Origin of the sequence: Streptomyces sp. NPDC002734, from assembly GCF_040295685.1 — a bacterium.
In the GTDB taxonomy this organism is placed as follows: Bacteria; Actinomycetota; Actinomycetes; order Streptomycetales; family Streptomycetaceae; genus Streptomyces.
In genome coordinates, this window is the sequence record NZ_JBEOVU010000010.1 from 1 (window position 1) to 57,671 (window position 57,671).

Below are 57,671 nucleotides of genomic sequence, written 5' to 3' on the forward strand. Positions count from 1 at the left end.
GGGAAACAAGACCCGCTCAGACTGCCTCGACAACGAGAACAGTACGTCTGACCAGCAGAAACCCGCACATCAGGTTCGGAAGGACAACAGCTTCTGAGGAGGTGGGTGTGGACGGTTCGGCAGGAGGGGGGAAGGGCGGCCAGCGGGTCGCTGGCGGGGGTCTCGGGGGCGGTGGTGGTCAGGGTGGTGACAGACATTGGGGTCCTCGTTTTCCGTGTGGTCGGTCGGTGAGGTCCCCCGGCCGGGGGCGGGCCGATGGGCGGTCCGCGGGTGTTCGTCGGGGCGCGTGCGCAGCGCGTGGTTCCGGGACGAACGGGGCCGTGACGTGCGGGCTTACGGCAGTCCGTGTGTCCGCTCGGGTGGTCGGCCACGACCATGGACGCTCGATGCCGGCGACGAAGTCAAGCGGTGTCATCCGGATGGTGTCCGGGGATGTCGAATCGGCTGGTGGGAGCGGGTGGTCGGTCGGTGGGTGATGTGCCGGTCGGGGCCGGGTCGGCGTGGTCGGGGGTGTCGGTCGGGCAGGGGCACGGGGTGGTCGGGCGGTGGGTGCGGAGTTGTTCGTGGAGCCGGGCGGCGCGGCGGGGGCCGATGCGTAGGTCCTGCCGGAGCCGCCAGACGCTGACCGGGGAGCCGGTCGCCATGCGGACCGTTTCGTCCAGCGCGACGGCCGCGCCCCACAGGTCGTCGTCGATCGGGGGCGGGGTGGTGAGTTGTGCCGTCGCGTCTGCGGGTTCCGGGGGCGGCGAGGCAGGTGCTGGCCCGGCGGTGTCGTGGGCGGCCGGGGCGTCCAGGAGGTGGCTGATCGTGCGGCGGTAGGCGGCGATGGTTTCGGTGAGGCCGATGAGCAGCAGCGCTGGGGTGAGGTGGAGGAGGACGGCGGCGGGGTCGGCGTGGCGGGGCCAGCCGATGTGGCGGTCGGGCCAGAGGCTTTCCCAGGTGTTCATGAGGGCGGCGGTGCAGCCGGCGGTCCAGCGCAGGGCGGTGGACCAGGCGGGTGGCGGGATGCCCCAGGAGGCGAGGCGGGCGTCGACGTAGAGGACGCCGGCGAGGGTGGTGCCGATCATCGGGTCCAGGAGGACGGCGATGGGCAGCGGGACGTCGCGGCTGGTGGCGAAGCGGGTGACGTTGACGGTGGTGAAGACGAGGGCCAGGGCGGCGACGACTCCGAGGACGCGGGTCATGTTGCGGAGCAGCGCGACGGCCTCGTGGGTCGGGACGGCGGGCTTCATCGCTTGCCGCCTCGTGCCCAGGGGCGGGTGGCGCCCTGGTAGGAGGGTGAGTTGGTGCGTGCTGGGCTCTTTTTGACGTGGGAGCCGGTGTACGGGGCCTCGATGGACCTGCCGCCGCCGATGTAGAGGGTGACGTGGGTGATCTCGCGTGGGCTGGGGCCGAAGAAGAGGAGATCGCCGGGAAGGAGACGTGCGCCGCGGCGGACTCGGGGGCCGGCGTTGAACTGGTCCTGGGCAACGCGGGGGATGGTGATGCCGGCGGACCGGTAGGCGGCGCGGGTGAGGCCGGAGCAGTCGAAGCCGCCCTCGGAGAGACCGTCGCCGCCCCAGACGTACGGGGTGCCGATCTGTGCGCGGGCGAAGGCGATCGCGCGGCGGGCTGCCTTGGCCGGTGCGACGGGGGCCGTGTGGTAGGCGGTGGCCTTGTAACGGTCGGCGGTGCGCAGGATCTTGTCGACGTAGGCGTCGGAGGGGTTGTAGTGCCAGATGGCGCGGCGGAGATCGCGGCCGCCTCGTGCGCCGTTCGCGCAGAGGAGGCGGGCGGCGGCGTGGACGGCGTCGACGCGGTCCCAGGGGGTGGGCGGGTTCTTGCCGCCGGGCGGCACCGGGTAGGCGTAGATCGCGAAGGTGGACGGGAGGAACTGCATCGGGCCGACCGCTCCGGCGCTGGAGATCATGGTGGGGTGCCGGCCGTGGTCGGTCTCGACCTTGCCGATGGCAGCGAGGACCGTCCAGTGCAGGCCCGGGCATTCGGCGGCGCCTCGCTGGTAGAGGGCTGCCCAGCCCGGCGGGAAGTCCTCGTGCGTGGAGCCGGTGGCGGGGCCGGTGAGCGCGGTGATGAGGGCGACGGCGGCCAGCAGAGGTAGAGCGACGACCGCGCAACCGAGGCCGCCGACCGTCTTGGCGAGGGTGGAGCTCATGCGGTTCCTCCGAGGGCCGGGGGCAGTGGCGGGACGGGGAGGGTCAGGGCGGTGTCGGCGTCGGTGGAGTCGAGGCCGGTGGCCGGGGTGAGCGAGGGCCAGCGGGTGGTGAGGCCGGCGAGGGTGGTGCGGCGGGTGTCGCCGGGCGGGAGGGGCGACCACCACGAGCCCCAGGGCGTGGAGGTGGTGAAGTCCGCGGAGGAGGTCGCGATGGTGAGCCCGAGTTCGCGGGCGGGTGCGGCGAGGCGTCGGCGCAGCAGCTGGGCGTGGGATTCGGTGCGGGTGTGGAGGAGGAGGGCCGGGCTGGTGCCGGTGGTCGTGGCGAAGGCGGCGTAGCCGGGGAGCTTGGCCTCGACGCGGGCGAGGGATTCGCTGCCGGTGTCGTACTCGAGGAAGAACGGCAGGAGTTGGCCGTCGGCCTGCCAGTGGGCGTAGGCGTCGGGGCGGATCAGGTCGCCCCAGCGGCGGGCGCAAGAGCGGGCGGAGAGCCAGAGGGGGAGCTGGTTGCCGGGGGCGGTTCGGGTGTGGGCGGCGAGGTGGGTGAGGAGTTCGTTGACGCCGAGGTCGTGGCCGAGGGTGGGCGAGTAGGCGATGCGGCCGGTGCGGGTGGAGTGCCAGCCGGTCTCGGCGAGGTCGCATCCGGCGGCGGAGGCGAGGAGGGCGGCTCCGGCCGGGCCGAGGGTGTAGTGCTCGGGCGCGGAGCCGGTCTGGGCGAGGGGGCGGAAGGAGTCGAGGACGCCGAGCTGGTGGAGGGTGAGCAGGCGGCGTTGGGCGGTGCGGAGGGCGCCGAAGGCGAGGCGCGTGATCTGGTGGCTGGTGAGCACCTTGTGCTCGTGGACCATCCGGGCGAGCCAGACGTCGCGTTTGGTGAGGTGCCGGCTGAGGGCGGCGACGTCGATGTAGCGGGCGGCGCGGGAGCGGGGCCGGGAGGTCGCGGCGCGCGGCGTGTAGCGGGCACCGGGGCCGGACGCGGGGCGGGGGAGTGCGGGCATGGCGAAGCCTCCAAGTGACGCGTCGGAGAACGGTGGTTCAGCGGGTGGCGGGGCGCGGGCCGGTGCGTCCGGCGGCTGCGGCGCGCAGGTCGCGGGCGCGGCCCGGGACGGCCGGGGGCAGGGGCCGGGTGGTGAGGGTGAACGCTGCTGCCTCGGCTCCGCCGGACAGGAGATGTGCGGCCGCCTGGTAGGGGCCGAGGTGCGCGAGGTCGTGCGCGGCCAGGGTGGGGAGCGTGTGCCGCTCCAGGGCGTTGGAGTCCTCCGGGGAGGCGTTGAAGAAGATCTTGTTGCGGGCGTTGGCGGAGATGCCCTCGCGCAGGTCGCGGGGAAGCTGCGCGAGGTGCTGGTGGGCCAGCAGCATGGAGAGCCGGTAGCCGCGGGCCTCGGCGAGCATGTCCTCCAACGGGTACGGCAGCGTAAGGAAGTTGTGGGCCTCGTCGATGCTGAGAGTGGCGTCGATACGGGACTGCTCGGGGGTGCGGGCGCGGGCGGCGGCGGCCTGCCAGGTGCCGGCGACGATGAATGAGCCGAGGAGCCGGGCGGTCTCCTCGCCGAGGGCGCCCTTGGGGAGCCGGGCGAGCAGGATGCCGCCGTCGAGGACCTGCCCGAGGTCGAAGGTGGACGGGCCGGCGGCGATCGCCCGGCGAGCGAAGTCCCGCAGGAGGAAGGCGCGCAGCTTGTTCATCACCGGGCCGACGACCGCGGCGCGCGACGGCTCGGACATCGACTCGTACCAGTCCCAGAACCCGCGCAGCACCGGGTCCTTGAGGGCGGGGACGATCCGCAGCCGGTAGGAGCTCTCGCCCAGGAGCCGGGGCACGTCGGCGAGGGTGACGGTCTGGCGGGTGCGTTCGCGGTGCTTGAGGAGGGTGAGGCAGGCGGCGCGCATCACGTCGTCGGTGCGCGGTCCCCAGAACGCGGTGAAGATGCGGCGGAAGATGCCGGTCAGGTTGTCGACGACGACGTCGATGTCCGCGCCGTCCAGGACGTTCAGGCAGGGCGGGGTGTGCGGGTCGTCGGGGTCGATGAGGACCAGGCGGTCGGCGCAGTCGTCGGGGAGCCGGTCGAGGAGGTCGGTGACGAGGTCGCCCTTGGGGTCGATGACGATGACGCCGCGGTGGTTGCGGACGTCGTCGAGGACGAGGTTGCCGATCAGCGTGGACTTGCCGGAGCCGGTCGCGCCCATGACGTGCAGGTGGTGGCGGGCGTCCGGCACGCTCAGGCCCACGCCCCGGCGCGCGCCGGTGTCGGACTGGCCGAGCGGCTTCACGCCGCTGCCGGGCGCGGCCTCCGGGATCGACGGGGGCGGCAGCACGGACCGTGCGCCGGCGCGGCGAAGGCCGGGGGCGTCCGGGTCGACGGGGAGGTGGGCGAGGGCGGCGAGTTCGGGGACGGAGAGCAGGGCGGGCCGCCGCAGCGCCGGGTGGCGGCGGTCGCTGAGGTGGGGCTCGGGGTGGCGCAGGCGGGTGCGGACCAGGTAGTTGCGGTCGGCGAAGAGGCCGAACGCCGAGGCCAGTGCGTGGGCGCGGCCTCGCACGATGTCCGGGGCGGCTTCCGGCTTCGGTGAGCAGGAGGCTGCGTAGGTGATGGTGCACTGCCACTGGGCGCCTGCCTGCTTGACGGCCATCTGCCGGACCGCGGCGCTGTGTTCCGGGTCCAGCTTGCCCGTCGTCGAGGGCTGAGAGCGGTGGAAGAGAAGCGCGAGGAGTGCCGGGAGGCGGGCCGGGGGCTGTCCGGCCTTCAGCGTGCGGCCCTGGCGGCGGACGCGGCGCAGGGCCAGGCCGGTGGCGGGGCGGGCGAGGATCTGCACGCACGCCGTCTCCTCCTCGCCCATGCCGGTGGCGGCCTGGAGCAGCGGGCGCAGCGGATCAGTCGTGTGGTCGGTGCGCAGCGGGAGCACGTCCGGCTTGGCCAGCCGCATCCGGCCGGCGCTCACCTCGTGCCCGGCCGGGAGCAGCGGTTCCGGGTCGGTGACGCGGGTGTGCGCGCCGGGCCAGGCCGCCTCCACGGCACGGCGCACCAGGTCGAGCGGGATCGTGCCGGGCACCCAGAGGCGGATCCGCAGCCCGGTGTGCGTCCAGGAGTACTCGAACGCCAGGTGCGGCTGCCCGGACACGAGCCGCCGCCACCACGGCCGCAGCAGCCCGGCCAGCTGCGCCCACAGGACGCGGCCGCCGTTCGGAGCGACGTTGGGCGGGACCAGGATCTCGACCATGCGCGCGCCGGTCGACCACTGCCGGTGCCGGTGGTCGAGGAGCCGTCGGCGGGCCACGGTTCCGGCGGACGCGGCCACGAGCAGGCACGGCAGGAGCAACGGGGCCGCTGGCCCGAGCCAGTCCACGGTGGCGTGGAACAGGGCGGCGGGTCCGAAGTTCTCCGGATGGATGAGGAAGTCGACCAGGAGTCCGGAGGGCTGCCCCGGGTCCGGCGGCGCGGCGAGGAGGGTTGCGGTGCTCACAGCTCCCAGTCCTCCTCGACGCCGACCTCGGACGTGTTGCCGGGGCGGGCGGTGAGTTCGGCGGGGTTCGTGGTGACGACGGCGTGCTCGCCGGGGGCGGCGACGCTGGCGAAGGCGACCTTGTGCCGGCGGTCGCCGGTCAGCAGCAGCGCCTCGCCCTGGGCGGCGGAGAGGAGGAAGTCGCGTTCGCCCTGGCAGAGGTTGAAGGTGTCACTGATCGTGTCGATCGCCTGCGGTGCCTGGTGCAGGAGGATCTGCGTCGCAGCGTTGGAGACGATGGCCCGCCCGAGCGGTGAGGCGAGGACGTCGTCGGCGTCCTGGGTGACGACCGCGAGGCCGGTCCAGTGCTTGCGGGCCGCCTTGGCCATCCGGAAGAGGAACTTCGCCCCGGCGCCCTCGCGCATGAGCAGCCATGCCTCGTCGACCACCACCAGGTGCCGGCCGGCTTGGGGCCGGCAGGTGACCTGCCTCCAGATCGCGTCCAGTGCGAGGAGCATTGCCGGGGCCTTCACCTCCTCCGGCAGTTGCCGGAGGGCGAAGACGACCAGGTGGCCGGAGAGGTCGCTGGTGCTCTGGCCGTTGAACAGCCCGGCGTGCGAGCCGGTTACGTACGGGGCCAGGCGCGCGGCGACGGCGCTCGCCGGGGTGCTGCCGTCGTCGGCGAGGACTTCGGTCAGGTCGGTGAGGGTGGGCGGGGTGCGCCGCCAGGTGCGGGCGTCGGCGGTGATGCCGGCGCGGGCGTAGCAGGCGAGGATCGCCCGGTCCAGGGCGGCCTTCTCGTCCGGGGACGGCTCCGCGCCCAGCAGGACGGAGAGGAAGGTGTGGAGGAAGAGGACGCGGCGGGTCAGCAGGTCCTCGTCCGTGGTGGTGGCGGCCGGGAGGTCGAACGGGTTCACGCGGACGCCGTCGGCGCCGAGGTCCAGAACGGTGCCGCCCACGGTCTCGGCCAGGCGCACGTACTCGTTCTCCGGGTCGATGACGGAGGCGGTGACGCCGGTGAACAGCAGCCGCAGCAGCTCCAGCTTGGTGAAGTAGGACTTGCCCGCGCCGGAGCGGGCCAGGGTGATCGAGTTGTAGTTGTCCTGCCCGTACCGGTCCCATAGGACCGGCGTCCCGGAGGCGGCGTTCAGCCCGTACAGCACCCCGGTCGGTGTGCCGTCGTGGCCGGTGGACTGGGGGAGGTCGGGGCCGGTGAAGGGGAAGCAGGCGGCCAGGGCGGCGGTGTCGAAACTGCGGCGGATCTTGAGGGTGTCGACGCCGAGGGGCAGGGTGGCGAGCCAGGCGGGCAGGGCCCGGTAGGTGGTCGGGGCGACGCTCAGGAGGAGGGACTCGGCCACCGCGCGGACGGCCGCGGTCTGCTCGGCGAGGGACTCTTCGTCGGGGGCGTGCACGGTGAGGAAGAGCGAGACGTGAAACAGCTTCCCCTCGCCGCGGGCGATCCGGTAGGCGAGGTCGGCGGCGTCGGCTGCCGCGGCCTCGACCTCGGGGTCGTCGAGGTGGCCCTTCTCGTAGCCGCTGCGGCGGCCGGACTCGAGACGGGCCCGCTGTTTCTTCAGACCGGCGGCGGCCGTGGCGTTGGGGATCGGGTCGATGTGCAGGGCGATGTCGAGGTGTCCGGGGAAGTTCAGCAGCGGCGAGAGCCATCCGGGCGTCACCTCGGACGGGTAGCCGGTGACGACGAGGGTGGTGGCCAGGTGTCCGCCGATCGCCAGCATCCGGGCGTGGACCTCGACCGCTTCGGGACCGGCCACGTCGAGGAGGCGGTGGGCGTCGACGGTGGGGGTGGCGTTCATGAGCGGGGTCCTTCTGAGGTCGTGGTGGTCGCGGTGGCGTCGGCGTTGGCGGCCTGGGTGATCAGGGCGGCGGTGCGCCGGCCGTCGAGGGCGGTGACGGTGATCTCGGCCGAGGCGAGAGAGCGTTGGGCTTCGGAGACCCGCTGGACGACCCGGCTTGCGTTCGCCGACGGCGACCGGCCGGCGTTTTCGCGGCTGACGAGGACGATCTGCCGGCCCAGCGCGCTGCCGCCGTGGGCGGTGAGCTGGGCCAGGTAGTCGGCGTGCGCGCGGGCCGCCTGCTCCAGCGCGGGATGCGGCAGCGCGGCGGCGTCCTGGTGCAGGCGGTCGGCGACCGGGGCGAGATCGACGCTGTGGCAGCGCACGAGCAGTTGGGCCGGTCCGGTGAGGGAGTTGAGCCAGCGGGCGAACCCGGCGGTCAGGCTCTGCTGCTCGGAGACGGAGCGGAGGTCGAAGTTGACCGTGGAGCAGGTGGCGAGGGCGGCCTCGCCCTCGGAGCCGAGGCTGAGGACGCCGGCCTCGGTCACCGTGTCGCACGGCATGTGCATGGCGGCGGGTGGCTGTCCGGCCTCGGCCGTCCACGGGGTGGGGAGGAAGGAGGGGAGAGGCGGCACGCCTTCCGGGGCGTGGACCTGCCGTTTCGGTGTGCGTGCGTAGGCGAGGCGGGCGGCGAGGAAGCGGTCCAGGCCTACGCCCTCGCGCCGTCCGAGCGCCAGGGCCGCTGCGGTGCCGGCCACCGGGACGACCAGGACGAGGTAGACCAGCGGGGCGAGGAACGGGCGGCTGAGCCACCACCCGCCGTAGAGGAGCAGCGCGGTGACGGCGAGGATCGCGGTCTGCCGGAGGGTGAAGGGGCCGAGGACGCGGTCGGGGCGGGAGATGTCGGCGGGGATGCGGGTCGAGTAAGGGAACTCGCCCGACTCGTGGGAGTGCGGCACGGGTTACCTCCTGGGTGGTTCGAGTGGGAGCCGCAGCTGCACGGGGCGCGGCGGACGGACACGGACCCGGTCCACGCGGATCGGCAGGACCGTCTGACGGCCACGGGGCGAGCGGTTCGCGGGAGGGGCGGCGGTCGGTGCGATGCCCGGGGACGGGCGCGGGGCCGAGCCTGGTGCGCGTGGGGAGTGACAGGCGGGGACCCGTTCGGCGGGGACGGGAAGCCATAGCTGCGTGGCCTGGCCAGGGCGGGCGGGGACGCGCGGGGCGTGGATCGGGAGCGCCAGCTGCTGCCGGTGCCGGGCCTGCGCGGGGTGGGCCACGGCTCGGGGGCCGGGGCGCGCGGGAGGCGCGGGACCGGCCTGGCTCCGAGGTGGGGCGGCTGCGGGAGGCGTGATTCCGAACCGGGTGAGCACGGCGCGTCCTTCGGAGAGCAACCGCTGCCCACGAGCCCGGAGACCTCTGCCCGGCTGCGAGGCCGGAGGCTGGCCGGCGGGGTTGCCTCCGCTGCCCGGCCCGCCCGGGACACCGCCGGATCCAGTGCCGTTGCCAGGGCCGCCACCCGGTGGGCGCCTGCGAGGTCCGAAGCCGAAACCGCCGGACCGGCCGCCCGCACCGGCGGCGAGGAGTCTGCCCAGCGGTGTCGCCTGGGTCAGGAGCCGGTACATCGCGAGGTTCTTCAGCATCCGCAGCCCGGCCGGAGCATGAGGAGCCGAGGCGGGGCTACCTCGCAGCACGATCTGCAGCGTCCAGCCCGGAATCTTGAACAGCACCCAGAACAGCGCCGTACCGGCGAGCATCGTGCCCAGCTCATCCGACCTCGGGATGCCGACGGCTGTGGCTCCCGGGGCGAAGAACAGCTTCAGCGCGAGCACGAAGGTCAGGGACTGCAGGACCTGGATGGCCAGGCAGCCGCCCAGCGCCTTCCACCACAGACGAGCCACCGGCTCGGTCACCGGGTGCGCGTGGCACGCCAGCATCAGGGGCGCGGCGACCGCGAGGAGCGCCATCACCGCGACGCGCATCATGAACCCGATGAGCACCGCGACCACCAGCGCCAAGACCATCACGGCCAGGAGCAGCAGATAGATCTTGATCCCGGCCGCACCGAACAGCGCGAACGGCAGCGCCCGTTCGACCAGACCTTGCCCGGCATCGCCCATGTCCGAGGCGAGGATCGCGTGCGCCAGCGCGTTGGACAGGCCGACAGCCTTCCCCATGACCGTCAGGGAGACGGTCCCGGCGGCGAGGCCCAGCAGGAGCCGGGGCGCGATGTGCCGCAGGGCGTACCGAGTCTGAACCGTCTCGTGGCCCATGACGGTGATCCCGCCGGCCGTCACGAACAGGACATAGACGCCGAGGGTGATCCCGAGGGTCGCCTTCCACAGCCTTTGGATGTCCCGGTGCTGCGTCACGTCCGGGGTCGCGAGGAGCGTGTCCGCGAGGAACTCGCGGATCGGCTTCATCACCTGCTCGATCAGGTCGCCGAGGAACGAGGTGATCGCGTTCGTGACCATGGAGCCGAAGTCGAAGAGACCCCCCGATCCGTCGTCGACCTCGCAGTCACTCGTGTCGCCGTCGGCCTCGCAGGCCCGGGGCATCAAGCCGTCGCTCGGCTCCGGTGGTTCGTCGCGCTCCGGGGCGGGACGCGAAGGATCGGTCGAGGGCGGCGGTCCGGGGGAGGGCTGCGGCTCAGGGGGCCGGCCTGGTGCGGGTGCTGGTCCTGGTGTCGGCGCGGGTGCCGGCATGGGCTCAGGCTCTGGCGGCTGAGGCGCGACGATCAGTGCCGGCAGGCTGCCGGACGCCTGCGCCTGCACGGCGAACCCCTGCACCAGCCACCCCACCGCGAGGCAGCCGAGGAGCACCAGGCGCAGGCACCGGATCGCGGTCACGGTCACTCACCGCCGCCCGCACCGACGATGTTCTCCAGCACGGTTACGAGCACCGGGGCCAGCATGGCGAGGCCGAAACCGATCGACGACGCCTTCAACGCCCGCTTCGCTGACTCGACCTCCCCCGGATCGCCACCGGCCAGGAGGTAGCGCACGCCACCGAATGTCAGGAACAGCGTTGCCAGCGCGGAGAGCAATCCGACGATCCAGTTCCGCAGGTTCTTGATCACGGTGGGGATGTCGGCGACTGCCCAGCCGACCGCCGGCGCGACCAGCATGTGCACCGCCACCAAGCCGCCGACGAACACCAGCCGACGCAGCATGCGGAGCCACGCCGACCGGATCGGCGAGCGGCGAGACGGGCGAAGGCGCTTCACGAGCACCGCAGCACCTCCAACAGGGACGAGAACGAGGGAGAAGACGGCCCGGCGGTGCGAGGCGCGCAGAACCCTGAGCCCGGGGCCGACCTCCTCAGGTCGCTTGGGCTGGTTTCTCGGGGTGTCAGCACGAGACGGCCGCACACCCCGCACCACCGGGACCGGGCCGGACGGCCGACGGCCGAGGACCCGGATGACGACGACCAGTTCGACGTCGTCACCTCGAATGGAGGCGGTCCCCGGCCGCAGTGACACGGCCAGGCCGCACTTCACTCGGACGGAGCAGTTCGTCCGCCCGCCAGCCGGTACCGCAGGTGGGCGGCGAGGTGCTCCTCGGCGGCGTTCCGGTGCCGGTAGATCTGCCGCAGGCTCACCCCGCGCTCGGCGGCAAGCCGGCTCATCGGCTCACCGGCGAGCCGCGTACGCGCGATCAGCCGCGCCTCCGCCACGTCCAGCACGCGCTGCTGCACGGCCTCGGCAAGCACCGTGAACTCGTTCGGCGCCTCGTCCTCCCGGACCGTGGTCCGGGTCCGAGCATCGGTGAGTTCGACGGCCTCCAGCACCGCCTCCCGGTTCACCTGCCGCCACGCCGCGTACACGAGCCGGTGCACGGCCCGGTCCGCCGCCCGGAACAGTTCCCGGTCCGGCCGCTCGTCCCCGAGCTCCACCGTGCGCAACGCCGAGGCGACTCCCGCGAGCGCCTCCTGCTCCATCTCCGCCCGCTCCAAGTGCTGCGGCCGCCGCAGCCGGGCCAGAATCCGCCGCAGCACCGGCACCGACATGGCCACCGCGACGACATCCCACGGCGCTCCCAGCCGACGGGCCCGACAGATCACACCCTGCCAGGTCCGCTCCCGCAGCTCCGCCGGCGTCGACGGATGCGCCAGCTGCGCACGCACACGGTCCACCGGCCAGAACTCCCGGTCCGGCTCCTCACACACCAGGTGCGCCGGGAACATCAACGGCTCCGGCCCTCGGGCCAGCGCGAGGAACGCTCGCTCCAGCTCCTCCAGCGGAGACGGCGACTGCCCGCGGCCACACGGGTCGGAGGCGGCAGAACGGCGGACAAGGCGGTGACGGTGCTGCATGATGCATCTCCTGACGACGAGTCGTGAACTGCTTGCGCCGTCACTTCTCGACCCCGCCCGAGCCACCCCCGGCCCACCCACGCGCCTCCGCCGGACCACCCGCGTACCACTGGCACGGCCCGTACGAGCACCGCCTCCCGCGCCACCAGGAACCACCTGCGCAAAGCCCTCCGCACCCGCGGCGGCAATCGAACATAAAAATCTCCGAGCACGCCGACTGCGCCAACCGGGCGACTTCTCAACGGTGGCTCGCTACTGGTCCGCGACTGGCTCGCCACTGGCCCGGCAGCCGGTACACCCGTCGTGACCTGCAAAGACAGGTGGCTCGGCCGCTCGCCCTCAGCGCCTGCCGACCACCCCGGCATCTCGCCCGGACCGTTCGAGGCAGAACCGCGACGGCAAAGCCCGGCACCGGCTGTCCCTATGACCTGACGTCAGCACAGCCGGTCCACCACCCTGCCGCCCGAGGCCCCCGCCCCATGACGAACTCCGAGCCCACCCCAATCCCCGCCGCCCCGCCCGCCACCATCTGGATCCCCGACGCCGAAGAGACGAGCACCCGCCCCTTCCCCGGATGCGTCCTCCCTGCCTGGGCCCTCGACAAGATCCGCACCGAGCTCGTCGGCCGGCCCGAGCACGACCCCGCCCGCCTCCTCAAGATCGCCATCCGCGACCTGGCCCACGGCGTCGACGCCCGCATCCCCGCCGTCGACCTCCGCGCACCGGGCCCGGTCCGGTCCCGCCCCTCATCGCGGCCCCGCCTCCTCCTCGCCGAACTCCACCCCGACGCCCTCCCCGTCGCAGCCCTCCAGCCCGACTGCGACGGCACCGACGACCTCCCCGGAGCAACGGAGAACGGCTGGCCCGGCTTCTTCCACCGCGCCCACCGCTACCTCCCCGACGACGGCCTCCTACTCCTTGCCACCCGCCAGCGCCGCGACGCCGGCCGGCTCACCGACCCCCTCGGCCTCCTCACCGCCCACGCCCGCACCGCCGGCTTCCGCTACCTCCAGCACATCGCCGTCGCCTACGCCCGCCCCCGCGGCAACACCCTCATCCCTACCCCACCCCACGACGCCCCGCCCGGCCTCGCCCACTGCGACCTGCTCGTCTTCTCCGTCATCCGCCACCCCTGACCACCGAGCGACCAACCGCGCACCGCCGAGGAGCTCCGCCCATGGCCCCGTCCACCTCGATCTGGAACACCGCCCCCACCTCCGCCCCCAAGCAGCGCCGCGGACACTACGTCCGCGGCTCCGCCGCCCACCCCGGCAAGATGCTCCCCCAGGTCGCCGCCCACGCGATCGCCACCTACTCCCGCCCCGGCGACCTCGTCCTCGACCCCATGTGCGGCATCGGCACCACTCTCGTCGAAGCCATCCGCCTCGGCCGCCACGCCATCGGCAACGAGTACGAACCCCGCTGGGCCGCCCTCGCCCGCGCCAACGTTCGCCACATCACCGAACACCTCGGCCCCGACACCGCCACCACCGGCCACGTCACCCGAGGCGACGCCCGTCACCTCACCCGCCTCATCCACCCCGACCACCACGGCAAGGTCGACCTCGTCCTCACCTCACCGCCCTACGGCCGCACCGTCCACGGCCAGGTCCGCTCCACCAGCGAGACCGGCGAACCCGGCGTCCGACGCATGGACGACCGCTACAGCCACGACCCCGCCAACCTCGCCTACGCCAAGACCGACCAACTCCTCAACGCCTTCACCAAGATCCTCGACGAATGCCGCCGCATCGTCCGCCCCGGCGGCACCGTCGTCGTCACCACCCGCCCCTGGCGCGAACAAGGCGAACTCGTCGACCTCCCCTCCGCCGTCCTCGCCGCCGGCAAAGCCGCCGGCCTTATCCCCACCGAACGCTGCGTCGCCCTCCTTGCCGGAGTCCGCAACGGCGAACTGATCACCCGCCCCTCCTTCTTCCAGATGAAGAACGCCCGCGACGCCCGCCGCGCCGGCATCCCCATGTGCGTCGTCCAACACGAAGACGTCCTCGTCTTCACCCGCCCCGACCACTCCGCCGCCCTGCCCAGCGGCACAGAACCCGAGTTGGCCGCAACCGGGCCACGCTGGCCGTAGAGCAGCGGGCAGCACGAAGCGGCCGGGTGGCAGAATCACCTGCCGCCCGGCCGCTTCGCGTCCGGCTTACTCGCCCTCGGTGCCGCGCTGCCGCACCACCCGGACGTCAGCCGGAACGTCACTCAGCCGCTGCCGGGGAAAGCCCATGATGCTCGGGATGACGGGTGCGTCGTCAGCGCCGGTCATGTAGTCGCCGGCCCTGAGCAGGTCGTCACCGTGATCACAGTTCTCGGTCATGCCGTTGCCCTTCGAATGGGGTGGGTGTGATGGGGGCGTTCAGGGCGGAGTGCCGTTCCCCGGCTCCCGAACAAGAACAACGTTACAGCGACTCGATACAAGTTCTGGGGAGCGCCACGTGAGGTTCGGACGTCTTCTCTCGACGGTTGTGAGGTTGCAGTGCGGGCTAACATCTCGGTCCGGTGGGCCGATACCCTGCCGAAATGACCAAGTAGGTGGGGGAGAGCCATGACCGACATGCCGCAAAGGGCCGTGCAGCCTGGACCGATGCAGATAGCGTCGTGGCAGGAGGCGGAACGCAACGCCGCGCGATGGATGCGCCATTGGGGATACCGCGACGCCACCGCCAAACCAGGAGGCGCGGACGGTGGTGTTGACGTGAAGGCCACGGGGGCGCTCGGGCAGGTCAAGTACCAGGCCGCGCAGGTTGGCCGCCCGGAACTGCAGCGCTTCGTCGGCGCCCGGCCTTACGGATCTACCGCGCAATTGATCTTCTTTACCGGCAGTGACTACGCCTCCACCGCCGTGGCCTACGCGGAGGAGTGGAACATTGCGCTCTTCAGGTACCGGTTGGACGGCGTGATGATGCCGGTGAACGGCGGCGCCCGCCGTATCGCCGAGTCGAGTGCTCCGGTCGGAGCATCAATGGAGAGAGGTGGAGGCCAGGCAGACGGTAAGTCGTTTGGGGAGAGGAACTGGCGCGTCATTCTTGGCGTTGTCCTCCTGATGGCACCGATCGGATCCATTGGAGATCCGGAGACCTACACCGGTCCCCTCGCATTGGACGTGCTGAAGGGCCTCGGGATCTTCTTGGCACTCTGGGGGATCGGCGCGCTGTTGATCGGGGCGCACTTCGGTGTCCGTCTCTCCATCAAGAACAACCCGCCTTGTCTCACAGTCCTCTCGCGCTCGGGGAAGACTCTGGCGACCTTCCAACGTGGGAATCGCTCTCCAGGCCGTGACGTTCCCCCCAGTGCTACGCCCGAGACCCACCGCGACATGGAGGGTTGATCGGCCCGTGACTGTCGGCGTCGGGCAGGGCCGAATCCGTGCGAGCCTTCTCCTGACTTCTTACCTGCTGCCATGCCGCAGCCAGAATCCGTGCACCGGTGGATCGGCTCACGTCAAAGCGTTCGGCGATCTGCGCGGACGTGGGAGGGCGCTGCCGATGTCGTGCCGCCAGGGCGACGAGAGCGGCTGCCGCCGTCACCCGTGGATCCGGCGGCGCCGACGGGTCTCGCCCGGCGCGCCCCTGGTTGGGGCGTTCAGGGCTTGACTTGGGCCTGCCTGCACCGGTCCGGGCAGGAAGTCTCCGCTGGTCACCTTGGCGTAGGCGTTCCACGATCTCCCTCCGCCGCCAACGACGTCCGTGTATCTCAACCCCCCGAGGTAGATAACCGGAGACGGCGTAGCTTCGAACGGTGGAGGGGTCCACCCCGAGCAGTGCGCCGGCTTCCTTGTCCGTGAGCAGATCGTCAGGATGCTCCTTGCTGGGTGTCGCGACTGCTGGGATCGGGACACCGTCGATATACGCCCGAACCTGCTCGGAGTCGTAGAGGCGAACTCGTCCTTCTCCCCCGTTCACGCGCTGGACCCGCTGCTCGAAGGTGTTCCGAATGCGACGCCGCCAGGTGTGTAGGGGGAGGCCCATGGCCTCCGCCACGTCTGCCTCGGTGTGCACCTCACGGCCCTGGGGAATCACGACGAACCACACTCCTGCCCAGCCCGGATGACGGAGTTACGAGAACCTCCACCGTAAACTCGATGACGTCCTCGAGGCTCACCTTCACGTGGGTGTCGATGGGGCGAGGCCGGCGGATGCCGTCACCTCTAAGCGAGGTGATCCGCCGGTCTCACATCAACCAGAACGAGCCTGCCTGAGCCCAACGACGGTCGAGGCCTCTGATGAACCTGGGCGATGCGTAGGTGGTGTCTTCGGCCGGACGGCGGACGTGCGCTGGTCCACCAGCGTCGCCATCGCCCCGGAGTCACGGGCGGCCCCGCCACTCGACGGCTTCGTCTCCGTTTGCGTCCCGGAGAGTGGCCTCGATGTCCGGATCGTCAGGCGGCAACCCGCCTAGACGATCCGGGCGGGGGCTCGTCACGGTGCAATAGGTCCGTAGCGCGCAGCGCGGTCCTGTCTGCGTCCCGGGGCAGGAAGCGGCTGGCCGCGCCGCTCCAGGTGACGACGAGTTCGTCCCGGGCACGGGTAGCAGCGACGAAGATCAAAGACCGCGCGCGGACTTCTTCCTGCCGGTACCTCTCCGGGCTGGCGAGCCGGTACTGCTCGATACGCTGATGCGGGATCTGTCCCTCTCCCACAGAGGTCAGGAAGACTCGTTGGAACTCGAGTCCCTTGAACCGGTGCATGGTCCCGATCCGTACGGCGTCGAGGTCGGACCTCACGCCGTCGCGGCCCAGTTCGACGACGGGAAGCGAGAACTCCCGGACCAGCACGTTGGCGAACTCCTGTGCCGACGCGCCGTCCGGCACGCTGATCGCCATCGCGGAGTACGGCGTGCGGTGGGCGTCGTGCCGGTCGCGGATCAGGGTAGCCACGGCCCGCATTTCGGTGAGCCGGTCGGGTGCCCGCCAGAACTGCGGGGCAAGCCCGGTCAGCACGGAACGGTAGCCTTCCAGATTTTCCGTTCCGCTGTCCAGGTCGTCGAAGGACGCCCCGGTGATGAGGCCACCGGCGCTCCCCAGGATCTGCCGGGTCGTGCGGTAGTTGAGGGTCAGTCGTCGCGACGCCCGGCCGCGTACCTCGATGCCCTGATGGCTGAGAACGACCTTGCTGCCGTAGATGCGCTGGTGTGCGTCACCGACGAGGAAGATGTCGTTCGCTCCCTTAGGGACCATGGCCCGCAGCATCCGCCAGTGTGAGGCGGAGAGATCCTGGGCCTCGTCGACGACGATGTGCCGGTAGCGCGGCTTGAGCCACATACCACTGCCCGCCTCGCGGTGGACCAAGTCGCGCCCGCCCTGTCCCTCCTTGTAGCGGGCTTGTTCCTCTGCCCGGTCCAGGCGGCGCTGCTCGATGACGGCGGCCTGGTCAGCGATGAGCGCGTACGTGGTGCGCCGGGGCGGGCCGTCGAGCCTCGCCCGGTACGCCTGCATGAGCTGCCAGATCTCGTGGCGCTGGGCGGTGGTGACGCGAGGTCGCCCGGACCGGCCGACGCGACGGTAGACCTCCCAGGAACCGCATCGGCCGGCGACGACTACGTGCTTGAACTCGGAGTCGAGGAAGTCGACGTCGTAGTCGAAACAGCCGGTGTCGGTGAGCACATCGTGCCAGAGGCCCGTCGCCGCCTCGTCGTCCAAGGGCCGGCCCAGATCGACTCGGGCCTCCTGGACAGTCTCCCGGGCGAGGACGTCGACGGACTTGACGTCGACCCGGCGGAGCAGATCGTCGCCGCCCAGCTGCCGCAGCCGTTCGCGGAGTTCCAGGGCGAGATTGGTGTTGTAGGTGGTGAGCAGCACGGCGCGGGTGTGGCCCGGGGGCAGCCGGTCCACCAGATGGCGGACGCGGTGCAGTGCCACCACGGTCTTTCCGGTGCCCGGGCCTCCGGTCACCTTCGCGGAGCCCTTGAAGTCCGCTGTCGCGAGTCGCTTCTGTTCCGGGTGGAGGAACAGCCTCCAGGCGTCGAAGCTCTGCCCGAGCGCTTGGAGGACGGCGTCGTCGTCGGTCTCCGCCTGCGACACGGCGCGCCGCGCCGCACCGGACCAGTCCGCCGGGTCGACGCCGTCGGCGCGCCACCCTTCGGTGATGTGGCGGCGCACGTCCTGCGGATCGCCCCCGTCGCGCAGGGCGAGCAGCACGTCGCGGGTGAGTTCGGGGATGTTGTGGCCGAGCAGTTCACGGAACTGCTCCTCCGTCCGGACCTTGCGCAGAGCCGGCAGCAGAGAGGCGACGACCCCGAGATCGCGAAGGGTCGCGTCGTCGTGCGCGGCGAACAGGGGCGGCCGCAGGCTGCTGGGAACTGACGATGAGGTGTCGTCCGCTCCGGGCCTCGACGGCACGGGTTCGTGCGTGGCGTCCTCGCCGGACTGGGCGGACGCGTCGGTGCCCGCGGACTCCGACCGGTCGGGCAGGGAGACGACGTTGGCGCTGACCTCGCTCTGGTCGACGACCTCGATGGCGCCCGACACCGGATTGATCTCCACCGTGAGCCGGGCAAGCTCGTCGCGCGCCATGGCCCCGTCACGGACCGCCAGGACCCGCATCTCGTCCCCGCCGTCGGTGGACAGGAGCAGGACCATGCAGCGGGTGTCGGCGTAGGCGACGCACAGGTTCCCGTCGTCGCCAGCCGGGCGCAGGGCGGTCAGCCTCAAGGCCCGGTTGGTCCGGTCGGCGCGCAACCGGTGCACGAAGCCGGCGACCACCTCCGCCACCGCCGGTCCACGGCGCCGGATGTCCTCGTGGGCCTGGATCCCCACCTGCACCCGTGTCCTGGCCCCGCCCGCCGGATGCCCCGCCCTGTCACTCACCGTGTGCCCTCCTCCGCGCCCAGCAGGCGGGCGAGTTCTTCGACGTCCCAGTCGGTGGACGGCCGCACCTGCCAGCCGACCGCCGCGCACTGGGCCATGTACTCCGTGTCCTCGGCGTCTTCCCGCAGAACAATGCCGATCCGCTGCTCCGGCCAGGCCAGTTCGACCGTCCGGGATACCCCGTCGACGTCCCATCCAGTCTTTCCCGGGGGCACGTGGCCGCGCTCCGCCAGGGCCGCGGCAAGCTCTGCGACCTGCGGATCGCCCCATCGGGTGAGCTCGCCGACGACGAGCTCCCAGGCTGCGCGCTCCAGCGCGGTCGCGGTCCCCGCCGGCCGCGGTGTCCCGCTCTCCGCGACGTGGGTCCCAGCCGACGCTAGGTCGACAGCCTCGGTGGCCCTGACGCCCAGGTCAGCGCTTCGCCCGCCGGCCTCGGCGTCCCGGACGACGGGTGCGCCGCGGTCCTCATGATCGTCCACTGGGAGGAATCCCGTCCCGGGCAGGCCGTCGCGCAAGGCGGACAGCATCCCCGTCCTGTGTCCTGCCGTGGCGGCGAGCAGCCCGGCGTCGAAGGTATCGAGCGTGCTGCGGGCGAGGGCCAGTCCTTCGGCTGTGCCGGTCCCGTCGGTGTCGAGGAACTGGATGATGTTGCCCCAGTTCAGCCATGCCTTCCACCGGCGCCGGTGTTCGGGGCGGTCCCCGGCGACTGCCGTGGTGCGGTCGTCGAGGACGGCTAGGGCGCTCCAGCGCAATGCCTTGCTGTTGGGTCGGGACGCCCCCATCAGGATCAGGGGCAGTCCTGAACCGTCCTGGTAGGCAAGGAGTTTGACGCCCTCGCCCTTAACCGCGGGAGCCGGTTCGCCGCGTACCGCGGCCTCGACCCAGCCTGCCGCGGCCTCTGGTGCCGCGTCGACGAGGTCCGCGCGGCGGGCGACTGCCGGTGCGCTGACCGCGAGCTGGGCGAGGTGGTGCCACTTGCGCGGGCGGGGGTCACGCAGGAATCCCAGGAGGGAGGGAATGGCTCCTTCGTAGAGCAGCGCGGCTGCCTCTGCGGGGTCGCGCTTCAGACCCTCCCACTGCTTGAGCACCTTGGCGCCGGGGCCGGTCGGGGAGGTCACGTCGTACGGCGGCCAAGCCGCGTCGGCGTCCGGGCCAGCCAGCACGGGGGCGAGGGGATCGGGGGTCTGGTCGACTTCTGGCACCGGCTCCGCCGACAGAGTCTTCTCCCAGGCGACCACGTCGTCCCAGGTGATCTGCCAGACGAGGTAGCCGTCGGCGCGCAGCCGGGCGCGTTTCGCGGCGTCGGAAGCGATCCGGTTTGTGCGGGAAGAGGCGTGCCAGCGGTAGCCGTCCAGGTAGACCGCGATCTGCACCGGTGGCGCCCCGTCACCGGTGGCGTATCCCACGGGCGGGCGGAACAGCAAATCAGGGCGGGTGCGGTGGTCGGGCAGGTCCTTCTGGGCGACGACTTCCCAGCGGACCGGCGCCCCGCCGGGCCGGGTGAGCGTGAACTGCTTGCCGGGCCGCCCGGTAGGCGTCTGCTCGTGCTCGGCGGCCCCCTCGGGCAGGGTGGCGAGCCACCGGTCGAGGGCCTCGACGAAACGGCGTTCCAGGTCGCTCTCGGCCTGCTCGACGAAGCGGAGTCCGGCGTCGGCCTGCTCCTCCTTGTGGACGTCCCACCCGCTAAGGCCGTCGGTGCCGAGCAGGTTGTCCAGCATCCACAGGGCTTCCTGCCGGTCGAGGTCCTTGTAGTCCCGTTCGGGGCCGTAGCCGAGCAGGCAGCGGTGGCAGGCACGCCGCGGGGTGTCCCGGCAGGGGCAGTGCCGCAGGGTCTGCTGAGCCCCGGCAAGCACCGCCCGGAACTCCTCGCCGTCGCGGTCGACCAGCCGCTGGAGGTAACCGGTGCCGCCGGGCAGAGAGTCGTAGAGGACCAGGTAGTTGCGGGTGAGGTCGGTCTCGCGGTCGGGTTCGGTGGCGGGCGTGGACCGGATGTGGTCGGGGTCGCCGCCGTAGCGCAAGGCGAGGCCGAGGTGCAGGGCAGCGGAGAAGGAGGCCAGCCGCTCGGGCACGTTGAGGGTGGCGGCGGGCAGCAGGATGCGCAGTGCCTCGGTGCGATGCTCGGTGGCCGTGAGCACCTGCACGTCCTCGGGCGCGGCCTGCTTGTCGCGGCGCCGGACCGGGCACCAGGGGCGGTGGTGAGCGAGTTCGGCGCGGCTGAGCAGGGACTGGCCCAGGGAGTCCTGGGAAGGTCCGTTGCCTGGTTCGCGTTCGGTGGCGCCGCCGCAGCGGGGGCAGACGGTGAAGCCGGTGGGGGTGGCCACCTCGGTGCCGGCGAAGTACGTGTCGCTGCGCCGACCGTGGCGGGCCTTGCCGAGGTTGAAGCGACGGATCACGACCTCTCGGACATGGTCCACGCCGAAGGTGGTCTTCCGGTGCCGCCAGGTGTCCTTGATGTCCTTGGGATTGACGTCGACGGCGGTCACCGTCGTGTACCTCGTCTGGTCGCGGTTCTCGTGGTCGTCGACGATCCGGGCGTCGTCCCGCTTGTCGTGGGCGGTCACCTTGCGGGGGACGACGACCCGGAAGACGGCGGTGCGTCCGCCGATGTCGGGGCCGCCACAGCGGGGGCAGGGCGTGTGGTCCTCCTCGGCGCGGGGCCCGGTGCGGACGTGTCCGCACTCCTTGCAGATCCGCCAGACGTGGATGGCCGGAGGGTGCCCCTCGGGCTGTCCCTTGGTGACCGGCCCAAGGTCGAAGCCGTCGACGCGGTGGCGGTAGCCACGGACGTAGTACGTGTTGCCGGGGGCGAGCTCGGTGAGCGCGGCCTCGGCGGGCCGGTCGTAGACCCGGGGTTCAGTGCTCCAGCGGGATGTGGCCCCGCCCTCGGCGTCCGCGCCCGGGGTGCGGGAGCGCCGGACGGGTTCCTTGTAGCTGAGCATTGCCTCCAGCCGCACCCCGTCCTCAACCAGGCTGTAGTTGGGGAGCAAGCCGTGTTCGACGAGGAAGCCCTGGGCGTCGGACTGGGCAAGCTGCGCCAGTCGGGTCGCGACGCCCTTCGCCTCGCGCCTCAGGGTGCGCTTCTCGCGAGCCTCATCCTCAACGTTCTCGTGAAGGGCCTCCGCCGCCTCGTTGATCATGAGGCGGCGCCGGGCGAGCTCGGCACGCTCGCTCTCCCAGGCACGCTCGGCGGCTTCCAGGTCACGCGCGAGCCTGCCTGCCGCATACCTCCGCACGGTGGCGCGGGCATCCTTCGAGGCGCCCGATCCGGGGACACCGGGGATGGCCGGGAACAGGCGCAGGAAGGCGTCGGCGAGGTCGAGGCGGCCCTCGGTGGCCCGGCCGAACAGCTTCAGCCAACCGGTGCGGCCGACGAGCTGGGTGACCCGGTCGGGCATCGGCGGGACGCCGTCCAGGGTGCCGCGGGCGGCGCGGTCGACGAGGTAGGCGGTGTACTGGCGGCACAGCAGTTCACCCGCCGACAGGAAGCAGCCCGGCGGCAGGATCGGGCCCGCGATCAGATGACGGGGTTCGGCCAGGTGGTAGAGGGCGCGCGGGCTGGTGTCGGCGAGGGACACCAGCAAGGCGTTGCCGGTGGCGCGGCCCGCGCGGCCGGCCCGCTGGACGTACCCGGCCGTCGACGGCGGCAGGGACGCCAGGATGACGGCCTCCAGCTGCCCGATGTCGATACCGAGTTCGAGGGTGGGCGTGCAGGACAGGACGTTCGGGTCGGTGTGCTTCACGCCGCGCCGGAAGCCCCGCTCCACCTCCTCACGTTCCTTGCGTTTGAGGACGCCGGTGTGTTCGGCGGCGACGACGCTGTAGGGGTCGGCGTCGCGGTAGAGGCGGCGGTAGTAGTCCGACCTCGGGTCGCGGGCCGCCCGGCCGCCCGCCTCGGGTGACGGCCGGCTGAGCACGCCTTCACAACGCTTCAGCGGGCAGCGCGTGCCCAGCCAGACGGGAGCGCGCTCGGGCGGAACGGTCTGGGTCCAGCCGCAGGACGGGCAGGTGAGGACGGCGTCGCGAGTCTGCTCGTCGTCCAGCGGACGTACCCGTATGTGTCCGGCGGTCAACCCGTACACGCCGTTGCGGGTGCCGCGCTGCTCGGCCGGGCCGGTTCGCCGGAACGCCAGGGCGCCGACGCCGTCGTCGGCGAGGGCACCGAACAGGGCAGTCAGGTAGGCGCCCGCCGCGTCCCGGTCGAGGCCGAGACAGCGCCGGGTGAAGTCGACGTACCAGCTGTCGCGGGTGTCGACCCGCTCGAAGTCCGTCTTGCCCGTCCGGCCGCCCACCAGGACGAACGCCGGGGCCTCGGAGTGCCGTCCGAAGGCCGGCATTCCTTCGCGTCGCCCGGTGCTGACCGGGTGCCGGGTGCGCCCCTCCTCATCGATGAAGCGGTCCAGCCAGGCGTGGTGGACGCCGCCGGCCTGCCGGATGTGCTCCAGCAGGCCCCGGACGTAACCCTCAAAGTAGCGCAGCCGGGCAGGACCCCTCTCGGCGGGCGGTCCGGCGAGGGCCGCGCTCTTGTCGCCTCCGCTGTCCTCACCGTCGCCCCCTTCATGGTCTACGACGGGCAGGAAACCTCGCTCCTGTGCCTCGAACAGCGACTCGGCGGCCAGGGCCGCCTTCTCGGGCTCGGGCAGGTACACCTCGGCGGCGACCGTGCGGGTCAGCTCCAGGGTGCGTCCCAGGCGCGAGTGCAGGCCGAACTCCAGCAGTGTGCTGAAGGCCAGCCGCTGCCCGATCAGCTCCCAGGCCGACTGGGCGGGAACCCGCTTGCGGCCTTCCAGCAGCCGCCGGACCCGGTCCACGTCCTGGAGGTCCGGCGGAACGACGGAGGCGAGTTCACGCTGGTCCCGGCCGGCCGCCCAGCGGATCAGGGAGGCGATCAGTTCGTTCAGCGGCACGCCGTCGGCCGCGTACGCGGGATCGCTGCCCACGCCTTCTGCGAGCTGCTGGTGGATGACCGAGCGCAAGGAGAACTTCCAGGACCGGCTGGCGACGAATCCGGCGCGGTGCGCGGCGTCCTGCACTGAGTCGTTGAAGATCAGTGTCTTGCGGCGGTCCTGCCCCTTCTCGTCCCTGGCGGGCAGTTCCCCCTCGGTGAAGAGCTGGGTGACCACGACCGAGGCGAGCGGGGCGACACCGGCACCGAGGAAGCGGATGCCCTGGGCCTGTCCGCAGGCGGGGCAGCGGTCCTGTTTCGCGTAATCGGCGCGTTCCTGGTTGTCGAACCACACCCATACGTAGACCTCGTTGTCCGGGGTCGGAGCGGCGGTGTCCCCGTCCTCGGGCAGGACCTCGTCCGGGTCGAGGCGCCGCAGCGTGCTGCCGTTGTCCTCCAGGACCATCAGGGTGGCGTCGTGAGCAGCGCCGCGCCGTCCGTGCCGGGCGGACCGCCGGGCACGGATCGCGCGGGCCTGTTCGGCGGCCTCCGCGGGAGTGGCGGCGATCATGGCTCGCACCCGCCCCTTGGCCGCGCCACCGGCCACGCTGGCCCGGTAGATCTCGTCGGGGGCGGTCACCAGGTTCTGCGGGTTGCGGTCGGGGCAGATCGCCGACCAGCCGGACCGTCCGCAGTGCCGGCAGTAGGCGGCCGGCAGCCGCCCCGAGCGTCGGACTTGCCGTCGCCGTTCCTCCTGTGCGGCCCGTACCACCGCGGCACGGTCGGCATCCGCACGTCCGGCTCCCGGCTCATCAGCCCCGGACGGCACCACGCCGGTTTGCGCGGCCTGATCGGCGTCCGACCAGGAGAAGACCGGCTCAGGGGCGACGAACCGCAGCACCCGGGACAGGGCGCGCAGCCACAGATGGGTCTCGATCAGCAGCAGGGGCCGTTCTCTTCCGGCCGGTGACTTTGGGTCGCGGGCGTGCGAGATCAGCGCCACGAAGCGGGCGAGCGCGCTCGCCGCGGTCTCCGGGTCCCTGGCCACGGCGGCCCGCCAAGCCGAGGTGGCCGGGAACTCCTCCAGCGCCTCTACCGCCGTCAGCGGGGCGTCCTTGGTCCGCAGCAACTCGTGGGTGAGCGGGTGCGCGAGCAGACGCCGACCCAGCTCGCGCGGGTCGACGGTGTCGCAGCCCAAGGTGGCCCGCGCCACCGCGTCGAGACCGCCCGGGGTCCGCACCGGGTCGGGCAGCGCGGCCAGTTCCTCCGGTGAGGGCAGCGGCAGGGTGTGGTCGACGGGGGTGAGGAAGTTCTCGACGGCCCGGCGGTCTTCCCCCACGACCGCGTCGTCCGGGAAGTAGGTGCCGAAGACCTGGGAGGCCACGTCCAGCATGGCCCGCGCCCCGCCCGCGCCCGACCCGGAGCCGAGAGTGGCGGAGGTCGCCACCGGGCAGATCGAGCCGAGCGGTTCCCCTTCCCGGGAAGCGCCGACCACGGCCGCCAGTCGGCGCAACAGCATCGCCACGTCGGTGCCCTGGGCGCCGTCGTAGGTGTGGAACTCGTCGATCACGATGTACGCGAGGTCCGCGTCGCGCCACAGGGAGGCGTCCTGCTGCCGCTGGAGCAGCAGGTCCAGCATCTTGTAGTTGGTGATCAAGATGTCCGGCGGGTTGCGGCGGATCTCCGCCCGGTCCACCATCACCCGCCCGTACGGCGGCTCGGAGCCGCGAGCCCCGGACGCCTCGCCGATGTAGAGGCCGGCAGTTACCTCGGCCAGCCGCTCGTCCCGCTCGAAGAGTTCCCCCAGCCGCTTCGCCTGGTCACCGGCGAGCGCGTTCATCGGATACAGGAGGACGGCCTTCACGCCCGCCCGTCCCGCCTGCCGCTCCCGGCGGCAGTGGTCGAGGACGGGTACCAGGAAGGACTCGGTCTTGCCGGAGCCGGTGCCGGTGGTCACCAGGGTGGGGCGCGGCCTCTGCCCGTCCTTGCTCGTCAGCCGGGCGAACGCCTCAGCCTGGTGGGCGTAGAAGTCGAAGCCGCTCGGCCACCAGTCCAGGTGGGCCTGCCAGCCGTCGTCCGCCGGCCGAAAGGGCCGCCGTATCCGCAGATACGGCCCACGGAACAGGCCGTCGGCCGGATCGGTGAGGAAGTCCTCCAGCGCGTCCTGGGTGTCGGGCTCGGCCAGCGCGAAGGTCGTTGTCAGATACTCGACCGTGGTGTCGCGCAGCGTCTGCGCGGCGAGTGTGGGTCTCATGACGCGCCTCTGGCCCCCGTCTCCCGTGTTGCTGTCCCGGCGAGCGAGACGGCCGCGGAGGGGCGGACCACGCCACGGCGGCCGAATCGATCACCACCACTTTACGGCGGAGATACGACAACGCCCCCGCCTTCATCGGCATCGATCGGGCGGACGCATGCGGGCCGGGTCAGCTGCCCGGTGCCAGCGTGCATTCCGCCCTCACGGTCTTGCCTGGGCGCCGCGCCTCGGGTGCCAGCCCAGCGGGTCGAGAGCGAAGCGACCAGCAGTAGCCCCCGGCCGTCGGGATCCTCCGGAGCGGGCAGGGCCAGCGCCGAGGGGCGGGCTGGCAGCTGTTGACCGGGTCTCCTCAGCCTTCCTTCGCCGTCTCGGGCGGCTCGGTGTCACCGGGCTCCCAGCCGGCTGCCCGCAACCGCCGGGTGAACTCGGCGTGTGCCGCCCGCATCTCCTTCTTCCGGTCGGCCCGGTAGAGAGGCCCGGTGTAGCCCTCGGGTACGGCGTACTCCTCCGGGAAGGCGTCAGGCGCGCTCAACTGCTTCCATGCGTTCTTCGGTTGCCCGTAACCGTGTTGCTGGTGCGCCTTGGCGATCCGCCGCCCGGTTGCGTCGAACCACATGCTCTCCTCGTACTGCTGGAGCACAGGGAACCGGGCGTCGTACATCGCCACCAGCTCGTCCGCGCTGATTCCGAGCCAGACGGCGACGAGGGCATCGATCTCCACGAGCGCCGCCCGCCGCGCGAACTCCGTCCGGAGGGGTGTACCCCACTCCCAGGTGGGGCCAACGCCATCCGAGAGTGGTGCTGTGTCTGCGGGCCAACACGCCGATGCTGCCCAGGCGTCCTGCTGCCATGAGCCGTCGAAAATCTTGGCCCAGAGGCGCGCGTACGCGTTTGTCTGACAGTTGAGACGGAGGATACGAAGTAGAAGCGCCTCTTCGAGGGGATGGTCTGCTGTAGGCGCAGGCATAACCTCTGCCTCACCTTTTTGCAGATCCGAGCGCCCAGTGGCTCGCAGGAAGTAGTCCAGCGGAAGTGAAGCCCAGAACCCAGCGGCTAGTGCCGTCTTACGGTCATCCGTCAACGCGGCAGTGTGCACCATGTGAATGTGAGCCGGACCAGGCGGGATGAGGGCCGCGAACAGGCTTCGTTCGGTGTTTGAGGCAATCTGCCGCCGCCAAGCCAGCCGATAAAAACGTGAGTACGGTCGGGTCGTCCAGTCGGAGAACACTAGGCTGCGCTCTGTCTCGCTAGATTCTCCCAAGACCTCGGCGACTCTTTTTTCCGTTCGGATATCGCCAAGCAACTCCAAATCACGCCACGGACGTCGCAGCAGCGCATTATAGTAGGCCGACGCGGAGAGAGCCCGACGATAGTTCGTACGCGGCACGGCATCTTCGGCCATGTTCCTGTGATCCCAGGGCTCATAGTCCCGCATGCTCTTGGAACCGCCCTCGGGTGGCTGCTTGTGATAGGGCGTCGCTACATGGATCAGCGGGCCTTGGAGAATGACGTCAGCCCAGGTCGCGACCTTGCCCGGAGCCCAGTTGAAGTAGCCAGCGGTACGGTCGGTCTTCTCGTTGAAGCCTCCACTGATGCGTGGGTCCAGTGCGGCCAGACGATGCGGCCACTTCGCCAAGGACGCGATGGCCGACTCCTCCGCCCGTGTCACAGGGAAGAGGAGCTTGGTCTGATCAACTGGGGGCAGACCTTCTTCACCCGCCAGTTCACGCCATTCCGCGAGACGGACCTCATCCACGGTGACGATCCGGTCCCGGTGTGGACGCAGGTCCCACTTACCCTCGTGCTTGACACCCGGCAGAGGATCGTCCGATCTTGTGTGCCGAACGGACTTAACGAGAACACTCGGGTGCAGCAGCCAACTCATGTGCTGGAAGCAAATCTCCTGATCTCGGCCGTACACGTTGACGCTGAAATGGCTGCTGTTGCCGACGGGATTTGCGAAGATGAGGAGCTCGTTGGTGAAATCCGCGTGGAAACGGAAATGCCGGTAGGCAGCCGCGCGAAGCACGCCTTCGTTGGCGCCCGTCAGGTGAGTGGACGGATGAATCAGCCCCGCGATCCCCCGCTCCCCTGTTGCCCTCCACGCCAACAACATGAACGCCCGGTACATGTCCGGCCGGGTCCCCACCAGCTCCGGATACGTGTCCGCAGACGACAGGAACTCGGAGACCCCCGCCACCGTCTCCAGCTCGCCCAGATAAAATGTCCGGTTCCCGGGCCGGGCTAGGACCTCCGCCACGTTCCGTTCCCGCTGAACCTCGGCATCTTTGCCGCCCAGGACGAACCACGGCTCGAGCTCCGCAAGGACGCCGTTCTCATCCCACTCCTGCCGGACCCACGGCGGATTCCCCACCATCAGGTCGAACCCGCCGTCGGCGAACACGTGGGCGAAGTCCAGCTCCCAGTGGAAGAAGCCCCGTTCCTCCGCGATCTGCTGCACCGTCTCGAACCAGGGGAAAGTGTCGCCCAGGTCGGCTGGCCGGGACCAAGCCGTCTCTTCGGTCATCTTGTTGTCGAGCTCGACCTCCTTGACGTCGAGCTCGTCCAGGTCCGTAACGCCCTCGAAGGACAGCAGCGAGGCCTGCTTGCGGTCCTCCACGTCGACCCGGCCCAGCACCGCCTCCGCGAATTCGATCCAGTCGTCCAGGGACCTGAGGGCGACCTTGCGCCGCCCGTGGCCCTTGGGCAGCGCCGTGCGGTCCTCACCGCGTGGCCGGTACTCGAAGTCGTCGGTGCCGTCGAGCAGGCCGATCTTCTCCAGCGGCCAGAACCACAGCGCGCACCACGCGTCCATGACCTGCTTCAGCCGCCAGTACGGTGTCCCCTTCCGGTGCAGTGCCGCGAGCACCGCGTCCCGGTCCATCGGCGGACGCCCGCTGCTCCCCTTGCCGGTGCCGGTGCCGGTGCCGGTGCCGGTGCCGGTGCCGGTGCTGGAGGCGGACGCGCCCCACACGTCGACGTGCCGCGCGATCTCCTGCTCGGACAGCCGCAGCCGCATCACGACCAGGTCCCACAGGTACTCGACCCGGCGGGCCAGGCCCATCAGACGGCCGGTCTGGGTACGGGAGTTGGGATCCTCGTCGTCCGGCACGACAGCCGACGGTGCCGGCTTCGGCGGTGCGGGCTCCGACGGGACGGCCTCCTCCAGAAGACCCAACGACGGCTGGTCCCAGATCTCCAGCCCCAAATCGAGGGTGCCCTGTCCCCTCGCCTCGTCCTTGAGGGCCAGTGCCTCGGGCGTCGGGGCAACCCTCGGCCTCTGCCCGGCCGAGGCTGGCTGGCCGCCCTTCGGGTTGCGCCGCATCGCGGAACGCCAGCGGCGCAGCGCCTGGACCTGCTCCGGCTCCAGCCAGTCGACGACGTCGCCGTCCACCACGGCCTTGACCACTTCATTGGCCTTGCCCTTGTTGAAGGTGCGCAGGCCGACCTTCTCCCCGATGGAACCCCAGCCCATGGCGGGCAGCAGGAACTGGTGCACTTCACGGGCCCTCAGCTTCTCCGTGAGCGGCACGTGCCGGGGACGCTGCGGGGACTTGGAGGTCAGCCAGCCGCCCTTGCTCAGACTGTTGCCGGGGTAGACCCGGCGGGCTGCGCCGATCAGGGAGTTGCCCCGGTGCAGGTGGAGGCCGTACCAGGGGGCTTTCATGCCCCGGTACATGGTGTTCAGCCAGAGGGAGATCTCTGCGAGCTCCACGGCCGTCTCGTTGAGGTCGACGCCGTACGCGTTGTGCAGGGCGATGTACGCCTTCACCTTCTGCAGCTCACGCTGATATTCCTCGGGGTCGATGTCGACGCCACGCTCCCGCTGGGCGAGACGCAGGTACAGCTCTGCGAGCTGGTTGACGGCCTCGTTGAGGAATGCACCCGATCCCAGGGCAGGTTCACACACCCGCCAGCGCAGCACGTCCGCCGCGTTGACCCAGGCCGCGTCGGGGTCCTTGGGATCCACCTTGCCGTCGTCGTCCAGCCGGAAGCGTAGGGTCTGCTCGACGGTCGCCTGGGTCAGGGACTCCGGCGTGTAGTAGGAGGCGCTGGTCTGGCGGTCACGGCCGGCCAGCCGGTACACGTACGAGTCGACCTTGTAGGGCAGTGGCACCCGCTCGTCGGTCTGCGGGTTGATCTCCGTCTTGACGAAGACGCTGTCCTTCGGCCCGTCCGGGTAGCGTCCCGACGCTACCTGGCTCGCCTTGATCAGCCAGGAGCCGCCGCTCGGGTCACCGCCCTTGGCGACCTCGTACAGCGGTTCGTCGGCGATGAACCCGGTGTACGACATCAGGCCCTCGTACACCGCGCCCAGGTGGTTGATGCTCAGGTTGGCGTATGAGATGAACCCGCCCCGTCCTCCCCGGCCTTTGCCCTCCACGATGGTCAGGTTGCGCAGCACCTGGTGCAGGACCTTGTTACGCAGCCGCAGGTCCAGCCTGCGCGCGCCGTCCGGGACGGTGCCGTCGGGGGCCAGGTCGTCGGGGTGGACGATGATCTGGTCGACCAGCTGTATCGACGTGGGGTCGAACAGGCGGGAGCGCAGCGCCTCGATGCGGACGCCCTCGTAGCCGTCGTCCTCGGCGAGGTCCACCGACTCCGCGGCCGCCGCTGCCGGCAGCGCCTCACGGGAGGTGACCGTGTCGGCGACCGGGTGCCCGGTGAAGACCTTGTCGAAGAGCAGTGCCAGCGAGTCGTGGAAGTGGTGGCGGTCGCGGGAGGCGCTGGACAGCTTCTCTTGGACGACCAGTTCGCGCAGCCGGGCCACGCTGTACCCCGAGGCGTACTCGGCGCTCTTCATCGGGAGGATGTCGAGTTCGGGGCGGGCCTCCGCGTAGAGGAGGAAGAGCACGCGGTAGAGGTAGCGCAGGGACTCCTTGGTGAGGACCTTGGCGAGGGCTCCGGGCTCCGCAAGTGGGCCCGGCAGCCACTCGGGGAGGTCGGCGGGGCGTACGCCCCGTGCTCCGGCGAGTTCCAGCACCTCGTTGGCGATGAGCTGGACGGACGCCTTCAGGCCCTCGCGCAGGTCGGAGGTGACACCGACGGAGTGGTCGCGGGACTCGGCGACCAGCCGGGCGATGTCGTCCTCGCCGCCGTCCTGAGCGGGCCGCAGCGAGGGCGCTCCGAACAGGGCGGCGATCACGTCGAGTTCGTCGGCGGTCGCGCCCTTGGTGCCCTTGCGGGGCAGGGCGACATCCAGGCTGACCGCCAGGTGACGACCGCGCAGGTAGTTCTCCCGGTCGGCCAGGACCACAACCCCGCCGAACAGCATGAGGACGTAGGTGGGCGCGTCCTCGGTGGCCAACAGCCAGGCCGCGAGGTCGGTGACGGTAGTGAGCGTCTTGCCAGAGGCCACCCGGACCGGTACGGCGAGCCGATTCGCGGACCCGTCGCCACGGGTGGCGGCGACCTCGTCGGCGAAACCGCCGGCCAGGACGGCGATGCCGGGCTCGGCGTGCTGGACGGGCACCACGACCGGGCCGGCGGCGGCATGCACGGTGAGCCGGCCGGGGCGCGGGGTGAAGCCGAGCGCCCTGAGGACACGGTCGTGCCAGGCTGCCAGACCAGCACGCCAGGCACCTTCGGGGTCGTCGTCGAAGACCCTGGGACGGGTCGCCGGCAGGAACCCGGGCAGGGCCTCCCCGTCGGCTCCCTCACAGGCACGGGTGTCCCGGTGAGCGTCCCGGTGGGCCCGCGCCGCCTCGGCCGCCGCCTGCTGTTCCGTGATGCCCGCGAAGTCCGGGAGGAGGTTGTACTTGCTTGCCTCCCCACCTACCTCAAGCCGTGCGGCGAGGTAGTGCCGAGTCAGGTCTCGCAGTCCCTGCCGGGGTGTGGGCCGTCCCTGACGTTCCTCCGCGGCCCATTCCTTCAGTCTGCCCGCCTTCAGCTGCTTGGGCAGGATCTCGTCCAGGTAGAAGGGCGGGAAGTACTCACCCTCGTTCATCAGAGCGTCGAACTTCACGCGTGCTGCTCCTGCAGGATCTCGATGGTTACGGGCCGAGGCAACGGCCGGGACGGACGGGCCGCCATGACCGGGCTGCCGGGTCGGGCGGGGCGGGCGGTCATGAGCCGGGCTCCAGCACCGCCAGGACGCGGACCATCGCGTCGCCCGTCGTCCGGAGCCGGGCAGCGGCTTCCGCCAGGTTCTCGGCCGCCCGCTCACGGGCGGTACGGCCGCCGCTGAACCCGGGCAGCGCTTGTTCGCGCCAGAGGTCGACCCTGCGCTCGTACTCCCGCAGCGGGGCGTCGACGAGCTGCTCCGCGTCCGTCCGGCGCCGCATCATCTCCCGCCGTGTGACTTCCACCGCCTCCGGCACGTACGCCCGCAGCGCCTCCGGGTCCCCGGCCGTGAAGTGGTCGGGCATCTGCGGACCCAGACCCAACTCGGCAAGGAGGTTCCGGGTGAGGTCCCGTACCCGGGGCTCATGTCCGGGGCGGCCCAGGCGGTCGATGGCCAGCCAGGTGACCACCGTCGGCCTGCCGTCCCGGTTGGACCACACCCCCTGGGTGAGGAACACCGGTTCCGGGACCCGCTGCGGATCCACCTGCATCACCAGAGCCTGCTGGCGCCCGAGCTGCACCAGGACCTTGTCGGTGATCCACTCCAGTACGGGGTGCAGCTCACCGACATAGTGGGCGTCCGGCCACAGCGAGGACGAGTCGGCGTCCTCCCGGGCGCGCTTCAGCGAGTCGGCCCCGTCCTTCTTGCTGAAGGTGAGATTCATCCGGCGAGTGATTCGCTGGTCGCGCAGATAACTGGCGGGCAGGACGTCGAGGCGGTCGGCGAGGTCCTCTGGGGTGTCGAAACTGAGGTCGGTCCCGTTGACGGTGGTGTCCAGCCGGAACGCTTCCAGATCCGCCAGCTCTTCCAGACCGGACAGGACGTAATCCCGGCGATCGGTGAACAGGCGCAGCTCGTCGACGAAATAGAGCGGTGCGGGGGCGCCGGGACCGTCGGCAGCGTCCGGAGTCCCGGCGGCCTCGGGCACGGCGGCGTCTTCGGTCGGGCCCTCGTCGTCCTCGTCCGTGAAGTCGAAGCCGACATCGCCGAAGTCGTCGTCGTACGGGCCGAAGTCGAACGCGGCGTCGCCGTGGGAACCGTACGCGCCGTCGTCCGTGCCGAACTCCGCGTTCAGCCGCTGGGCCAGTGGCAGATCCGCCGGGGCGCCTGCGTCACCGACGGCGACCGCTTCGAGTTCCGCCACCGCCTCCTGCGGCGCCTCGCCCTTGAACAGCGCCTCCATGACGCGCTTCTCCTCCAGCGCGCCGTCGTTCTCCGTGGTCACCGCCTCCACCGCGCCGAGGACCGCGTGCACCTTCTCCTCGCGGGCGAGGACCTTCTCCGCGATGTCCGTGTCGTCCAGGGCGCCCTCGACCGCCGACTCCAGGATCATCGCCCGGAACTCGGGCGGGCGGGTCTGCCCGTAACGATCGATGCGTCCGTTGCGCTGCTCGACACGGATCAGGCTCCACGGCAGGTCCCAGTGGATCAGGTGATGGCACTGTCGGTGCAGGTTGACGCCCTCGGAGGCCCCGTCGCCGGTGAGCAGCAGACGGATGTCGCCACCGGCGCGAGCGAACTCGTCGACGTACTCCTGCTGCACTCGGTCCGACACACCCGTGCTGTGCAGGACCTTGACGGCGGCCCGGGCGTCGTCGTTGTTCTTCCAGCCGAGCAGAGGGGGGAGGACCGTACCGAGCCAGTCCAGCGTCTCCCGACGCTCGGAGAAGACGACCGCCCGGGTCGCGCTGCCCGCCCCCACCCCGATCCGGGTCAGTTCCTCTACCAGGCCGTTCAGCTTGGAGGTGGCGTGCGGGCTACGCCCTTCGTCCGATGCGCGCTCGATGGCGCGGGCCAGTTCCAGCAGCCGTAGCAGGGAGGCCGCCTCCGCGGTCCTCGTCTCCACACCGGACAGCGGCTCCGCCGCGATGTCGTGGCCGTCCGGAAGGCGGTGGCCAGTGCTCGCCAGCCGCTTCCGCGTGGTGACGAACAGGGCACGGTGCGAGGAGAGGAAGGATTTCAGCAGGACGTACGGGAAGAGCCGGTCCTCCGTTCCCGCACCGGGTTCGCTGCGCTTCAGCCAGTGCTCGGCGAGCTCGGCGAAGACCTGCTCCTCCAGATCGCTCGCCCGGCAGCGCACCGGGTGGGAGCCGCCGCGCGGCGCCCAGTGGTCCTTGAGCTCCCGGGCAACCTCGGTGCTGACCTTGGTGCGGCGCAGCATCAGGTGGTCCAGTTCCTCGGCCCGGGGGTTGCGCGGATCCTTGACCGCCATCGGGTCGAGCAGGCGGATGAGGTTCGTGAAGGCGGCCATGTCACCGTTGTGAGGGGTGGCGCTGGCGAGGACCAGGGCGTCGGTCCGTTCGGCCAGCAGGTCGGCGAGGGCGCGGCGGTCACTTCCCTGGTTGATGAGATTGTGCGACTCGTCGATCACCACGGCGTCCCAGCGGATGTTCTCCAGCCAGGGGCGGTACCGCCGCGGGTTCTTGAGCGTGTCCATGGAGATGATCACGCGCTTGAAATAGGTGAACGGATTTCGGCCGGCGGGGATCTTCCGCTCGACCCTGGCGATGCCCGCGCTGTCCAGCCGGACCAGCGGCAACGAGAACCGTGTCCACAGCTCGTGCTGGAACTGCTCCAGCACCGGCGCGGGCGTCACGATGAGGATGCGCTCCCCGCGGCCTCGCCGGATCAGCTCGCTGAGCAGCACCCCGATCTCCAGGGTCTTGCCGAGCCCCACGACGTCGCCGATGAGCAGCCTTGGCCGCAGCGGGTTGGCGAGCGCCTTGGCGGCGGGCCGCAGCTGGTAGTCCATGCGGTCGATCAGGAACGCGTCTGTCAGTGCCAAGCGGCGTTCAGTCTGCGGCAGCGGGGTCTTTCGGAAGACCGCCTCGAGAAAGAGACGTCCGCGCCGGAAGTGCGGCGAGTCGTCGGCCCGTAGCTCGGTGTCCTCGGGACGCAGGACGCGTGGCCGGTCCATGGTGGGCGCCAAGAACCGCGCCTCCTGGCCCCGGACCAGGTCGGAGGCGCCGACCGCCTCGATCAGGAGCTCCCCGGATGGCAGCTGCCGGCTGTTGCGGACCATCCACTCCTCGTCCCGCACCTCGATCATCGTGCCGGCGGGCGGCGCCTCCTCGGGTGCCGCCGCCTGCGGGGCGGAACGGTCCTGAGTGCTGCCGGGCACGGTGTCGGGCATGGTGTGCGGGTCCTTTCGGTGATGATGCGACGCGTATCACGGATAGCGAAACCGTGGCGGAGGGCAGGGCCGACCGGGATGCGTGTCAACCAGAAGCCTAGAACCCCGACGCGGGTGGGGATGACGGGCCGTACGGACAGACGCGACCGAGAGGGGAGGACCGAGCCGATCCCGGCACGGCCGGGATCGGCTCGGACCCACGCTGCCGGAGCGCCTCCAGCTCAGAGACGTCCGTTGCGGGCGTAGGCGCGACGCAACTGCTCCGCGATCTTCAAGGCGGGAGCCCGGGGCGGAGCCTTGACCCTGGAAGGCCCGGTGGGCGCGGACCGTCGGGGCGGCGGGAGACGGTAGCTCGTGGGCGGGGGTACGGGCTCCGCGCCTGATCCGGGCCAGTCTGCCCCTTCCCCTTCGACATCGCTGCCGGCCGACGGGGAAGCGCCCTGCGGCGGCATTGGTTCGGGCTGAGCCGCATCTCGGACATCGGACGGTGGCGTGGCATCCGGTTCGGCGTGCTGCCCTCCGGCGGCCACCTCCTCGGCCCACTCGACATTGTCGGTGTCGATGCCGAAAAACTCCGCCTCGGCGTCGGCGAGTTCGTCCGCAGCCTCGCCGACGGCTCGCCGAGCTTCCTCCTGCACCTTCGGGTCCACGGTCTCGGCGAGGATTTCCTCCGGGAGTTCCGGGATCAGGCCGGAGGCGACAACTCTGGCGAGCAGTTGGTCGGCGGCCTGCTGGGGGGTGAGGTCGGCTGCGGCCAGGAGGGACAGCAGGCTCGTCTCGATGCTGTCGAGATCGGGACGCTGACTCGGAGTCGCCACGAGTATCTGGGCGAGCAGTGGCACGAACACCGCGTCCACACCGTCGAAGCTTGGCGACGCCATGAGGGGTACGAGAGGAAATGGTGGCCTGCGGGTCAGGGCGAAGAAGAGGGTGGCCCCAAGGGAGTAAACGTCGGCGGGTTCCTTGACGTGTTTGGTGTCCTGGAGCTGCTCGAACGGCATATAGGCATGTGTTCCCTTGGTGGTGCCCGTCGCCGTCAGAGCCTGACTGGACGGCCGATCAGTCAGCACGGCGAGACCGAAGTCCAGCACCACCGGTCCGTTTGGTCCCAGGACGACGTTGCCCGGCTTGAGGTCGCGGTGCAGCAGTCCGGTGCCGTGGATCGCGCGCAAGGCGTCCACGAGGGCCAAGCCGAGTGCGGCGCAGGGGCCGAGGGGCAGGATGCCGGTCTCTTTCACCAACTGGTGCAGGGTGGGGCCGGCGACGTAGTCCATGGCGAACCACGGCTCAGCAGCGTCCGGCACGGCAGCCACCAGGGCCGGGACACGGTCGCTGACCACGGCACGAACCGCGTCGATCTCCGTGCGGAAGCGTTCTCGGGCTTCGGGAAGATCCAACAGATCCGGTTGAATCATCTTGATCACGGTCAGTCGGGCTTCACCGGTGTCCGCGCCCTCGTCTGGCTCGACCAGGTGATAGGCGGCAGCCTCCTCCTCCGTGAGACCGTCCAGTGGCAGGCGACGTGCCAGGTAGGCGACCCCCATGCCACCGGCCCCGAGCCGGGCCAGCAGCTCGAATGGGCCCAGCACAGCGGGATCTTGGTCGGTGTCCAGCGGCTGCATCGGCGGTCTCGTCCCCCACCAGTCCACGACACGGCCCCCCGGCCGCGCTGCTGCGCATCAGTCTACGGCGGCGGACCACGGCGTGCCCCCGTCATAGACGATCACCTTCCGTCGTCGATCGCGAGAAGGCGTCCATCCCCGACAGGGCCGGGTCTCGAACCGGTCGGCCCTGCGGGTTGGACCACCTCTCTCGCCATGGGGACTGTAATCAACCGCTGTGCGTCCAGGGCGAGTTCGGTGTAGAGGCTGGTGGTGACCTGCCAGCCGACGACGGTGCGGGAGAACACGTCGATCGCGAAGGCGGCGTGGACGCATCCGGGGCCGCGAACCGGGCCCAGCCGACTGGTGGGCCAGCTCGCTGGACAGTGCCCCCGGGAGAAGACACGTCTCCTGTCGGACCCCCTCCGTACGCTTGCTGTAGACACCTGAGACAGGAGGGCAACGTGGCCCGTGGCATCAACTCTCGCGACTTCGACAAGTTCGCGAAGGCGTACGTGGCGGGCTTGAAGAAGAGCTTGGAACAGGCCGCACGGCGCAACCCTCCTCGTGTGCAGGTCCAGGCCGAAAGCAGTATCTCTGGAGGGGCGCTGGGTCATAGCGGGGCGATCGAGAGCAGCGCCTACCTGGCTCAACTGTTGATCTGGCTCGATGCCAACCACCAACAGCGCCCAGCCCTGTACGTCGACGTGACCCGATTCGTCGAAGAACAGCAACTTGAGGACGCAGATCCCACCATCCTCGCTCTCCAACTCGAACAACACGGCTTGGTGAACATCGCCCGCGACATGGCCGGAGCCACCGACGTCCACCTCACCGACGAGGGTGCCGTGGCCGTGCAACGGCTGAAGAACCTCCAAAGGGACCGCGCGGCCCGGCTGCGCCACACGATGGACACCTTCCTGCGGTGGCTCTACGACACCGCAGGCGACCAGACACCCATCGACCCCGCTCCGTTCCTCGCGACACCCGGTTCGTACTTCGCGGGAGTCGAAACCACCGGCGCCGAACTGCACCAGGCACTCGCCTACCTGGCAGAGCACGACCTCATCCACCGCAACGATACCGAGCCCGTCACGGTTGCCATCACACCCCAGGGCGTCAGCTGCGCTCTGGCAGGAGGAAGTGTGCAGGACCACATCAATCAGCCGACCCCCGGCGACAGCGTCACCATCCACGTCGCCGAGAACACCGGAAACATCGCCGCGAATAGCCGTGACTTCACCATGAACGCCACGACCAACAAGGACGGGATCGACGCTGCGGCAGTCGTCATGCTCGCCCGCGCCCTGCGCCAGGCCGCGCCAATCCTGGACCTGCCCGAGGACGATGCCACCGAGTTCACCGAGCTCGCCACGCGCCTCGAAACCGAGGCGGCCACTGGCTCACCCGACCCCGGAAGGCTCCAGCGCTGGGGTTCCTCCATCGTCGGCATCCTCAACTCGCCCGTCGTCAGCGGAGCACTGGGGAGCGTGCTCGCTGCCTACACAGGGACAGTGCTGCCAGGCCTGCCTCCCGCCTGACACCGCAGCTCAACGCACAACGTGGCGGGGTTCGAGGAAGAGATCTCTTCCTCGAACCCCGCCACGTTGCGCTACGCCGGCCGTCTGGTTGCCAGACTCTACGACGGCCCCGTCTCGAGGGGAACTACATCGATCTCACTCGGACACCCCGCAACTCGGCCCTTGGGACGGCCGGACGAGTCCGCTCGGTGAAGGAGGAGTCCGTCTATATCCCTGCAGCATCGCCATGAGTAAGTACGCCGTGGGCCTTCCGCATGGCCTCCCGGACGACATAGACAAGCCGCCCAAGGAGTTCCTCGCCGCCGAGGCGACGAGTGCGCACCGCTCCCGGCCCACATCCGCCAGGTTCGCGCCTGTCGGTTGTCTAGGTCAGCCACGTGAGGAACAGAGCCCCGTCATGCCGAACGTTACCGTCGTCCTGCCCGGTCGCCCGCTGCCCGACCTGGGTTCGGCGCGGAGTGTGACTGCCTCGCGCATCTGTACGGAACGCGGGTGACCGGCCGTTTCGGGTCCGCTTCTATGCGGCGGACCTGACGGACGAGGAGTGGCAGGTCGTCCGGCAGGTGATGCCCCTGCCGGGCTGGCTGCTGGGCCGCGGGGGCAACCCGGAGGGGTTCTGCCACCGGGAAATGCTGGACACTGTCCGGTACTTCGTCGACGACGGGACCAAGTGGCGGGCGATGCCGGCTGACTTCCCGCCCTGGCAGGCCGTCTACGCCTTCCAGCGCCGCTGGCAGACCGACGAGCTCCTGGACGTGCTCCACGACCGGCTGCGTGAGCAGGTCCGCATGGTCGAGGGCCGCGACGATCCGGAGCCGACCGCGGCGATCATCGACTCCCAGTCCCTGAAGGGCGCCTCTACGCTGGTCGGAGACCGGCGCGGATACGGCGCGGGCAAGCAGGTCTCGGGCGCCAAGCGCCAAATCACGATGGACTGCCTCGGACTCCTGCTGGTGGTGATGGTCACCGCCGCCGCCCTCCAGAACCGCGACGCCGGCGTGGACCTCTTGGAGCGGATGCAGGCACTGTTCGCGAAGGTGAGCACGGTGTGGGCCGACAGCGGCTACACGGGCGCGCTGGTGGACTGGGTCCTGCATGCCCTTGCCCTGAAGGTCGAGGTCACGCGCCGCACTGACGACCAGGCGGGCTTCGTGGTGGTGCCCAGACGCTGGTTCGTTGAGAGGACGTTCGCCTGGCTGGTGAACTGCCGCCGTTTTGTGCGCGATTACGAACGCACCGCGGCCGCGCACGAGAGCTACGTGAAGTGGGCGATGGTCACCCTCATGACCCGCCGCCTGGCCGCCGCCGAACGCGAGACGGCCCGCGCGGCCCTGGCCCGGCCGACATGAGCAGGGGTCAGGCCGCCGCGGTGAACTCCCGGCCGTCCGCACTGGCCAGCCAACCTCGCTGGACGAGTCGCTTCAGCTGGCAGCGCACCCCCTCCCGCCGGCTCCGGCTGGCGCCCTCGCCGAACAGGGCCCGGGACACGTCCCGCACCCGCACCGGCTCACCCCATACGAACTCCACGATCTTGGAATAGGGGCCGGGCAGCGTGTCCGGGGCTTCGCTAGCCTGCCGCTGCGGCACATACCGCGACTCCGTGCCGCCGACGGACCGGCTCCCGGCCTGCGTGTCGATCGGGGCATCGTGGCTGGCCGACGAGCTGGACGGGCTCGTGGACCCGTCGGCGTCACCACGCCGTTCGTGCTCGGCCTCGTCCCAGATCTTGCTGCCGATGCGCCAGCGGGCGATCTCTTCGTCCACCAGGGCCGCTTCCTGATCCAACGCGGGGATCTGCTGCTGGAGCTTGGCGGCACGGACTTCGAACGCGCGCAGTCGGCGCTTCATGACAGCAGCAGGCGTGGGCACGGCACAACCTCCGGGTTCGACCGCGAAGATTCCGCCACTCTGCACACCGGACCACCAAGATCGCAAACGGCAAACAGGCAGGTCAGGTGCCTGATTGGTTGAACAACAGCTAGTCAGAGGGAGGCTCCGTCCCCGTTCTCCGGCTGTATTGAGTGGCGTCCCTCTAGACACAAACGGGACGATGACCTTGATCGTGGGACGTCGAGGTCTTGGCCGCTGTGGTCAGCGACCCTCGACGTCGTCGAAGCGGCTGGAGGCCACTGTGTGGGAACAGAGCATCGGTACCTTCCCCGTGGACTTTACCGAGCACGGCAACGAGTGGGCCCACCACCTTGGGAATGCCATGGGCGGAGGGTTTCGCCGCATGAGTGGCACTGATAGCTACGGCGGCCCAGTGGAAATGGGGCCGCCTCTCGATGGTTCCATGACGAGCGTCCTGCGCGTCCACCCTCACCCCGACGGCATCAGCTGCACGGTTGTTGGCGACGACGGCACCCCGTCAGAGGACCAGGTAGACCCCTGGCGGACTGGCGCGCGGAAGGCCGTGGACGAGATCGGGCATCACCAACGCACTCACCTATGGGATGCGCTCGTTGGGGTCAGCCCGTCCGCCGGGCAGGGGTTCTACCCCTTGGAGCAGATTAGGGCGACAGAGGTAGGGCCGCTGGCCCTCGCCCCCGGTGGTGTCTATATGCGCGAGTTCCGAGGGCAGGACCGAGTCGACTCACAGTTCATCACGGTCTCCCGCAGCTTCCCCGTCGTCGTCACCGGCCGGTTCGAGACCTACCATTGGGACCTCGTTGTCCCGGTCGCTCAGGTGCAGTTGCGCCGACTCGGCGCTCTCCTGACGCTGCATCGGCGGGAGCTGTGGGAGCCCCGGACGCTTCCCTGGCCTCAGGGCCCCGCCGGGTCGGTTCTGAAGATCCCGACTTCGGTCGGCCCCGAATTTCCGAGCCTGCACGGGGAGGAGTGGACAGGGGAGGTCCCTCCGGGGACAGGAAGTTGGAAGCTGCCGCTGTGGGTGCTTGGGGCGTGGGAGAGGCTAGACGGTGATCCCGAACTGGAGACCGCGCTCAACGCGTACTACGAGGCCGTACGCCTGAAGAGACGTCATCCGTCGCTCTCGCTGCTCACCTTCGTAGCCGCGATCGAGGGCGTGGGTATGAGGTCAGTCCCAGACTCCATGTGCGACTGTCATCCCGAGTGCAAGCACCGCAAGGGAGTTGCCGAGAAGCGGTTCCGGAAAGCACTCAAGACCGTGCTGACGCAGAAGCAGGTGAAGGAGCTGGCGGGCCCACTGTACGACCAGCGCTCGCTTACGGGGCACCGAGGAACGTTGTTCGGATCGGAGCAGGTCCTCGGCTACGGCGGTCAAGCGGGGCCCTTCCAGGTCAACCCGTACTTCCAGTTCGAGGCGGTGCAGCTTGGCCGACTGGCGCAGGTCGCCAATGCCGTTCTGGTCAAGGTGTTGAGTGAGCCAGCAGCGGACCCGGCCCATCGCTGACCGAATCGGACACGCTACGAAATACTCTGCCCGTGCCCGTGCCCGTGCCCGTGCCCGGAGGCTGGCGAAGCAGGGTGAGGAGGCCAAGGCGAACCCGTCGAGCAGGATGCGGCGGTGGTGCAGAGAATCGTGCCGGACCATCTGCATACCTGAGACGCGAGCGTTTACGCTGATCCCTTCTTCACAGGGCAGGAACCCAGGGGGGGATCTGCTGTCATGAACGTCGGTGAGCGTGTGCTCGGCGTGAAGGTCGCGAAGACCTACCCGCCCCGCGGCAACACTCAACTCCTCCGGCTGGAGGTGGTCACGTCCTTCACCTGTTCACGGTGTGTGCGGACGAAGAAGGCGCGTCGCGTCGCGGTACACAACAAGCGTCTGCTGTGCAATGGCTGTTACGGGCGGCTGGAGGCATCCGCCCCTCAGGAGGAGCAGCGGTCACGACAGGATGAGCAGGCTCCGGCTCCTCACGAGGAAGAGCTCAGCCAGGTCGTCGTCGAGGAACTCGACAGCGGGCTGCCCTACTCGGTGGTCAACACCGGCCTCACGGTCGAGTGGAAGTTCTACGTCCGTGCCGAGCACCTCCTGCACGGCACCTGCCCGGTGCCGACCGCGATGGCCGACCGAGCCGCCCCTCAGGAACCGCTTGACCTGACCTTTCTGCGCGGGCGCCACCGCATCAAGGAGCTGGATCGGCAGAAGGGCATCAGGCTTGATAACGGCGGCCCCGAGCCGCTGCTGACCGGGCTCGGATGGCAGCCGTTCGTCCTTCCGGGGATGCGGGTGTCGGTGCGCTGGGACACGTGGAGGCAGCTGCGGCTGTCGTACACACTGCTGGACACCCCTGTCGTGTTTGGTGGCACGGTGGTCCGCTACGTCCACGACCCGAGGATCGTGACGCGTGAGCTGGCGGCGTTCGACGCCCGGGTGGATGGGGTCGAGGAACTCGTGTTGATCACACTACGCGAACTCGGCTACCTCGACGAGAAGGGCCGGGCGCTGCTGCCACGGCAGGCGCTGGTCCGGAACACGGTGGAGCGGGCACAGCCGGAACGACCGCCGAGGAAGAAGGTCGACGGGGCGATACAACGGCTCCTCTCGCGCGGCTTGCTTGCCTGGCAGGAGGGCAGCATGAACCGAGCCGGCATGCTGCACTACCCGGCGCGGGGCGGAGAGAGGACAGTTCCACTGCTGTGCTACGCGCCAGTCCTGCGAGAGGCAGACCGTGAGGATCTGCGCCATGCGGAATCGGAGGTGGCCTACAGTTTGACCGGCCACCGGGTTGCCGGGCATCTGATGCGGATCGGCCACCTCGGCAAGGAGGCAAGTGCGGAGGCCCGTGCAGCGTATCGAGATGATCACCAGCGGGTCGGTCTGGCCGGGCCTCACGAGCTGCCACGCGGGTTCACCTACGTGCGGGAGCACGAGCGGGGCTCCTAGAAGACTGATGAAGATCTTGGGTTCTGTCCCCGCCTCGCAAGCGGTGGGGCCAGAGTTGTGGGGTGGTTCAAGGGGAGTGGGCCGGGGAGACGATCCTGGCGGGAAGTGTCTTCGCGTTCCTGGCGGAGCATCCTTCAGGGTCTTTGAGAAGTGATCTTGTGTCCGGGTTCGTCATGCCAGGCCGAGGGTGGTGAGGGGCCGCTGGTGGTCGCGGGCGGTTCGGCGGAGGGCGGCTGCGATGTTGGTGTGGCCGTCCTGGCGGTGGACGCCGATGGCGAGGTTGCGCAGGCCGGCCATGACGCGGGGTAGGTGCCGGGTGCGGATGTGTGAGGCGTCCTCGTGGAAGGTCCGGTCGCGGACGTGGTGGAGCTGATTCTCGATGCGCCAGTGGCCGCGGATCCAGGCCGCGAGTTTGCTGCCGTCGGCCGCGCCGGGCGGCAGACTCGTGACCAGGTAGATCCGCTCGATCGTCAGCTTGCCCGTGCCCAGATCGCGTCTCTAGCGAACGACTTGGAGGGCCTGGCGGGCGTGCGGGTAGTCGATGTGGGCGAAGGTGGCGGTCTTCAGGCGGCGGATCTCGTCGCGGTGATGGGCCCGGGCGCGCTCGATGTGGTCCAGGCGGATCTCGTGCCAGGGCAGGCCGCGGATGCGCTCGTGCAGTCCGGGGTGGTTCCGCTTGACGACGGCCAGGTAGTGAGCTCCGCGTTCGTGCAGGTAGGCGGCGTGGTCGTGCTGGGTGTGCAGGGCGTCGGCGGTGATGACGGCATCGGTCAGGTCAATGCCGTCCAGGAGCGGGACGAAGGCCGGGATCTCGTTGCTCTTCCCGTCGATCTGTCGTTGCGCGAGGACCTCGCCGCCGTGGGCCATGGCGGCGATCAGGGCGGTGGCCGTCCGCCTTGCGGTGCGGGATCCGCGGAGTGTCTTGCCGTCGACGGCGATGACCTTCCGTCCCGAGGGCGGGGCCTTGCGTGCCTGGAGGAAGTCGCCGATGGCGCGGTCGAGGGCGTCACCGTCCGTTGCGGCGAGGACGAGGCGGACGGTGGTGGCGTGGGGTGGGCGGATCAGTCCGGTCAGCGGGTCGGGGCGGAACCCGAGCAGGGCCAGGACGCGTTGCGGAGCGTCGGCGATCCACTCGCCGATCGCCGTGACCGAGGCGGCGCCGGCCAGAACGGCGGCAGCCGCGGCGGTGAGCAGGGCCGGCCAGGGATGGCGGATGCCGCGACGGGCCCGCGGGTTAGGCACCGTGGCCAGAAAGCTCCCCAGGTCAGCGGCTGTCTCCAGCGGGGTTGGGTCGGAGGTGTCCCCCAGTTGCCGGAGGCATGACGGCATGCGGGAAGATGGGTGCGCAGGCATGGACTCGCTCGGTGCTCATACGGACTCGACACCCACATGATCACCAGCGGCCATGCCTGTTCTGCGTCCAGGGTCACTGCCGGGCAGAAGTCGACGAGCCGTCACATCCCGTGCTCAACAGGCGAAACCCGCCCACCTTGGCACTTCTCAAAGACCCTGGAGCATCCTTCGATGCTGTTTCCGGCGGAGATGTTCGCGGACATGCATCCGTCGGCGACCGGGCGGCCGAGTATGCCGCCGCAGGTTCTCGCCGCGGCGGTCGTGCTGCAGTCTCTGTATGGCCTGTCGGATTTCGATTCGGTTCAGGAATTGCGGTGTGACCTGCGGTGGAAGGCCGCATGCGGGCTGGCTATGCACGACATGGCGTTCTCACGTCCACACCCGGACAACGACAACCAGCAGCTCAAGACACGAATTCCGACTGGAGTAAAAATAGAGAAGTTTTGCAGCACTACGGGATGGGAGCTCAATCTGACTGACTCAAACCGGTGAGTGTCTCCGGCACAAGGCGGAGGCTACCCAGCGTCTTGCTGACTGACAGAGCGAGTTCTTCCGCCTTCGGCTCGGTCAAGGCGCAGTCCATTCCCGCCTCCTTGGCGCGGGTGGCCAGTTCACGCAGACAGGTGCGGATGTCCTTGCTGCTGTCGGCTAGGTCCCGTACAAGGTTCTCAACTTCCTTTGTGAGGCGGATCACTGCTTGGGTATCCGTTTCCGGCAGGGGTTCCGCTGTGTCAGCGGATAGCTGAGCTGGGCGCTGCTCGCTATGTGTACCGATCGTCTTCGGAAACGTTCGGTTGAACCAGGCACGGTTCGCCGGCTCGCCGTCCGGCTCCGGTTCGCCGGTGGGCATGATGCGGCGAGGAGCCCTGTCGCCAGCGTCCATCGCTGCCGCGAGCTCTCTCAGCAGCCCCACTGCCATGGTGCGGTTGTTGCGCAAGGCCGTGAGAATGTTCTTGACGCTGCGTCGTACGCGATTGGACTTGGTGCCGTCCTCCTCGTCGCTCTGCCCGGCCAGCGATCCCCGGTCGGCATCAATCAGGTCGAAGGCCGCCAGCCAATGCGCCGCCCGGAAAGTGACCAGCTCCTCGAAGGCGGCGTCATCGGTGTCGGCTGCCTTGAGGACCTCGGTGAGTGGGCGCCTGGAGAGGGCAAAGCCCTTGCGGGCATTGCGTGGGAAGATCTCGGCGACTCTGGGATTCCACGGGCGGGGGTAGCTCTGCGATGTCAGTGCCGACCAGGCGCGGGCGCGCTGGTTGATATCGGCCAGCTGTAGAGAGCTTGGCGCCGCCTCACTGAGAGCATGGCGGATCAGGTGGCGCTTCTGCTCGTTGTCTCCGTTGTCCACGGGGAACAGTTCGGCAAGCAGCAACATTGAGCGTGCATCGCGCAGGGTCGAGACGCTGTGCTCGGGGTGGTCGGGCAGCTGAATGGCGAGGGACTTGTGATCGAGCCGCGCGAGGATGCCGGGCAGTTCGGCAATGGGGTCTGTGCCTGCGAGAACTCCCGCAAGACTCTTGTCCAATGCTCCGGACGCCACGTACGCGCCCAGAACATTGCGGCCCAGGGCGCGAGCCCGGTCGTTGGGGGCGAACCCAAGCGGGGGATGGACGTGATCACGCCGATTGCCACCCTGGACAATGCTGAACAGTCGGTCCGGCGTCGGACAACCGATCACCAGGTGAGCCCGTACCTCCGCCACTCGTCGGGCGCGCAGAGCAGGGGCCAGAGGGTCCGCCGCTCCACTGCGGGCAGCCTCCTGATACTCGTCGTTGAGCTTCCTCGACAAGGCCCCGAGCCAGTAATGGGGATTCACAGCGACGCCGACCTTGTGGTGTTGGCCCAGCGTCGCAAAGGGCACACCAGTCAGCACCTGTGCGGAGGTGATGCCGAGGAGGTCTTGGCGCCGCATGGTGCGATTGTTTCCGCGGACTGCCATCCAGCCCCAGTAGCCGTCCTCGGACTCCGCCGCAGGGGCTTCGATCCGGTGGTATTGCGGAACGTACATTCCTGGTTCCTGCTGCCCGTGGAGGGCAAGCTCCTCCAGCAGGTTGTGGGAGCGCGCGCCGTCGCGGTTCCGCAACTCGCTGGCCGCCCACTCGATGCTGTCGGCCAGCCACTCCCGGCTGGGCGCCGAGCTCTCTAGCGCGGCAAAAGTCCGTTCTTGCCCGTCTACGGTGATCCGACGCCAGGGGCGAACCCTCGCAAGGGTGCGCCCCTGGGTTTCCGCGGGATTGGCGACTGAGTGCCACGCGGTGGTGATCCGCTCGTTGGCCGGCCACACGACGCCACCGGCGCCGTGCATACGGACATCGAGGACGAGCATCCACCCGGAGTCCGTGGTGACCTGTGTGATCAGCTCGGGCCTGAGCCGGAGGTCTCCCCCCGGACCGGACCTAGTGACGAGCGCCTTAGGGTGGACAATGAACGGGGCGATGTTCTCCAGAGCGGCTCGGGGGACATTGACTCCCTCGGTCGCCAGAACAGCCTCGATCCAGCGCTCCTGCCACGCGCGCGTGGACGGGAGCGGGTAGGGCGCCTCGTCGCCGGGGCCGGCAGGCACAGACATGGGGAGACCTCGCGTTCCGGGATTAGGCGATGAACGTCGAAGCGATCGGCGTTATGACCAGCACGATCAGACCTACGAGAATCCGCATCACCAAGCGCTCGATCTCGGCCGACTTCGCCGACTTTTTGAGCTCCTTGTTCTCCTCCAGCAGCTTCTCCGTCTGCGTCTGGAGTCTTGTGACGTCATTCCTCAGTTCGCGGACCTCTTCATAGATCTCGCCGTGGGCGACGTACACACCCGAGTCACGGTCGGGTACAGGCGGTTGAGGGCGTGCCATGGAAACCTCTTCATGCGCGGTACGGCAAATGCCGACCTGGCCACCGGCACCCGATCGGGTGCCGCAGATGGTGGGCAGGGCAACCTGCGTACGAGGTAGTCCAGGGCCACACTCCCTCATGTCTGCCTGGATCGACAGCATATGAAGAGACCGCTGTTCGATCCGCTCCCCCGGGTGTGCCCGGCACTCGCACTTCGTGAAGTCGAAGTGGCGTAGTGCCAACAGGGCGTGATCTACCGGATGGTTCCGGCGAAGATCATGAGAGTGCGGGCCGACATAAGCGCAGCATCCGCCAATGAGTTTGCCGGATCGCTAGCCGCCTCCGCATCGCATGTCATTATATGGCCAAAATTGATCGGTGTGTGGGGGTGGCGGTGTGTCCACTTCCAGGGCAAGGTCGAAGCCGTTGGAGAAGGTCGTGTAACCGGTACCGGAGACCATCAGGTCTTCCAGATCATCTTCCACAGGGCCCGGGATCGGCCTGAGGGTGTCGATGAGTTCGAAGAGCGCATCCGATGGGTCGCTGTAGGCGTGGTTATCGGCTCGGGACGCCGTGGCCCGACCGGTCTCAGACCGGGCGTGGGTGACCGCGCCGTCGTCGAGGGTGAAGCTGAGCACATCCCGCACCAGGATCGCGGTGCCATAACGCCATGTCGAGAGCGTCCAGGGCGATCTTGGCCCCCTTGCTGTTGGCCACGGACCAGCCGACGATCGCCCGGGAGAACGCGTCGACGACGAAGGCGACGTAGACGATCCCGGACCAGGTAGCCACGTAGGTGAAGTCGGCAACCCATCGCTCGTTCGGACGCGAGGCGGTGAAGTCACGTTGCAGCAGGTCATCGGCCTTGTCATGGCCGTCGCGGACGGTGGTGCGGATACTGCGGCCGCGGCGGACACCCTGGAGGCCGAGGTCGCGCATCAGTCGGGCGACGGTGCAGCGGGCCACCGGTATGCCTTTGCGGTGCAGATGTCTCCAGACCTTCCGCACCCCGTAGACGCTGAAATTGTCGGCATGGACCTGGCTGATCTGCGTCTTCAGTTCCGCGTCCTGCAGCGACCGTGCACTGGGCGCCCGCTTCCTGACGGCGTAGTAGGTGCTCGTCGCGATCTTCAATCCGTGGCTGGTGAGGACTCTGCAGATCGGCTCGACCCCGAACACCTGCCGGTGCTCATCGATGAACGCTACGAGCGCTTCGACGGCCGGTCGAGCTCGGCCGCGAAGAGAAGCCGAGGCCGCCCTGAGGATCTCGTTCGCCCTCCGCAAGCTCGGCGTTCTCGGCCTTTAGGCTTGATCTCCGTGGCCTCCTCCGAGGTCACACCGGGACGATGGCCAGCGTCGACCTGAGCCTTGCGAACCCAGGTCCGGGACGGTCTCGGTCCCTCTGTTTCCGCGCGGCCTCTCGAATCGCCCCCCACGGCTCACCCCTCGTGTTCCACCCTGTGGAAACCCGGACCTCTCCGGACACCCGGCCCGTGGACACGGGGCAGATCCGGTCGTGGGCCAAGGCTCAGGGATATGACGTCCTGGGGGACGAATTCCCCAGGAGGTACGAGAGGAGTGGGAACAGGCCTATCGTGACGGCACCGGTTCCTAGGCGCGCCGGGTGGATTCCGTCGGCGGGCCGGGCGAGTGTGGTAGAAACCAGCCGCGCGCGGTAGAGCAATCGCTGTCGAACTTGGGCCAAGTCCTTCGCCAGGGGAGACCTTGACCTCGCTTGATTCCGTCAGCGCCCGAGATCGAGACACCCTTGTGCGACCACGAGCGTATCGTTGGAGTTCAACTCACCCCGCCGATACAGAGTCGTCAGCCTGCCCGACCTTCCGTTACCCAATCGAAGTTCAGTCTGGCGAGCAACGGGGTCCGGTCCCCTTGGCCGGTCGAGGGTAGCAGCGTCACCTTGTTGATCGCACAGCGCAGCAGCATGCGCCGGTCTTCGAGGGGGGCTTCTGCCCATGCCTCTTCGAGGAGCACCGCGTCCATCAGGGGTGTGAGATCGGAGTGCTGGCGCAGTTCTTCGAGTTCTTGGCGGATTGAGGACAACTGCTCGCCGAGGGCGGTCGACAGGCTCTCGTACCTGTCCTGTTTCATGCGGCCATGCACGAAGTAGGCCTCCTGGAGGTCTGAGTTCCGACGTTCGGCTTCCTCCAGCGCGGCGGACAGGTGCCGGGCGCGCTCGTCGCGCTCGGGATCCTGGTAGCTCAGCCATCGGCGGGCGATCTCGTACAGGACCGGGTCCGTCGGATCCATTGAGGAGACGTGCCGGATCCACGCCGCGGAGACCACGCTATTTGCCCGGTTGACCTCGGTGCGCGCGCCGTAACATGCCGCCGGTCCGCCCTCGTTGCGTGTGCGGCAGCGGTAGGTGGCGCCGCCGGAGACCATGCCGATGTCACAGAGAGGGCAGCGCAGGATTCCGACGAGCAACTTGCCCGGCAGACGATGCCCGTGCCCGCCCTTTCTGCCGAAGGAGCTACGGGAGGAGAAGCGGCTTCGGATCGCATACCACTCAGGTACGGAGACGACACCGGTACCGCAGGAGATCGGACGGCCGTCGGGGCCCAGCAGAGGGTCTGCCTTCCAGCCGATCCACCGATCGAGCGGGTTACCGTATTCGTCCTTGTCGCGCTCACGATGGGGGACGAGGCCTGCCCAGAGTGGGGACTGCGACAGTCGACTGATCGCGTTCCCCGACCAGTGCCGGCCAGTCCGGGTCCGGTGGCCCTCTGCCGTCAGGCGGTGTGCGAGTGTGGTCGTAGGGGTGCCCTTGAGGAGTTCTTCGGCGATTCGCCGTGCCAGCGGGTATTCATCGGGGTCTGGGCCGATCCGGCCGTCGTCCAGGATGCGCAGCCCGAAGGGTGGCCGTCCCCCTGGGGCGCGCCCGAGAGCTCGGTGTGCGTCCAGGCCGATCTTCACGCGGAGAGCGATGTCTTTCGCTTCGTCACGCGCCCGCTCCGACAGGATGGCGAAGACGATGCGGCCGCCCTTGGAGCTGTCCAGTCCTTCCGCGATGGAGACGAGACGGGACCGTCGGCGGTCCAGTTCGTCGAGCAGTTGCCCGACGGCGCCCATGCCGCGCCTGTCGAGACGGTCGGTCTTCCAGACCGCCAAGGTCTTCGAGTGGCCGGCGAGAACCGCTTCCTTCGCCTTCTCGAATTCGTCGCGGCGGACGTGGACCTTGCTGGCGCTGCGCTGTTCGAACCAGACGTGCCGGATCGAAAGCCCTTCGGTCTGGCACCATCGGACGATGTCCTTCAGATGGGCGCGAAGGGTGGCTAGGTCCTCACGCTTCTTGGAGCGGCGGATGTAGGCGTCGACCAAGAGCCCGGGATCGACCGCCGGCACCCGGTGCAACCCCATGTCGGCCAGCTCGTCCGCACTGAACCCCAACGCCGCCAACGCGGCCCGATCCGCCCTCGCCACTACGATCACACCCACGGTAGAGAGTCCGATCACCGTGAATGACATGGGGATTTACTCCACCGCACCCCGGCGATCGAGTTGAGGGCCTGAGCTGAGGGGCCCGGGGGAGAAACGGCGAGCCGCGACCTCTCACCCGCTTCCGAGGACCCGGGCACGCGCCGGGGGAGGACCCGCGCGGTCCGCAGCCGTCGGGTGACCAGACCGACGAGTTCGCCGGCGCCGCCGAGCTGCCGGAATTCTCAAGTCCACCGAGGAGTTCCGCACCGGGTTCAGGACCGAGTACGCCCCGTCGCTGGTGGTCGGGAGCCCGGCGTACCAGGACCTCGCCAAGGGGTTCCCGGTCGGACAGCGTTTCGCGTCGGCGAAGGTGAGACGCGTGGCGGACACCAACCCGGTGCACCTCGGTCACCAGGCGACGTCCGACGGGCGGTGGAGGCTCTACCTGTTCGCGGACGAGGCGGCACCCGGTGCGGAGGGCTCCCGCGTCGCAAACTTCGCGGGGTGGCTCACCTCGTCGCCCGACTCGCCCTTCGCCTCGCTCCCTGAGCGTGTCCGGCCCGACGACTGGTTCGACCTCAGGGTCGTCTACCAGCAGGACCACCGCGGGGTCGAACTCGCCGACGTGCCCGACGTGTTCAAGCCGCGGGTCGGCCCCTACGACCTGCTCGACCTCGGGCGGGTGCACGCCGCGATGCCGGAGGACGACATCTTCGAGGTCCGCGGGATCGTCCGTGGCGGCGTCGTCGTGATCGTGCGGCCGGACCAGTACGTCGCCCACGTCCTGCCGCTGACGACGACGGGGGAAGTCGCGGACTTCTTCGCCCGACTGCGCGCCGAGGGTCCCCGACCACAGGCCGGTGCGGACCCTCCCGGTGTCCTGCGACCGCGTGACCCGCGGTCGCAGGACACCGGTGATCGAGCTGAGGTCCCCGAGTCTGCGAGCCGGCCGGCGGAGTTACTCCGGGCCGCACACGCTGCTCGTCCCGGCGCGGGTCAGGGGACGTCGCGGACGGTGTTGCGGAGGGTTCCGAGGCCGGTGACCTCCACCTCGACGACGTCTCCGTCGACGACGAAGCCCTGGGGCTCCATGAAGAGGCCGACGCCGCCCGGCGTGCCGGTGACGACGACGTCCCCGGGGGAGAGGGGGGTGAACGCGGTGACGTACTCGATGATCGACGGGATGTCGTTGATCAGGTCGGCGACCTTGCCGTGCTGGCGGACCTCGCCGTTGACCCTGGTCGTCAACTCGAGTTCGGTGACGTCGCCCACCTCGTCGGCCGTCACCAGGCAGGGGCCGAAGCCGCCGGTGCCCGGCCAGGTCTTGCCGGGCAGCCACTGGCTGGCCGCGCGCTGCCAGTCGCGCACCGAGAAGTCGTTGTACACGGCGTAGCCGGCGACGTGGTCGTAGGCGTCGGCCTTGGCGACCTTGTGCGCGGGCCGGGAGACGACCAGGGCCACCTCGCCCTCGTAGTCGAACTGCGCGGTCTGCGCCGGCTTGAGGGCGTCCGCGCCGTGCCCCATCTGGCTGTCGGCGTAGCGGGCGAAGACCACCGGCGCGGCCGGAGCCGCCTTGCCGATCTCGTCCTGGTGACTGCGGTAGTTGACGCCGATGCAGATGATCTTGCCGGGGTTCGGGATGACCGGGGCGAGCCGTATGTCGCTGAGCGCCACCGGGTGGTCGGTGTGGTCCGCCAGGGCGTCGAGGGAGCCGGCGGCGACGGCGGCGGCGAGCGACGGAGCCGTGGAGGTCGCGTCGTAGACGGTCTCGCCGTCGAGACGGCCCCAGGCGATGCTGCCGTCGGTCCGGTAGTAGCTGACGAACTTGCTCATCGGGTGGTCCTGTTCGGTGAGGGGGCGTTGACGAAGGTGCGGAGGTGGGCGACGACGGGCTGCTCGCCGGTGGAGTCGAAGACCGCGGCGACGTAGCGGTCGGGGCGTACCGCGACGAACACCGGACCCGCGCAGGCGCCGGAGGTGAGCACCGCGGTGGTCTCGGTGACCGTGCCGTCGGCCGGCGTGCCGCCGGGGGCCAGGACGCGCAGCCGTTTCGCGCCGATCGAGTCCCAGTACGGGTCGACCGCCGGGCGGCCGGGCAGCGGGCCCCCGATCTCCAGCAGCGTCCAGCCGGGCCCGAGATGGGCGTCGAGTCCGCGCTCGGCGCCGGTGGCGTCGCGGACCACCGGCTGGCTCAGGGCGCGGCCGACGCTCACCGAGGGGAGGGTCACGCCACCCGCCGGGGCGGCGACCCCGGCAGTGGTGTCGGGGGGTGCGATGAAGCGCATGTTGGCGAGGAAGTCGCGGACGTGGGGGATCAGGCCGACCGCGCGGACCACGGTGTCGCGGACGCGGGTGACCACCGGGTGGGTCGCCATGACGACCGCGCCGATCCGGCGCGAGACGGTCACCATCGCGGCTCCATGGGCGCGGCGCTCCACCTCGTAGGAGTCCAGCAGCCGTTCGGTCGCGCGGCCGGCGATCGCCTCGGTCAGCTTCCAGGCGAGGTTGGTGGCGTCGCGGACGCCGGCGTTCAGGCCCTGGCCCGCGAACGGCGGCATCAGGTGCGCGGCGTCGCCGACGAGGAACACCCGTCCCGTCCGGTAGGTCCGTGCGATGCGCTGGTGGGCGACGTACACGACGGCGCGGCGTACGTCGTCCGGCGACAGCTCGGTCCGGAAGCGCGGCACGACCAGTTCGCGGATCCGTTCCGGTGTCGTCATCTCCTCGGGGTCCTCGTGGTCGAAGAGCATGAACTCGATCCGCAGGCGTCCCCCGACGCCGGGCACGAGGACGTACGGCCGCTGCCCGTCGCCGTGGAACTCGGCGAACGGGTCCCGCACGCGCGGCTCGCCCAGCAGGTCGACGACGATCCACCGCTGGGGCTGGGTGGTGCCGACCAGGTCGATCCCTGCCGACCGGCGGACGAAGCTGCGTCCGCCGTCGGCGCCGATCAGCCAGTCGGCGGTCAGGGTCCGCGTGCCCTGTTCGGTCGTCCGCCCGGTCGTCTGTCCGATCGTCCGTGCGGTACCCACTCCGGTCGTCACCGTCAGGGTGACCCCGTCGCCGTCCCGCGTGAGCGCGGTCGCCTCGGCGCCGCGCAGGAACTCCAGCCCCTCGTGCGCGACGGCCCGCTCCCACAGCAGCCGCTCCAGGACCGGCTGGTCGAACTGGGTCTTGGCGGGGTGCCCCAGCCGGGAGGCGACCGGTCTCGCCTCGAGCAGGAGGCGGTCGCCGAGCCCGAAGTAGCGGCTGCCGGTGTCGAGCAGGGACTCGGCCTTGAGCGCGTCGGCCACGCCGAGCCGCTCCAGGGTGCGGAACGACTCGTCCTGGAGGCTGATGGCGCGCGGCAGGTCGCCTGGAGCGGTCTCCTTCTCGACGAGCGTGGTCCGCACCCCCGCGTCGGCGAGCAGGAGGGCGGCGGTGAGCCCGATCGGGCCGGCGCCCACCACCAGCACCTCACGCCGGGCGGTCACGACGCCGCCCCCGGCCGGGGACGGAGCGCGAAGTCCGTGTCGAAGTCGGCGCCCCGGGTCAGGTTCCAGTACTCGAGGTGGCTGTACGGCCACACCTGCGAGACGCGGCCCCGCGAGTTCTTGTACCAGGTGCGCACCTGCGGCTGCCCCCAGGCACGTCGGGCGTTGCCCTGGTCGACCCAGGCGAGGAAGCGGTCCAGCGTCTCCTGCCTGACCTCGACGGACGCCGCCCGGCGCCGCAGCAGCTGGTGGATCGCCTCGACGGCGAACTCGACCCCGCACTCGATCATGAAGTGGAACTGGCCGTGCACCACGTAGTTCGTGTTCGGGCCCTGGACGAGGAAGAGGTTCGGGAACCCGGGCACGCAGATGCCGGCCCAGGCCGTGGCGTCGCCGTTCCAGTGCTCCTTGAGGGTCTGCCCGGCGGGCCCGGTGACCTGGATCGGGTCCAGGTAGTCGGAGGCCTTGAAGCCGGTGGCGTAGACGACGACGTCGACCGGGTGGTGCGTGCCGTCGGCGGTGACGATGCCGTCGGAGGTGAACCGCTCGATCGGGGAGGTGACGAGCGCGGCGTGCTCCCGGTGGAGGGCGCGCGCCCACACGCCGTTGTCGCGGAGCATGCGCTTGCCGCCGGGCGGATACGACGGCACGACGACGTCGAGCATGTCGGGGCGGTCCGCCCACTGCTCGCGCAGGAGCGCGGTGAGCGTCTCCCGCACCCGCAGGTTGGTCGCCGACACCGAGTCGGTGCGCTCCCACGCGGGATCGACCTCGACGGTGTGCAGTCGTCCGGTGCGCGCGCCCCAGAACGCCTGGAAGCGGAACCACTGCCCGTAGTGCGGGACGTGGTCGCTGAGCCAGGCCAGCGCCGTCGGCGTCGGCTCGTGGTAGTTCGGCGCGGGTACCGTCCACGGCCCGGACCGCTGGAAGACGTCGAGGTGGGCGACGCGGTCGACGATGCTCGGGACGATCTGGTAGGCGCTGGCGCCGGTGCCGACCACGGCGACGCGCTTGCCTGCCAGGTCCACGTCGTGGTCCCAGCGCGCGGAGTGCATCCGCACCCCGCCGAAGTCCTCCTGCCCGGGGACGTCGGGGATGTGCGGCTTCTCCAGCTGCCCGGTCGCGGCGACGACGGCGTGGAACCGCCGGCGCCGCTCGACGCCGTCGTGCCGTACCACGACGTCCCAGACGGCCGAGGCGTCGTCCCAGGTCATCGACAGGACCTCGGTGTCGAACTCGATGTGCTCGCGCAGCTTGGCACGGTCGACGATCTCGGCGGCGTACTCCTCGATCTCCGCGCCCTCGGCGTACGCGTTGGGCCAGTCGGCCCGCTGCGCGAAGGAGAAGCTGTAGCAGAAGGTCGGGGTGTCCAGACGGACGCCGGGATAGGTGTTGGCCAGCCAGGTGCCGCCGACGTCGGGGTGCTTCTCGAACGCGACGAACGGCACGCCCGCCTGCTTGAGCCGGTACATCGCCGCGATGCCGCTCATGCCGGTGCCGATGACCGCGACCTCGAACTCACGGTCCGGCGCGACCTCCTCGGCGTGCCAGGCGGGCGCTCCCGGGCGCCGCGGGACCAGGTCCAGCTCGTGCATCATCAGCGCCGCGTCCTCGGCGCCCGCCCCGCCGGTGACGAAGTCGACGAGGGCGCGGGCCTCCACCGCGTCGAGCAGGCGGGGCCGGGTGAGCCCCTCGTCGCGGACCCGCCGGAGCGCGGGCAGCGCGAGTTCCCGTGCCCGCGCCTGCGCGGCCTCGCTCATGCCTCCGTGAGGGGGAGCCGTCGTGTCGACGGGAGGGAGCGGCGGGCGCAGCTCGACCGGGATCAACGCGTGGTCACCCGTGAGCGCCGCCAGCGCCGTGAGCAGTGACGGCAGGTCGGCCTCCGCGACCACGCGTTCGAGGAAGGCGTCGTCCTCCGTGATGGGCGTGTACTCGTCGCGCCAGTACACGTCGTCGATCTGGACGACCTCGCTCGGATCGGTCATCGGCCCTCCATCGTGGTCGGCTGTTCGGGGTTGTCCCGTGGGCGTTGCGGGGTCATGCGACGCGGGCGGCCTCGAAGACCTCGCCGAGCACGGCGTCGAGTTCCTGGGCGAGGCACTCGGCGGCGATCACGTGGTCGGGGCGCAGGACGACGGCGCCGACCGGGCGCGCGTCGAACCAGGCCTGCAGGCCCGACTCGCCGCCCAGGTCGCCGACGACGGTGACGCCGGCCGAGGCCTGCTTGCGCGCCCAGGGCAGCTGCACCTTCGGCACCACCTGCACGAGGCGTGCGCCGAGGCGGTCGAGCACGGCGAGCCGCTCCGGGGACAGGAAGACCCGCGGGTCGTTGTTCCAGGTGATCACCCGCCAGCCCTGCCCGGTGGCCTCGTCGAGCAGCATCTCCACGCCGTCCGTGTCGGTGGCCCGCGGCTGCGGGAAGATCGAGCCGGCCAGCCGCGGCACGTCGCGCGCGGGCAGCGTCTTGTACGTCGGCAGCGGCGTGTGCACCACGACGCCCTCGTCGAACCGGGGCTGCGGCTTGAACGCCTGCCGCTTCTGGGCCTCCCGCTCCTCGGGGGTGCGGTTGGCGGCGATCCGGTCGCGCTCGGCGGCCTTGGCCGGGTCGTGGTCGGTCATCTCCTTCGCCATGCCGAGGGAGACGGCCACCATCTGCGTGACGTGGCCGAGCCGTTCGGTCTCGTACGTGTCCAGCAGGGCGTCGGCGGCGAGGCCCTTGACGACGGCCGCCAGCTTCCAGCCGAGGTTGAAGGCGTCCCGGATGCCCGAGTTCCAGCCCTGTCCGCCGACGACCGGCATCACGTGGGCGGCGTCCCCGGCGAGGAAGATCCGTCCCTGCCGGAACCTGCCGGCGACGCGGGCGTGGTGGCGGTAGACGCGGCGGCGGATGATGTCCAGCCGGGCCGGGTCGGGCACGTGCGGGGCCAGCAGGCCGAAGACGAACGCGTCGTCCTCGGCGACGTCGGCGCCCTCGTGCTCGAAGAGGGTGAACTCCCAGCGGCGGATGCCGTGCGGGAGCGCGATGGAGGCGTAGCTGCGGGCAGGGTCCCCGCCGAAGACCGCGTGCGGCGTGCCGATGGGGTCGTTCGCGACGTCGATCACGAGGCCGTCGCTCGGCCGGGTCTCGCCCTCGAAGGAGATGCCCAGGCGCTTGCGGGTGGGGGAGGCCCCGCCCTCGGCGGCGACGACGTAACGGGCGCGCACCGTCTCGCCGTTGGCGAGAGTGGCGACCACTCCGCCGTCGGCCTCGGCCAGGTCCACGACCTCCGCGCCGAAGCGCGCGGCGGCGTTCGGGAAGCGGTCCAGGCCCTCCAGCAGCACCCGGTCCACCAGAGGCTGCACGAAGCCGTTGCGGCGCGGCCAGCCGAACTCCCGCGTGGTCGGGTTGACCTCGGACAGGATCGTCCGGTCCCCGTTGACCATGTAGATCTTCTGGTCGGGGATGGTGTGCGGGAGCACCTCCTCGACGAGGCCGGCGGTCTGCATGGCGCGCAGGGCCTCGTCGTCGATGCCCACGGCCCGCGGGTAGTCGACGAGTTCATGCTCCCGCTCGACGACCAGGACGTCGACGCCCTGCTGTCCGAGCAGGTTGGCCAGGGTCAGGCCGACGGGGCCGGCGCCCACGACGAGGACGTCGCACGTGACGGTCATGAGGTGCTCCCGGTGGATCGTGCCGCCCCCAGTGCGGCGAGGGTGTCGTTGAACGCGCGGTTCAGCAGGACGAGGTCGATGCCGAGGCCGACGTAGTCGACGAGGCCTTCGGCGAACAGGGCGGCCGTGTAGTCGGGCCGGCC

Annotated in this window: 35 protein-coding genes and 1 pseudogene (1 of these 36 running past the window's edge); 9 read left to right on the top strand and 27 right to left on the bottom strand. The window is 70.2% G+C overall.

Annotated features, from left to right (window positions below):
• Positions 1–401: 401 nt before the first annotated feature.
• The 9 genes from ABT026_RS11200 to ABT026_RS11240 all read right to left on the bottom strand — a co-directional run bounded on the left by ABT026_RS11200 (position 402) and on the right by ABT026_RS11240 (position 11,688).
• On the bottom strand, positions 402–1,232 hold the full coding sequence (locus ABT026_RS11200; RefSeq protein ID WP_351113903.1) for an extensin: 831 nt from the start codon (positions 1,230–1,232) through the stop codon (positions 402–404).
• Positions 1,229–2,152, bottom strand: coding sequence for a C40 family peptidase (locus ABT026_RS11205; protein ID WP_351113904.1), 924 nt, complete (start codon positions 2,150–2,152; stop codon positions 1,229–1,231). The genes ABT026_RS11200 and ABT026_RS11205 overlap by 4 nt, the downstream gene beginning before the upstream one ends.
• Positions 2,149–3,144, bottom strand: a complete 996-nt coding sequence (locus ABT026_RS11210) for a replication-relaxation family protein (protein ID WP_351113905.1) — start codon at positions 3,142–3,144, stop codon at positions 2,149–2,151. Before ABT026_RS11210 ends, ABT026_RS11205 begins: the two co-directional genes overlap by 4 nt.
• A 37-nt stretch (positions 3,145–3,181) precedes the next feature.
• Positions 3,182–5,602 carry a DUF8128 domain-containing protein gene (locus ABT026_RS11215; protein ID WP_351113906.1) on the bottom strand — a complete coding sequence of 807 codons (2,421 nt, stop codon included), beginning with the start codon at positions 5,600–5,602 and terminating at the stop codon, positions 3,182–3,184.
• Positions 5,599–7,395, bottom strand: a complete 1,797-nt coding sequence (locus tag ABT026_RS11220) for a VirB4 family type IV secretion system protein (RefSeq protein WP_351113907.1) — start codon at positions 7,393–7,395, stop codon at positions 5,599–5,601. Before ABT026_RS11220 ends, ABT026_RS11215 begins: the two co-directional genes overlap by 4 nt.
• Positions 7,392–8,333 (bottom strand): PrgI family protein, encoded by a 942-nt coding sequence (locus ABT026_RS11225; RefSeq protein WP_351113908.1) that lies wholly within the window; start codon positions 8,331–8,333, stop codon positions 7,392–7,394. Before ABT026_RS11225 ends, ABT026_RS11220 begins: the two co-directional genes overlap by 4 nt.
• Before the next feature lie 3 nt (positions 8,334–8,336).
• Positions 8,337–9,932 carry a TrbL/VirB6 family protein gene (locus ABT026_RS11230; protein WP_351113910.1) on the bottom strand — a complete coding sequence of 532 codons (1,596 nt, stop codon included), beginning with the start codon at positions 9,930–9,932 and terminating at the stop codon, positions 8,337–8,339.
• A gap of 293 nt (positions 9,933–10,225) precedes the next feature.
• Positions 10,226–10,501, bottom strand: coding sequence for a pilin (locus ABT026_RS11235; protein ID WP_351114079.1), 276 nt, complete (start codon positions 10,499–10,501; stop codon positions 10,226–10,228).
• Positions 10,502–10,869: 368 nt separating this feature from the next.
• Positions 10,870–11,688 (bottom strand): hypothetical protein, encoded by an 819-nt coding sequence (locus ABT026_RS11240; RefSeq protein ID WP_351113911.1) that lies wholly within the window; start codon positions 11,686–11,688, stop codon positions 10,870–10,872.
• Between the two features lie 479 nt (positions 11,689–12,167).
• Here ABT026_RS11240 and ABT026_RS11245 point away from each other — a divergent pair, with 479 nt between their 5' ends.
• On the top strand, positions 12,168–12,824 hold the full coding sequence (locus tag ABT026_RS11245; protein WP_351113912.1) for a hypothetical protein: 657 nt from the start codon (positions 12,168–12,170) through the stop codon (positions 12,822–12,824).
• Between the two features lie 41 nt (positions 12,825–12,865).
• Positions 12,866–13,780 (top strand): TRM11 family SAM-dependent methyltransferase, encoded by a 915-nt coding sequence (locus ABT026_RS11250; RefSeq protein WP_351113913.1) that lies wholly within the window; start codon positions 12,866–12,868, stop codon positions 13,778–13,780.
• 66 nt (positions 13,781–13,846) lie between these two features.
• Here the strand turns inward: ABT026_RS11250 and ABT026_RS11255 are convergent, their stop codons facing one another.
• Positions 13,847–14,017 (bottom strand): hypothetical protein, encoded by a 171-nt coding sequence (locus ABT026_RS11255; protein ID WP_351113914.1) that lies wholly within the window; start codon positions 14,015–14,017, stop codon positions 13,847–13,849.
• A 228-nt stretch (positions 14,018–14,245) separates the two neighbouring features.
• On the opposite strand from ABT026_RS11255, the gene ABT026_RS11260 reads away from it, so the two are divergent.
• The gene (locus ABT026_RS11260; RefSeq protein WP_351113915.1) at positions 14,246–15,028 is read left to right on the top strand and encodes a restriction endonuclease; all 783 of its coding nucleotides are present in this window, start codon (positions 14,246–14,248) and stop codon (positions 15,026–15,028) included.
• 1,050 nt (positions 15,029–16,078) lie between these two features.
• Here ABT026_RS11260 and ABT026_RS11265 read toward each other — a convergent pair.
• From ABT026_RS11265 to ABT026_RS11285, 5 genes are all read right to left on the bottom strand, one after another.
• Positions 16,079–18,505 (bottom strand): UvrD-helicase domain-containing protein, encoded by a 2,427-nt coding sequence (locus tag ABT026_RS11265; RefSeq protein WP_351113916.1) that lies wholly within the window; start codon positions 18,503–18,505, stop codon positions 16,079–16,081.
• Positions 18,502–25,641, bottom strand: coding sequence for a DEAD/DEAH box helicase (locus ABT026_RS11270; protein WP_351113917.1), 7,140 nt, complete (start codon positions 25,639–25,641; stop codon positions 18,502–18,504). Before ABT026_RS11270 ends, ABT026_RS11265 begins: the two co-directional genes overlap by 4 nt.
• 349 nt (positions 25,642–25,990) lie before the next feature.
• Positions 25,991–31,606 (bottom strand): Eco57I restriction-modification methylase domain-containing protein, encoded by a 5,616-nt coding sequence (locus ABT026_RS11275; protein ID WP_351113918.1) that lies wholly within the window; start codon positions 31,604–31,606, stop codon positions 25,991–25,993.
• 100 nt (positions 31,607–31,706) lie between these two features.
• Positions 31,707–34,838, bottom strand: a complete 3,132-nt coding sequence (locus ABT026_RS11280) for an SNF2-related protein (RefSeq protein ID WP_351113920.1) — start codon at positions 34,836–34,838, stop codon at positions 31,707–31,709.
• Positions 34,839–35,059: 221 nt separating this feature from the next.
• Positions 35,060–36,460, bottom strand: a complete 1,401-nt coding sequence (locus tag ABT026_RS11285) for a serine/threonine-protein kinase (RefSeq protein ID WP_351113922.1) — start codon at positions 36,458–36,460, stop codon at positions 35,060–35,062.
• A 443-nt stretch (positions 36,461–36,903) separates the two neighbouring features.
• On the opposite strand from ABT026_RS11285, the gene ABT026_RS11290 reads away from it, so the two are divergent.
• A complete protein-coding gene (locus tag ABT026_RS11290) occupies positions 36,904–37,980 on the top strand; it encodes a hypothetical protein (RefSeq protein WP_351113923.1) in 1,077 nt (358 codons plus the stop codon).
• Between the two features lie 530 nt (positions 37,981–38,510).
• Positions 38,511–39,329 (top strand): IS5 family transposase, encoded by an 819-nt coding sequence (locus ABT026_RS11295; protein ID WP_502967954.1) that lies wholly within the window; start codon positions 38,511–38,513, stop codon positions 39,327–39,329.
• Between the two features lie 7 nt (positions 39,330–39,336).
• Here the strand turns inward: ABT026_RS11295 and ABT026_RS11300 are convergent, their stop codons facing one another.
• Positions 39,337–39,828 carry a hypothetical protein gene (locus ABT026_RS11300; RefSeq protein WP_351113925.1) on the bottom strand — a complete coding sequence of 164 codons (492 nt, stop codon included), beginning with the start codon at positions 39,826–39,828 and terminating at the stop codon, positions 39,337–39,339.
• Between the two features lie 202 nt (positions 39,829–40,030).
• Between ABT026_RS11300 and ABT026_RS11305 the strand changes: the two genes are divergently transcribed.
• A complete protein-coding gene (locus ABT026_RS11305) occupies positions 40,031–41,353 on the top strand; it encodes a hypothetical protein (protein ID WP_351113926.1) in 1,323 nt (440 codons plus the stop codon).
• A gap of 216 nt (positions 41,354–41,569) precedes the next feature.
• Positions 41,570–42,790 carry a hypothetical protein gene (locus tag ABT026_RS11310; RefSeq protein WP_351113927.1) on the top strand — a complete coding sequence of 407 codons (1,221 nt, stop codon included), beginning with the start codon at positions 41,570–41,572 and terminating at the stop codon, positions 42,788–42,790.
• Positions 42,791–42,961: 171 nt separating this feature from the next.
• Here the strand turns inward: ABT026_RS11310 and ABT026_RS11315 are convergent, their stop codons facing one another.
• Positions 42,962–43,087 (bottom strand): hypothetical protein, encoded by a 126-nt coding sequence (locus ABT026_RS11315; RefSeq protein WP_351113928.1) that lies wholly within the window; start codon positions 43,085–43,087, stop codon positions 42,962–42,964.
• Between the two features lie 201 nt (positions 43,088–43,288).
• Positions 43,289–44,032: an ISAs1 family transposase gene (locus ABT026_RS11320; RefSeq protein WP_351113929.1), complete on the bottom strand. Its 744-nt coding sequence runs from the start codon at positions 44,030–44,032 to the stop codon at positions 43,289–43,291.
• Positions 44,033–44,179: 147 nt separating this feature from the next.
• On the opposite strand from ABT026_RS11320, the gene ABT026_RS11325 reads away from it, so the two are divergent.
• Entirely contained in the window at positions 44,180–44,635 is a 456-nt protein-coding gene (locus ABT026_RS11325; RefSeq protein ID WP_351113930.1) for a transposase, read from the top strand.
• Here the strand turns inward: ABT026_RS11325 and ABT026_RS11330 are convergent.
• From ABT026_RS11330 to ABT026_RS11345, 4 genes are all read right to left on the bottom strand, one after another.
• Complete coding sequence (locus ABT026_RS11330) at positions 44,610–46,709, bottom strand: hypothetical protein (protein ID WP_351113931.1); 2,100 nt, start codon at positions 46,707–46,709, stop codon at positions 44,610–44,612. The two genes, ABT026_RS11325 and ABT026_RS11330, sit on opposite strands and share 26 nt — an antisense overlap.
• Before the next feature lie 22 nt (positions 46,710–46,731).
• Complete coding sequence (locus ABT026_RS11335; RefSeq protein WP_351113933.1) at positions 46,732–46,986, bottom strand: coiled-coil domain-containing protein; 255 nt, start codon at positions 46,984–46,986, stop codon at positions 46,732–46,734.
• Positions 46,987–47,554: 568 nt separating this feature from the next.
• Positions 47,555–48,250 carry an IS3 family transposase gene (locus ABT026_RS11340; RefSeq protein WP_351113934.1) on the bottom strand — a complete coding sequence of 232 codons (696 nt, stop codon included), beginning with the start codon at positions 48,248–48,250 and terminating at the stop codon, positions 47,555–47,557.
• A gap of 540 nt (positions 48,251–48,790) precedes the next feature.
• The gene (locus ABT026_RS11345; RefSeq protein ID WP_351113935.1) at positions 48,791–50,452 is read right to left on the bottom strand and encodes a recombinase family protein; all 1,662 of its coding nucleotides are present in this window, start codon (positions 50,450–50,452) and stop codon (positions 48,791–48,793) included.
• 190 nt (positions 50,453–50,642) lie between these two features.
• Between ABT026_RS11345 and ABT026_RS11350 the strand changes: the two are divergent.
• Positions 50,643–51,224, top strand: a pseudogene (locus tag ABT026_RS11350) (3-hydroxybenzoate 4-monooxygenase); the annotation flags it as partial.
• Between the two features lie 176 nt (positions 51,225–51,400).
• On the opposite strand, the gene ABT026_RS11355 reads toward ABT026_RS11350, so the two are convergent.
• The 5 genes in view from ABT026_RS11355 to ABT026_RS11375 are tightly spaced (at most 52 nt apart) and all read right to left on the bottom strand, a layout consistent with a single transcriptional unit that may run on beyond the window.
• Positions 51,401–52,237 carry a fumarylacetoacetate hydrolase family protein gene (locus ABT026_RS11355; protein ID WP_351113936.1) on the bottom strand — a complete coding sequence of 279 codons (837 nt, stop codon included), beginning with the start codon at positions 52,235–52,237 and terminating at the stop codon, positions 51,401–51,403.
• Complete coding sequence (locus ABT026_RS11360; protein ID WP_351113937.1) at positions 52,234–53,877, bottom strand: FAD-dependent monooxygenase; 1,644 nt, start codon at positions 53,875–53,877, stop codon at positions 52,234–52,236. The genes ABT026_RS11355 and ABT026_RS11360 overlap by 4 nt, the downstream gene beginning before the upstream one ends.
• Entirely contained in the window at positions 53,874–55,862 is a 1,989-nt protein-coding gene (locus ABT026_RS11365; protein ID WP_351113938.1) for a flavin-containing monooxygenase, read from the bottom strand. Before ABT026_RS11365 ends, ABT026_RS11360 begins: the two co-directional genes overlap by 4 nt.
• A 52-nt stretch (positions 55,863–55,914) precedes the next feature.
• A complete protein-coding gene (mhpA, locus tag ABT026_RS11370; RefSeq protein ID WP_351113939.1) occupies positions 55,915–57,528 on the bottom strand; it encodes a bifunctional 3-(3-hydroxy-phenyl)propionate/3-hydroxycinnamic acid hydroxylase MhpA in 1,614 nt (537 codons plus the stop codon).
• Positions 57,525–57,671, bottom strand: partial view of an HpcH/HpaI aldolase family protein gene (locus tag ABT026_RS11375; RefSeq protein ID WP_351113940.1) — the end only. It continues 624 nt past the right edge of the window; the window shows 147 of its 771 coding nt (coding positions 625–771); the start codon falls outside the window, past its right edge; the stop codon is at positions 57,525–57,527. The genes mhpA and ABT026_RS11375 overlap by 4 nt, the downstream gene beginning before the upstream one ends.

Bases quoted from the DNA above. Each gene is read 5' to 3' on its own strand.
- ABT026_RS11200 (WP_351113903.1), bottom strand. From the start codon at position 1,232: ATGAAGCCCGCCGTCCCGACCCACGAGGCCGTCGCGCTGCTCCGCAAC.
- ABT026_RS11205 (WP_351113904.1), bottom strand. From the start codon at position 2,152: ATGAGCTCCACCCTCGCCAAGACGGTCGGCGGCCTCGGTTGCGCGGTC.
- ABT026_RS11210 (WP_351113905.1), bottom strand. From the start codon at position 3,144: ATGCCCGCACTCCCCCGCCCCGCGTCCGGCCCCGGTGCCCGCTACACG.
- ABT026_RS11220 (WP_351113907.1), bottom strand. From the start codon at position 7,395: ATGAACGCCACCCCCACCGTCGACGCCCACCGCCTCCTCGACGTGGCC.
- ABT026_RS11230 (WP_351113910.1), bottom strand. From the start codon at position 9,932: ATGCCCCGGGCCTGCGAGGCCGACGGCGACACGAGTGACTGCGAGGTC.
- ABT026_RS11235 (WP_351114079.1), bottom strand. From the start codon at position 10,501: ATGCTGGTCGCGCCGGCGGTCGGCTGGGCAGTCGCCGACATCCCCACC.
- ABT026_RS11240 (WP_351113911.1), bottom strand. From the start codon at position 11,688: ATGCAGCACCGTCACCGCCTTGTCCGCCGTTCTGCCGCCTCCGACCCG.
- ABT026_RS11245 (WP_351113912.1), top strand. From the start codon at position 12,168: ATGACGAACTCCGAGCCCACCCCAATCCCCGCCGCCCCGCCCGCCACC.
- ABT026_RS11250 (WP_351113913.1), top strand. From the start codon at position 12,866: ATGGCCCCGTCCACCTCGATCTGGAACACCGCCCCCACCTCCGCCCCC.
- ABT026_RS11255 (WP_351113914.1), bottom strand. From the start codon at position 14,017: ATGACCGAGAACTGTGATCACGGTGACGACCTGCTCAGGGCCGGCGAC.
- ABT026_RS11260 (WP_351113915.1), top strand. From the start codon at position 14,246: ATGACCGACATGCCGCAAAGGGCCGTGCAGCCTGGACCGATGCAGATA.
- ABT026_RS11270 (WP_351113917.1), bottom strand. From the start codon at position 25,641: ATGAGACCCACACTCGCCGCGCAGACGCTGCGCGACACCACGGTCGAG.
- ABT026_RS11280 (WP_351113920.1), bottom strand. From the start codon at position 34,838: ATGCCCGACACCGTGCCCGGCAGCACTCAGGACCGTTCCGCCCCGCAG.
- ABT026_RS11285 (WP_351113922.1), bottom strand. From the start codon at position 36,460: ATGCAGCCGCTGGACACCGACCAAGATCCCGCTGTGCTGGGCCCATTC.
- ABT026_RS11300 (WP_351113925.1), bottom strand. From the start codon at position 39,828: ATGAAGCGCCGACTGCGCGCGTTCGAAGTCCGTGCCGCCAAGCTCCAG.
- ABT026_RS11305 (WP_351113926.1), top strand. From the start codon at position 40,031: ATGACCTTGATCGTGGGACGTCGAGGTCTTGGCCGCTGTGGTCAGCGA.
- ABT026_RS11310 (WP_351113927.1), top strand. From the start codon at position 41,570: ATGAACGTCGGTGAGCGTGTGCTCGGCGTGAAGGTCGCGAAGACCTAC.
- ABT026_RS11315 (WP_351113928.1), bottom strand. From the start codon at position 43,087: ATGGCCGGCCTGCGCAACCTCGCCATCGGCGTCCACCGCCAGGACGGC.
- ABT026_RS11325 (WP_351113930.1), top strand. From the start codon at position 44,180: ATGATCACCAGCGGCCATGCCTGTTCTGCGTCCAGGGTCACTGCCGGG.
- ABT026_RS11330 (WP_351113931.1), bottom strand. From the start codon at position 46,709: ATGTCTGTGCCTGCCGGCCCCGGCGACGAGGCGCCCTACCCGCTCCCG.
- ABT026_RS11335 (WP_351113933.1), bottom strand. From the start codon at position 46,986: ATGGCACGCCCTCAACCGCCTGTACCCGACCGTGACTCGGGTGTGTAC.
- ABT026_RS11345 (WP_351113935.1), bottom strand. From the start codon at position 50,452: ATGTCATTCACGGTGATCGGACTCTCTACCGTGGGTGTGATCGTAGTG.
- ABT026_RS11355 (WP_351113936.1), bottom strand. From the start codon at position 52,237: ATGAGCAAGTTCGTCAGCTACTACCGGACCGACGGCAGCATCGCCTGG.
- ABT026_RS11365 (WP_351113938.1), bottom strand. From the start codon at position 55,862: ATGACCGATCCGAGCGAGGTCGTCCAGATCGACGACGTGTACTGGCGC.
- mhpA (WP_351113939.1), bottom strand. From the start codon at position 57,528: ATGACCGTCACGTGCGACGTCCTCGTCGTGGGCGCCGGCCCCGTCGGC.